General features: G+C 73.8%; 57 protein-coding genes (1 of these 57 running past the window's edge). 34 read left to right on the top strand and 23 right to left on the bottom strand.

Translation table 11 applies throughout. The features are described from left to right. A protein-coding gene (locus tag ABZW10_RS32805) for a MerR family transcriptional regulator (RefSeq protein WP_355373335.1) crosses the window boundary here: on the bottom strand, nt 1-348 show its 5' portion. Its footprint begins 315 nt before the window's first position; the window shows 348 of its 663 coding nt (coding positions 1-348); the start codon lies at nt 346-348; its stop codon lies beyond the left edge, outside the window. A gap of 101 nt (nt 349-449) precedes the next feature. On the opposite strand from ABZW10_RS32805, the gene ABZW10_RS32800 reads away from it, so the two are divergent. Further along, entirely contained in the window at nt 450-944 is a 495-nt protein-coding gene (locus ABZW10_RS32800; RefSeq protein WP_355373332.1) for a DUF4188 domain-containing protein, read from the top strand. 343 nt (nt 945-1287) lie between these two features. Here the strand turns inward: ABZW10_RS32800 and ABZW10_RS32795 are convergent, their stop codons facing one another. The 3 genes from ABZW10_RS32795 to ABZW10_RS32785 all read right to left on the bottom strand — a co-directional run bounded on the left by ABZW10_RS32795 (nt 1288) and on the right by ABZW10_RS32785 (nt 3073). Continuing rightward, nucleotides 1288-1812 (bottom strand): peptidylprolyl isomerase, encoded by a 525-nt coding sequence (locus tag ABZW10_RS32795; RefSeq protein WP_355373329.1) that lies wholly within the window; start codon nt 1810-1812, stop codon nt 1288-1290. Nucleotides 1813-2019: 207 nt separating this feature from the next. Next, nucleotides 2020-2217: a DUF397 domain-containing protein gene (locus tag ABZW10_RS32790; RefSeq protein WP_355373326.1), complete on the bottom strand. Its 198-nt coding sequence runs from the start codon at nt 2215-2217 to the stop codon at nt 2020-2022. Next, nucleotides 2210-3073: a helix-turn-helix transcriptional regulator gene (locus ABZW10_RS32785; RefSeq protein WP_355373323.1), complete on the bottom strand. Its 864-nt coding sequence runs from the start codon at nt 3071-3073 to the stop codon at nt 2210-2212. Before ABZW10_RS32785 ends, ABZW10_RS32790 begins: the two co-directional genes overlap by 8 nt. A 293-nt stretch (nt 3074-3366) precedes the next feature. On the opposite strand from ABZW10_RS32785, the gene ABZW10_RS32780 reads away from it, so the two are divergent. The 7 genes from ABZW10_RS32780 to ABZW10_RS32750 all read left to right on the top strand — a co-directional run bounded on the left by ABZW10_RS32780 (nt 3367) and on the right by ABZW10_RS32750 (nt 6071). Then, a complete protein-coding gene (locus tag ABZW10_RS32780; RefSeq protein WP_355373320.1) occupies nt 3367-3735 on the top strand; it encodes an ATP-binding protein in 369 nt (122 codons plus the stop codon). Next, nucleotides 3732-3968: a hypothetical protein gene (locus tag ABZW10_RS32775; protein WP_355373317.1), complete on the top strand. Its 237-nt coding sequence runs from the start codon at nt 3732-3734 to the stop codon at nt 3966-3968. The genes ABZW10_RS32780 and ABZW10_RS32775 overlap by 4 nt, the downstream gene beginning before the upstream one ends. Beyond that, a complete protein-coding gene (locus tag ABZW10_RS32770; RefSeq protein ID WP_355373314.1) occupies nt 3965-4087 on the top strand; it encodes a hypothetical protein in 123 nt (40 codons plus the stop codon). Before ABZW10_RS32775 ends, ABZW10_RS32770 begins: the two co-directional genes overlap by 4 nt. Nucleotides 4088-4137: 50 nt before the next feature. Further along, entirely contained in the window at nt 4138-4569 is a 432-nt protein-coding gene (locus ABZW10_RS32765) for a VOC family protein (protein WP_355373311.1), read from the top strand. Between the two features lie 3 nt (nt 4570-4572). Beyond that, nucleotides 4573-5049, top strand: a complete 477-nt coding sequence (locus tag ABZW10_RS32760; RefSeq protein ID WP_355373308.1) for a GNAT family N-acetyltransferase — start codon at nt 4573-4575, stop codon at nt 5047-5049. A gap of 127 nt (nt 5050-5176) precedes the next feature. Further along, nucleotides 5177-5605: a ribonuclease domain-containing protein gene (locus ABZW10_RS32755; protein WP_355373305.1), complete on the top strand. Its 429-nt coding sequence runs from the start codon at nt 5177-5179 to the stop codon at nt 5603-5605. Further along, nucleotides 5595-6071 carry a barstar family protein gene (locus ABZW10_RS32750; RefSeq protein ID WP_355373303.1) on the top strand — a complete coding sequence of 159 codons (477 nt, stop codon included), beginning with the start codon at nt 5595-5597 and terminating at the stop codon, nt 6069-6071. Before ABZW10_RS32755 ends, ABZW10_RS32750 begins: the two co-directional genes overlap by 11 nt. Nucleotides 6072-6105: 34 nt before the next feature. Here the strand turns inward: ABZW10_RS32750 and ABZW10_RS32745 are convergent, their stop codons facing one another. From ABZW10_RS32745 to ABZW10_RS32735, 3 genes are read right to left on the bottom strand one after another with little or no spacing between them, the layout of a single operon-like run. Next, nucleotides 6106-6411: a TetR/AcrR family transcriptional regulator C-terminal domain-containing protein gene (locus ABZW10_RS32745; protein ID WP_355373366.1), complete on the bottom strand. Its 306-nt coding sequence runs from the start codon at nt 6409-6411 to the stop codon at nt 6106-6108. Nucleotides 6412-6446: 35 nt separating this feature from the next. Next, complete coding sequence (locus tag ABZW10_RS32740) at nt 6447-7097, bottom strand: response regulator transcription factor (protein WP_355373301.1); 651 nt, start codon at nt 7095-7097, stop codon at nt 6447-6449. Then, nucleotides 7061-8410, bottom strand: coding sequence for a sensor domain-containing protein (locus ABZW10_RS32735; RefSeq protein ID WP_355373299.1), 1350 nt, complete (start codon nt 8408-8410; stop codon nt 7061-7063). The genes ABZW10_RS32740 and ABZW10_RS32735 overlap by 37 nt, the downstream gene beginning before the upstream one ends. A gap of 348 nt (nt 8411-8758) precedes the next feature. Between ABZW10_RS32735 and ABZW10_RS32730 the strand changes: the two genes are divergently transcribed. Together ABZW10_RS32730 and ABZW10_RS32725 are read left to right on the top strand one after the other, a co-directional pair. Then, nucleotides 8759-9055, top strand: coding sequence for a hypothetical protein (locus ABZW10_RS32730; protein WP_355373296.1), 297 nt, complete (start codon nt 8759-8761; stop codon nt 9053-9055). Nucleotides 9056-9155: 100 nt separating this feature from the next. Beyond that, nucleotides 9156-9692 carry a hypothetical protein gene (locus tag ABZW10_RS32725; RefSeq protein WP_355373293.1) on the top strand — a complete coding sequence of 179 codons (537 nt, stop codon included), beginning with the start codon at nt 9156-9158 and terminating at the stop codon, nt 9690-9692. Nucleotides 9693-9759: 67 nt separating this feature from the next. On the opposite strand, the gene ABZW10_RS32720 is transcribed toward ABZW10_RS32725, so the two are convergent. After that, the gene (locus tag ABZW10_RS32720; RefSeq protein ID WP_355373290.1) at nt 9760-10293 is read right to left on the bottom strand and encodes an NUDIX hydrolase; all 534 of its coding nucleotides are present in this window, start codon (nt 10291-10293) and stop codon (nt 9760-9762) included. A 275-nt stretch (nt 10294-10568) separates the two neighbouring features. On the opposite strand from ABZW10_RS32720, the gene ABZW10_RS32715 reads away from it, so the two are divergent. Beyond that, the gene (locus tag ABZW10_RS32715; RefSeq protein WP_355373288.1) at nt 10569-11204 is read left to right on the top strand and encodes a hypothetical protein; all 636 of its coding nucleotides are present in this window, start codon (nt 10569-10571) and stop codon (nt 11202-11204) included. Nucleotides 11205-11279: 75 nt separating this feature from the next. On the opposite strand, the gene ABZW10_RS32710 is transcribed toward ABZW10_RS32715, so the two are convergent. After that, nucleotides 11280-11906 (bottom strand): TetR family transcriptional regulator, encoded by a 627-nt coding sequence (locus ABZW10_RS32710; RefSeq protein ID WP_355373285.1) that lies wholly within the window; start codon nt 11904-11906, stop codon nt 11280-11282. Nucleotides 11907-12043: 137 nt separating this feature from the next. Here ABZW10_RS32710 and ABZW10_RS32705 point away from each other — a divergent pair, with 137 nt between their 5' ends. Then, a complete protein-coding gene (locus ABZW10_RS32705; protein ID WP_355373282.1) occupies nt 12044-13354 on the top strand; it encodes an MFS transporter in 1311 nt (436 codons plus the stop codon). Beyond that, the gene (locus ABZW10_RS32700) at nt 13351-13770 is read left to right on the top strand and encodes a nuclear transport factor 2 family protein (protein ID WP_355373280.1); all 420 of its coding nucleotides are present in this window, start codon (nt 13351-13353) and stop codon (nt 13768-13770) included. The genes ABZW10_RS32705 and ABZW10_RS32700 overlap by 4 nt, the downstream gene beginning before the upstream one ends. On the opposite strand, the gene ABZW10_RS32695 is transcribed toward ABZW10_RS32700, so the two are convergent. Both ABZW10_RS32695 and ABZW10_RS32690 read right to left on the bottom strand, forming a co-directional pair. Then, nucleotides 13767-14228 carry a hypothetical protein gene (locus ABZW10_RS32695; RefSeq protein WP_355373277.1) on the bottom strand — a complete coding sequence of 154 codons (462 nt, stop codon included), beginning with the start codon at nt 14226-14228 and terminating at the stop codon, nt 13767-13769. The genes ABZW10_RS32700 and ABZW10_RS32695 overlap by 4 nt on opposite strands. 50 nt (nt 14229-14278) lie before the next feature. Continuing rightward, nucleotides 14279-15655, bottom strand: a complete 1377-nt coding sequence (locus ABZW10_RS32690; protein WP_355373274.1) for an LCP family protein — start codon at nt 15653-15655, stop codon at nt 14279-14281. Between the two features lie 228 nt (nt 15656-15883). On the opposite strand from ABZW10_RS32690, the gene ABZW10_RS32685 reads away from it, so the two are divergent. From ABZW10_RS32685 to ABZW10_RS32670, 4 genes are all read left to right on the top strand, one after another. Beyond that, nucleotides 15884-15970: a putative leader peptide gene (locus ABZW10_RS32685; protein ID WP_350554585.1), complete on the top strand. Its 87-nt coding sequence runs from the start codon at nt 15884-15886 to the stop codon at nt 15968-15970. Between the two features lie 179 nt (nt 15971-16149). Next, the gene (gene ssuE, locus ABZW10_RS32680) at nt 16150-16704 is read left to right on the top strand and encodes an NADPH-dependent FMN reductase (protein WP_355373272.1); all 555 of its coding nucleotides are present in this window, start codon (nt 16150-16152) and stop codon (nt 16702-16704) included. Between the two features lie 445 nt (nt 16705-17149). Continuing rightward, nucleotides 17150-17917 (top strand): ABC transporter ATP-binding protein, encoded by a 768-nt coding sequence (locus ABZW10_RS32675; RefSeq protein ID WP_355373361.1) that lies wholly within the window; start codon nt 17150-17152, stop codon nt 17915-17917. Between the two features lie 22 nt (nt 17918-17939). After that, nucleotides 17940-20498: an FtsX-like permease family protein gene (locus ABZW10_RS32670; protein WP_355373269.1), complete on the top strand. Its 2559-nt coding sequence runs from the start codon at nt 17940-17942 to the stop codon at nt 20496-20498. 118 nt (nt 20499-20616) lie between these two features. Here ABZW10_RS32670 and ABZW10_RS32665 read toward each other — a convergent pair whose 3' ends face one another. Then, nucleotides 20617-22233: an LCP family protein gene (locus tag ABZW10_RS32665; RefSeq protein WP_355373266.1), complete on the bottom strand. Its 1617-nt coding sequence runs from the start codon at nt 22231-22233 to the stop codon at nt 20617-20619. A gap of 217 nt (nt 22234-22450) precedes the next feature. Between ABZW10_RS32665 and ABZW10_RS32660 the strand changes: the two genes are divergently transcribed. Continuing rightward, the gene (locus ABZW10_RS32660; protein ID WP_355373263.1) at nt 22451-23491 is read left to right on the top strand and encodes a glycosyltransferase family 2 protein; all 1041 of its coding nucleotides are present in this window, start codon (nt 22451-22453) and stop codon (nt 23489-23491) included. 86 nt (nt 23492-23577) lie between these two features. Beyond that, nucleotides 23578-24237, top strand: coding sequence for an acyltransferase (locus ABZW10_RS32655; protein WP_355373260.1), 660 nt, complete (start codon nt 23578-23580; stop codon nt 24235-24237). A gap of 7 nt (nt 24238-24244) precedes the next feature. Here the strand turns inward: ABZW10_RS32655 and ABZW10_RS32650 are convergent, their stop codons facing one another. From ABZW10_RS32650 to ABZW10_RS32640, 3 genes are all read right to left on the bottom strand, one after another. After that, a complete protein-coding gene (locus ABZW10_RS32650; RefSeq protein WP_355373258.1) occupies nt 24245-25933 on the bottom strand; it encodes an LCP family protein in 1689 nt (562 codons plus the stop codon). Between the two features lie 248 nt (nt 25934-26181). Then, nucleotides 26182-27465: an LCP family protein gene (locus tag ABZW10_RS32645; RefSeq protein ID WP_355373256.1), complete on the bottom strand. Its 1284-nt coding sequence runs from the start codon at nt 27463-27465 to the stop codon at nt 26182-26184. Nucleotides 27466-27501: 36 nt separating this feature from the next. Beyond that, nucleotides 27502-28293, bottom strand: a complete 792-nt coding sequence (locus ABZW10_RS32640; RefSeq protein ID WP_355373254.1) for a TIGR03089 family protein — start codon at nt 28291-28293, stop codon at nt 27502-27504. Nucleotides 28294-28397: 104 nt separating this feature from the next. Here ABZW10_RS32640 and ABZW10_RS32635 point away from each other — a divergent pair, with 104 nt between their 5' ends. Further along, nucleotides 28398-29648, top strand: a complete 1251-nt coding sequence (locus tag ABZW10_RS32635; RefSeq protein ID WP_355373252.1) for a peptidoglycan recognition protein — start codon at nt 28398-28400, stop codon at nt 29646-29648. Nucleotides 29649-29664: 16 nt separating this feature from the next. On the opposite strand, the gene ABZW10_RS32630 is transcribed toward ABZW10_RS32635, so the two are convergent. Continuing rightward, complete coding sequence (locus ABZW10_RS32630; protein WP_355373249.1) at nt 29665-30156, bottom strand: SgcJ/EcaC family oxidoreductase; 492 nt, start codon at nt 30154-30156, stop codon at nt 29665-29667. 147 nt (nt 30157-30303) lie between these two features. Here ABZW10_RS32630 and ABZW10_RS32625 point away from each other — a divergent pair, with 147 nt between their 5' ends. From ABZW10_RS32625 to ABZW10_RS32615, 3 genes are read left to right on the top strand one after another with little or no spacing between them, the layout of a single operon-like run. After that, the gene (locus tag ABZW10_RS32625) at nt 30304-31179 is read left to right on the top strand and encodes a DNA-3-methyladenine glycosylase 2 family protein (protein WP_355373358.1); all 876 of its coding nucleotides are present in this window, start codon (nt 30304-30306) and stop codon (nt 31177-31179) included. Nucleotides 31180-31225: 46 nt separating this feature from the next. Further along, nucleotides 31226-31498 (top strand): type II toxin-antitoxin system Phd/YefM family antitoxin, encoded by a 273-nt coding sequence (locus ABZW10_RS32620; protein WP_355373247.1) that lies wholly within the window; start codon nt 31226-31228, stop codon nt 31496-31498. Further along, complete coding sequence (locus ABZW10_RS32615) at nt 31495-31764, top strand: type II toxin-antitoxin system RelE/ParE family toxin (protein ID WP_355373245.1); 270 nt, start codon at nt 31495-31497, stop codon at nt 31762-31764. The genes ABZW10_RS32620 and ABZW10_RS32615 overlap by 4 nt, the downstream gene beginning before the upstream one ends. Nucleotides 31765-31769: 5 nt before the next feature. Here the strand turns inward: ABZW10_RS32615 and ABZW10_RS32610 are convergent, their stop codons facing one another. From ABZW10_RS32610 to ABZW10_RS32600, 3 genes are all read right to left on the bottom strand, one after another. Then, nucleotides 31770-33062 carry a coenzyme F420-0:L-glutamate ligase gene (locus ABZW10_RS32610; RefSeq protein WP_355373242.1) on the bottom strand — a complete coding sequence of 431 codons (1293 nt, stop codon included), beginning with the start codon at nt 33060-33062 and terminating at the stop codon, nt 31770-31772. Further along, nucleotides 33059-34018, bottom strand: coding sequence for a 2-phospho-L-lactate transferase (gene cofD / locus ABZW10_RS32605; protein WP_355373241.1), 960 nt, complete (start codon nt 34016-34018; stop codon nt 33059-33061). Before cofD ends, ABZW10_RS32610 begins: the two co-directional genes overlap by 4 nt. Nucleotides 34019-34081: 63 nt before the next feature. Then, the gene (locus ABZW10_RS32600; RefSeq protein ID WP_355373239.1) at nt 34082-34717 is read right to left on the bottom strand and encodes a cysteine dioxygenase family protein; all 636 of its coding nucleotides are present in this window, start codon (nt 34715-34717) and stop codon (nt 34082-34084) included. A gap of 622 nt (nt 34718-35339) precedes the next feature. On the opposite strand from ABZW10_RS32600, the gene ABZW10_RS32595 reads away from it, so the two are divergent. The 3 genes from ABZW10_RS32595 to ABZW10_RS32585 all read left to right on the top strand — a co-directional run bounded on the left by ABZW10_RS32595 (nt 35340) and on the right by ABZW10_RS32585 (nt 41408). Continuing rightward, a complete protein-coding gene (locus ABZW10_RS32595; RefSeq protein ID WP_030310813.1) occupies nt 35340-35609 on the top strand; it encodes a WhiB family transcriptional regulator in 270 nt (89 codons plus the stop codon). A 234-nt stretch (nt 35610-35843) separates the two neighbouring features. Beyond that, the gene (locus ABZW10_RS32590; protein ID WP_355373236.1) at nt 35844-39710 is read left to right on the top strand and encodes a glycosyltransferase; all 3867 of its coding nucleotides are present in this window, start codon (nt 35844-35846) and stop codon (nt 39708-39710) included. Nucleotides 39711-39716: 6 nt separating this feature from the next. Continuing rightward, on the top strand, nt 39717-41408 hold the full coding sequence (locus ABZW10_RS32585; protein ID WP_355373234.1) for a DUF5719 family protein: 1692 nt from the start codon (nt 39717-39719) through the stop codon (nt 41406-41408). A gap of 62 nt (nt 41409-41470) precedes the next feature. Here ABZW10_RS32585 and ABZW10_RS32580 read toward each other — a convergent pair whose 3' ends face one another. Continuing rightward, nucleotides 41471-41923: a metallopeptidase family protein gene (locus ABZW10_RS32580; RefSeq protein WP_355373231.1), complete on the bottom strand. Its 453-nt coding sequence runs from the start codon at nt 41921-41923 to the stop codon at nt 41471-41473. 164 nt (nt 41924-42087) lie between these two features. Here ABZW10_RS32580 and ABZW10_RS32575 point away from each other — a divergent pair, with 164 nt between their 5' ends. From ABZW10_RS32575 to ahcY, 6 genes are all read left to right on the top strand, one after another. After that, entirely contained in the window at nt 42088-42453 is a 366-nt protein-coding gene (locus ABZW10_RS32575) for a DUF3499 domain-containing protein (RefSeq protein ID WP_355373229.1), read from the top strand. 196 nt (nt 42454-42649) lie between these two features. Further along, nucleotides 42650-44032, top strand: a complete 1383-nt coding sequence (locus ABZW10_RS32570; protein WP_355373226.1) for a phosphomannomutase/phosphoglucomutase — start codon at nt 42650-42652, stop codon at nt 44030-44032. Nucleotides 44033-44130: 98 nt separating this feature from the next. Next, the gene (locus ABZW10_RS32565) at nt 44131-44313 is read left to right on the top strand and encodes a Trm112 family protein (protein ID WP_355373223.1); all 183 of its coding nucleotides are present in this window, start codon (nt 44131-44133) and stop codon (nt 44311-44313) included. A gap of 107 nt (nt 44314-44420) precedes the next feature. Continuing rightward, complete coding sequence (locus ABZW10_RS32560; RefSeq protein ID WP_355373220.1) at nt 44421-45725, top strand: SIS domain-containing protein; 1305 nt, start codon at nt 44421-44423, stop codon at nt 45723-45725. Nucleotides 45726-45910: 185 nt separating this feature from the next. Continuing rightward, complete coding sequence (locus tag ABZW10_RS32555) at nt 45911-46888, top strand: cation diffusion facilitator family transporter (protein ID WP_355373217.1); 978 nt, start codon at nt 45911-45913, stop codon at nt 46886-46888. A gap of 322 nt (nt 46889-47210) precedes the next feature. Continuing rightward, on the top strand, nt 47211-48659 hold the full coding sequence (ahcY, locus tag ABZW10_RS32550) for an adenosylhomocysteinase (protein ID WP_355373215.1): 1449 nt from the start codon (nt 47211-47213) through the stop codon (nt 48657-48659). Nucleotides 48660-48750: 91 nt separating this feature from the next. On the opposite strand, the gene ABZW10_RS32545 is transcribed toward ahcY, so the two are convergent. After that, nucleotides 48751-49869 (bottom strand): hypothetical protein, encoded by a 1119-nt coding sequence (locus ABZW10_RS32545; protein ID WP_355373213.1) that lies wholly within the window; start codon nt 49867-49869, stop codon nt 48751-48753. Continuing rightward, a complete protein-coding gene (locus ABZW10_RS32540; protein ID WP_355373210.1) occupies nt 49866-50402 on the bottom strand; it encodes a SigE family RNA polymerase sigma factor in 537 nt (178 codons plus the stop codon). Before ABZW10_RS32540 ends, ABZW10_RS32545 begins: the two co-directional genes overlap by 4 nt. A gap of 116 nt (nt 50403-50518) precedes the next feature. Between ABZW10_RS32540 and ABZW10_RS32535 the strand changes: the two genes are divergently transcribed. Then, nucleotides 50519-51172, top strand: coding sequence for a hypothetical protein (locus tag ABZW10_RS32535; RefSeq protein ID WP_355373207.1), 654 nt, complete (start codon nt 50519-50521; stop codon nt 51170-51172). A 22-nt stretch (nt 51173-51194) separates the two neighbouring features. On the opposite strand, the gene ABZW10_RS32530 is transcribed toward ABZW10_RS32535, so the two are convergent. Beyond that, the gene (locus ABZW10_RS32530) at nt 51195-52142 is read right to left on the bottom strand and encodes an RDD family protein (RefSeq protein WP_355373204.1); all 948 of its coding nucleotides are present in this window, start codon (nt 52140-52142) and stop codon (nt 51195-51197) included. Between the two features lie 220 nt (nt 52143-52362). Here ABZW10_RS32530 and ABZW10_RS32525 point away from each other — a divergent pair, with 220 nt between their 5' ends. Beyond that, the gene (locus tag ABZW10_RS32525; protein ID WP_355373202.1) at nt 52363-53367 is read left to right on the top strand and encodes a stage II sporulation protein M; all 1005 of its coding nucleotides are present in this window, start codon (nt 52363-52365) and stop codon (nt 53365-53367) included. Nucleotides 53368-53828 lie beyond the last annotated feature (461 nt).

Genomic DNA, 53828 nt, shown 5'->3' with positions numbered 1-53828 from the left:
CGAGTCGAGCAGGAGGTCGGCCTCGCGGCGCGCGGCGACGGTGGCCCGGTCGTCCTGGTCGGGCTGGGTCGGGCCGGGGGGCAGCGCGCCGACGGCCATGCCGAGGCGGTCGTTCTGGTCGAGGCTCTCGTCGTCGATGGCGGTCAGGACCTCGCGGGCCGTGGCGATCGGCATCCGGCCGATCTGGATCAGCGCCCGCACCAGCCGCAGTCGACGCAGGTGTTCCTCGCCGTAGTCGGCCTGTTTGGCGCTCACCAGCACGCCGGGCGGCAGGAGTTGCTCCCGCAGGTAGTACTTGATCGTCGCGGTCGGGAGCCCGCTGCGTTCACTCAGTTCCGCGAGTCGCATCCACTTGCGCCCTTCGTGAAGATAGTGCAAGTATCCTACAAGGATAGTTCAACTACCCATAAAGCGCGGCCGGCCACGGCTCGCCGAGGAGGCACTTCGTCATGGCAGCAACACTGATCCGGGGCCGGACCACCGCCGATCACGAGGGTTCAGTGGTGGTGTTCCACATCGGGATGCGAATCAACCGGTTCCGTGCGCTGCGCAGTTGGTGGCCGGCCTCGGCCGCGATGCCGCGCATGCTCAAGGAACTCGCCGAGGATCCGCACAGCGGGCTGCTCGGCTACCGGATGCTGCTGGGCCTGCCCCGGGTGGTCGAGTTGGTCCAGTACTGGGAGTCTCCGGAGAAGCTGCTCGCCTATGCCGCCGATCAGGGGCAGGAGCACCGGCCGGCCTGGGCGGCCTTCAACCGCCTGGCTCGCGAAGGCGCGGGGAGCGTCGGCATCTGGCACGAGACCTTCGTGGTGCCGGCCGGCTCCCATGAGGCGATATACATCGACATGCCGCCGTACGGCCTGGCCGAGGCGACGGGCGCGGTCCCGGTGGCGCGGCGCGGCGAAACGGCCCGTGAGCGAATGGGGCGTCCGGCGGCGCCGTGAAGCGGTCCCGCAGCCGCCGTGGCAACGGCCCGGTGGCAGCCGCCGGGCCATGCGGTATCCGTCACGTCAGAACGCGCCACGACGCCGAGTCCTGCCGGAGGCGCCGGCCCACCATCGGGCCAGGCCGAGATCCGCACCTTGAACAGCTCCTGGACCGCCGCCGCCACCGCCGCCGCGACGAACAGGGCCTGCACGGCCGTGCGGGTGGGCAGCGGGGTGAGCGGCTTGCCGGCGAGCGTGAGGTTGCCGCGGGCGGCGGGGGATCCGTACGGGGCGGGGTGGTGTTCGGGGGTGGGGCAGAGTAGGAAGTCGGCGGGGCCGACTTCCTACTCCGGGTGGGGCGTCAGCGGATTTCGATGGTGATCGACTCGATGACGACGGGTTCGAGCGGGCGGTCGCCGGGGCCGGTCGGGGTGGCGGCGATGGAATCGACGACCTTCTGGCTGTCGGGGTCGGTGACCTCGCCGAAGATGGTGTGCTTGCGGTTGAGGTGCGGGGTGGCGCGGGTGGTGATGAAGAACTGGGAGCCGTTGGTGTTCGGGCCCGCGTTGGCCATGGCGAGGAGGTAGGGCTTGGTGAAGAAGAGCTCGGGGTGGAACTCGTCGGGGAAGGCGTAGCCGGGGCCGCCGGTGCCGTCACCGAGGGGGTCGCCGCCCTGGATCATGAAGTTGGGGATGACGCGGTGGAAGGTCGTCCCGTTGTAGAGCGGGGCGGTGGTGGGGGAGTTGGTCGAGGGGTCGGTCCACTCCCGGGAGCCTTCCGCCAGTTCGACGAAGTTGCGCACGGTGCGAGGGGTGTGGAACTGGAAGAGCTTGGCGGTGATGGAGCCGTGGTTGGTCTTGATGACGGCGTAGTGCTGCGAGCCCATGGGGTGGGGAGGACCTTTCGATCGAGCGGCCGGACCCGCCCGATCCTGTCACGAGGGCCCATATTCACCCGTTCGTGAGCGCCGAACCGGGCCCCTCGACTCGCCGTTCCGGTACCCTTGAGTGCAATTCGCCTAAAGATGTAGTGATGAATCCCGTGTGGCTCCTCGCCGGTCGGGCGAGGAGCCACACGGGGGTTCAGGTCAGGCCTAGTGTTCGGCGTGGTGGTCGAACTCGCCGCTCTTGACGCTCTGGAGGAACTCAACGAACTTGCGAGGCGCGGTGCGGATGACGATCTCTCCGCTGTCGGACTCACGTAGTTCGATCAGGCTGTTCGCAGTGCGTACTTCGACGCACTCGTTTGACGCGCCGCTGTAGCTGGACTTCTGCCATGCAGACTTACTCATACTTGCCCTTCAGCTCACTTGCGATGTTCCGGATGAAGTCTCGTGAGGCATCCTCGGAAAGAGCCGTGGAGTCCAGCCCGGCGAATGTCGCACGCTGGTTCGCCAGATCCGCCTGTGAGTGGAAGAAGAGGACGCCCTGTGCGCTGTCCATCTGCAGGGTGTCCAGCTCCGGAACCTGCCCTTCGGCGTACATGATGTTCTCGCCGGCGCCCGGGAAGGTATCCATGTCGAAAGGCACCACCCGCACGGACATGCTGGGCTGTTCGGAAGCTTCAATCAGGGCTGCGAGTTGGTCGGCGAGTACCCTCGGGCCTCCGAACTGCATCCGCAGTGCGGCCTCGTGGATGAATGAGACATACGGTGTCCGGCGGCCCCGGACCACGCGCTGACGTTGCACGCGGAAAGCGGTCCTGACATCGATGTCGTGGCGCGGCAGCGGCGGGGAAATGCGAGAGAAGACCGCCGAAGCGTAGGTCCCGGTCTGCTGCAGCCCCGGGATGTAGGTGGTCGCCCACGTATAGAGCTTGTGGGCATGGGCCTCCATCTCTGCGATCTCCAGGAAGTCTGTCGGTAGGACTCCCTGATATTCCTCCCACCAGCCCTTGCCGCGCTCGATGGCCATCTCGACGAGTGCGTCGACGAGGGACTGGTTGGTGCACTTGCAGACTGCGGCGAACGAGCGCACGCGCTCGGCGCTCACGCCGATCCTCGCGCTTTCCATCTGCGTCACTACCGACGGGCTCGCGCCGAGGAGTCTCCCCAGCTCGGTGCCGCCGAGGCCGGCCTGCTCGCGCATCTTGCGTAGCTCTGCGCCGAGCCGTCGCTGGCGAAGAGTCGGGTTGCTGCGACCGGGCATGGTGTCCTTTCGGCGTCGAGTGTGGCCAGTGTGCCGCGCGGGCCACTGGAGGGTCCAACCGGAAGCGAAGCTCCGGACGCCCGCCCCTCTCAAGGGGGAACTTTGGGCTTCGCCACTAAATTTTTAGTGGCCATGCGCTATGGTCGTCTCACGATCGACCAGACGAGTCGTCAGAAATGCCTATTTCTCCGGCAGTAGGTACCTGCTGCCCGGGCGCCGAAGAGCAACCGCACCGGCCTGGCTCACGGCGACACCTCCCCAACTCCCTCACCACCACCCCACGGAGGTCTCCTATGTGTGCCCTCAACCCACCCGACTGGTCCGCCGCCCGCGACGAGCTGCGCTCCGCCCTCCTCGCCTCCCTCTGGCAGCCGGACGCCATCGCCGACGCCGAGCTCGCCCTCCACGAGCTCTACGTCAACGCCTGGCGGCACGCCGGCTGCCAGGCCCCCCGCGTCATCGTCGTCCTCCGCTCCCGCACCCTCCGCGTCTCCGTGTGCGACGACAGCCCCACCCTCCCCGAACCCCCCACCACCCCCGCCGACCCCTACTCCCTCTCCGGGCGCGGCCTCCACCTCGTCCGCGCCCTCACCCACCGCTTCGGCGCCACCCCCACCAAGACCGGCAAGGTCACCTGGTTCGAGCTGGACGCCGCCGCGTGAACGCCCCCCTCACCCCCGGCGACCCGACCCTGCGCACCTACACCGACCTCGAAGTCACCTACCTCCTCCGCGAACTCCACGAGCGCGGCAAGCCGTTCGGCATCCAGTGGGGCTCCGCCGCCGTCAACGGCACCACCATCGACGGCCGCCTCCTCGTCGACTTCGGCGACACCTCCGTCGCCACCCTCCTCAACCTCCTCACCCTCCTCCGCGAGGGGATCAGGACCCCGTGAACTTCCTCATCGGCGCGGCCTTCGCCGCCCTCCTCGCCCTCGCCCTCACCACCGTGATCACCGGCGTCATCACCGCCCTCAAAATCCACCACCACACCGACGACGACCAGCCCGACTGACCCCCGAAAATCCGATCGAACGGGCGAGTTCCGCTTGCTACGCTCGCCGGATGCCATCGGTCAAGAAGTTCCAGGTCACCTTCGACTGCGCGGAACCCACGCGCCTGGCCCGCTTCTGGTGCGAGGTGCTGGGATACGTCGCCTCACCCCCGGACGGGTTCGCCACCTGGGACGACTTCGACCGCTCGGAGTCGCCCGACAAGGAGCCCCAGTACTTCGCCTGCACCGACCCCACCGGCGAGGGCCCGCGCGTGCTCTTCCAGCGCGTTCCCGAGGGCAAGGTCGTCAAGAACCGGCTGCACCTCGACGTCCGCGCCGGCACCGGACTCGTGGGGGAGGAGCGCCTGGCCACCCTCAAGGCCGAACGTGACCGGCTGGTGGCGCTCGGCGCGGTCTGCCTGTACGTCATGGAGGCCGACGGCGAGAACGAGTCCTGCATCGTGATGCAGGACATCGCGGGCAACGAGTTCTGTCTCGACTGACCCATGGACGTCACCCTGCGCGAAGTGCGGGACGGCGACCTGCCCGCCCTCTTCGCCCAGACGAGCGACCCCGAGGGGATCCGCCTGGCGGCGTTCACCGCCGAGGACCCCTCGGACCGCGCGTGGTTCGACGCGCACTGGGAGCGGCTCCGCCGCGATCCGGCCGTCCTCGTGCGCACCGTCGTCGGCGTGCACGGGGAAGTCCTCGGTCACGTCGGCGTCTTCGGTCCGCCCGAGGAACGCGAGGTCACGTACTGGATCGGGCGCGAGTACTGGGGCCGTGGGGCGGCGACCGCCGCGCTGCGCGAACTGCTCGCCGCCCTGCCGGGGCGCCCGCTGCACGCCCGCGTGGCCGCCGACAACGGCGGCTCCGTCCGGGTCCTGGAGAAGTGCGGATTCGTGGTGACCCGCCGCGAGCGCGGCTTCGCGAACGCCCGTGGCGAGGAGATCGACGAGGTCGTCCTCACTCTCTCCGGCTGACGCCCGCTCGCCGCCACACCACCCGGACGGGTGAGCGGCGTGCCCGGCCCCGGCGCGCCCGCCCATCCGGCCAACCCCCGCGCGGTACCCCTTCGATGCAACCGCCCTCGCACCGAAACGGGTACCCATGACCCTCCGCCGTCCGGCCCAGGCCGCCCTGGTCCTCGCTCTCGCCTGCCCCGTCCTTCCCGCCGCCCCCGCCTGGGCGGTCCCCACCGCCCGGGCGATCGTCCAACCCCCGCTCCCCGTCGAGGACTTCCCGTCCCAGGTCGCCCGGGCCTGCGACACCTGGCGCGCCCTCGGCTGGCCCGGCAACCCCCAGCCGGTCGACTTCCGCCTCCCCGGCCCGCAGTACGTCCGCGGCAGCAACCCGTACGGCAACCGCAGCGGCGACCTCCCGTCCGGCGGCACCTACCGCGAGTACGACGTCAACCCCCGCCCGACGCCCACCACCCGCCGTGACGCCGAGCGCCTGGTCCGCGACGCCACCACCGGCGATGCCTGGTACACCGCCGACCACTACGCCAACTTCCGCGAGATCTCCGATGGCTGCTGACACGCCCGACGCGGCCGATACGCCCGACGCGCCCCTCGGCCCGGCCCGGTGGGACCTCCTGCCCGGCCGGCCCTGGGCCGGGTTCGCCATCGGCACCCACCGGCTCCGCCTCGTCCGCGGCGACCACTGCCGCACCAGGGCCGCCCTGTTCACCGAGTGGGCCGAATCCCTGGCCTTCCCCAGCTACTTCGGCCGCAACTGGGACGCCTTCGAGGAGTGCCTGCACGACATCCTCCACCCACCCGGCGCCGGGACCACCACCCACCTCCTCGTCCTCGTCACGGCCGCCGACGCCCTCCTCGCCGACGAGCCGCCCGCCCAACTCTCCACGCTGCTGGCCATCCTGGACGCGGCGGCGGCCACCACCCTCAGCACCGGCTCACCCCTCCGCGTCCTCTTCGCCACCACCCCGCCCCGCGCCGCCCTCACCGAACTCCGACTCCGTTCCGCCGGCCGCGCCATCTGACCCCGCGCCATCCGACCCCACGTCGGGGGCGGAGTCAGCCGGAACCGTAGGCGCGGAGGAACACCTCCACCGCGGCCTCCGCGACGGCCTCCGGGTCGGCGTCGGGGCGGTACTCCAGCGGGCCCGTGAGCAGGGCGAGGAAGTGCTCGGCGGCGGTCTCCGGGTCGCACGCGCGCAGGCGCCCGGTGAGGACCAGGCGGGCCAGGCGGTCGGCGAGGGCGGAGTGCAGCCGCAGGGCCGTCCGCTCCCGGGCGCTCGCCGGCAGGTCCGGGAACCGTGCGGCCTCGGCGCCCGCCAGCCGGTGGACAGCGCGCGCGTCCTCGTCGTGGCAGACCCGCAGCAGGCCGCGGCGTAGCGCGCCCCGCCGCCCCGGCCCTAGGAGGCGACCTCCAGGAAGGCCAGCACCGCCAGCACCCGGCGGTGGTCCTCCTCCGAGGGCGGCAGGTCGAGCTTGAGGAAGATGTTGGTGGTGTGCTTCTTCACCGCCCGCTCGGTGATCACCATGCGCTCGGCGATCGCGGCGTTGGAGCGCCCCTCCGCCATCAGCTGCAGCACCTCGCGCTCCCGGGGCGTCAGCCGGTCCAGTGGCTTCCTGCGGCCGGTGCTGTCGACCAGCGTGGCGATCACCTGCGGGTCGAGCGCGGTGCCGCCCGCCGCCACCCGGTGGACCGTCTCCACGAACTGGTCGGGGTCGAACACCCGGTCCTTCAGCAGGTAGCCGATCGCGCCGTGTCCGTCGGCGAGCAACTCCTTGGCGTAGAGCTGCTCGACGTACTGGGAGAGCACCAGCACCGGCAGTCCGGGCAGGTGCCGTCGCGCCTCCATCGCGGCCCGCAGGCCCTCGTCGGTGAACGTCGGGGGCAGCCGCACGTCGACCACGGCCACGTCGGGGCGTTCGGTGAGCAGCGCCTGGAGGAGGTCCGGTCCGGTGTCCACGGCGGCCACGACCTCGAAGTCGTAGGCCTGCAGCATCCGGACCAGGCCGTCCCTCAGGAGGAAGAGGTCCTCGGCGAGGACAACGCGCACGGCAGCTCCATGGTCAGGGTGGTGGGGCCGCCGTGCGGGCTGCGGACGGCCAGGAGTCCGTCGAAGGTAGCAAGCCGGCGCTCCAGGCCGCGCAGTCCGGTGCCGCGCGAGGGGTCGGCGCCGCCCGTCCCGTCGTCGGTGACCTGGGCTTTCAGCAGGCCGTCCGCGTACCAGAGTTGGACGTCGACGCGGGCGGCCCCGGAGTGCTTGGCTGCGTTGGTCAGCGCCTCCGAGATGCCGAAGTAGACGGCGGACTCGACCGGGGCCTCGGGTCGGCCCGGCAGCTCGGCGGAGACGGTCACGTCCAGCGGACTGTTCATGGCCAACGCCCGTACCGCGTCGACGAGTCCGCGGTCCGCCAGGACCGGCGGGTGGATGCCGCGGACCAGGTCGCGCAGTTCGCCGAGGGCGGTCGCGGAGGCCTGGCGGGTCTCGGCCAGCAGCTGCTTGGCGGCCTGCGGGTCGCGTTCGACCAGCCGCTCGGCGACGCCCAGGTTCATGCCCATGGCCACCAGCCGGGCCTGCGCGCCGTCGTGCAGGTCCCGTTCGATCCGCCGCAGTTCGGCGGCCTGGGCGTTCAGCGCGTCGCGCCGGGTCTCGGTGAGGTGGGCGACCTTGCGGCGGGCGGCCAGTGCCTCGGCGTGGGCGGTCGGGCCGAGCAGCGCCTTGGCGAGCGCGGTGTGGGCGCGCAGCGCGGCGGGGGCGAGCGCCAGGCCGGCCAGCAGGACCGGCAGCCCGAGCAGGGCGGCGGTCCGGGCGCTGCCGGCGTCCGTCAGGTGCACCCACAGGTACATGTTGTCGCCGCCGTGGGCCGCGAGGGTCTCCCGGACCCAGGGCTCCAGCAGGCCGAGGACGCCGTAGCCGATGACGGTCAGCGGGAGCAGCAGCAGGGTGAAGCCGACGGCGGGGTCGACGAGCAGCCAGATCAGGTCCCGCCAGGTGGCCGGGTCGATCAGGACCGTCCGGGAGCGTACCCAGAGGCCCCGGAAGCCCGGTTCGGCCTCCGGCTGCGGCAGGTAGGGCTCGCGGATCTCGGTGCCGGACCAGCGGGCGGCCAGGGTGCGCCGCAGTCCGGCGAGCCGGCGGACCGCCAGGGCGATCGGCGGCACCAGCAGGATGCCCACGCCGAGGCCCATCAGGCCGCCGGCGAAGGAGGCCGCGATGAGCAGGGCCATCTGCGGCACCACGAAGGCGGCCAGCGCCGCACTGTGCACCGTGGCCCGTAAGGCGTCGAGCAGCGGGCGGAGCAGGCGCAGCGGGCCCCGCCCGGTGTCCCGCTTCCTGTTCCCCGCCACGGTGTTGTCGTTGCTCACGACCGTTCCCCCCTCGTGCCGGCCTCGCGGCCGGCTTCTTCGTGTGCCGCCTTTGTGTACCCAAGACTGCCGCAGGGCCGCTCCCCGATCACTGGACCTCGGGACACTCTTTCCGGGACCTGGGTACACCAAGGGCCTTGCATCGTCGCGGTGCAAGGCGTGACGGATCCCGGCGCCCCGGTGTGACGGCCGGCGCCGCACAGGAAGTCGGCCCGTCCGACTTCCCACTCCCTGTCCGTGTCGCCGCGCCCGTCGTTCCGCCGCCGCGCGTCATCACCTCACTACCTTGAACCGCACCGGCGGGGCCGCAACGGGGCGGTCCCGCTCCGGCCGAAGGGGAGTGGACGCATGAAGCGACGCACCGTCACCGTTCTCGGGGCCTGGTTGGCGGCGGCCGCCCTGGCCGTCGCGGTCCCGAACACCGCGTACGCGGCCCACGGGGTGCTGATCATCGACGGTTCCGCGCACCAGGACCCGAGCGGGTGCCTCCAGCTGGGCGACTTCGTCCGTCCGACGGTGACCAACCTGACCGACTCGGGCGTCCAGGTCTGGACGGGTTCGGGCTGCACGGGGCAGATCGAGCACGTGCTCGCCCCCGGCGACACCTACGCCCCGATCGCGGGCCGGAGCGTCTACGTCCGCTGATGCCCGCCGCCGCGCAGGAAGTCGGCCCGTCCGACTTCCTGCGCCGACCAATTCGACAACTTCAGTTACCAAAACCAGAGCTGTTAACTATGGTTGTCGCATGGCGACTCCCGAGATCACCCCAGACGAGCAGACCGCCCTCGCCGCCGCCCTCCTGGGCGCCCTCGACCCGCTCGCCTCGGCCCTCCGCGCCCGGGCGACGGGACAGCCGGAGCACCGCATGTGGGACGGCGACCCGGCCGACGTCGCGCTCACCGTGCTCGCCGGCTGGAAGCTGGTCGACGCCGAGGTCAAGCGGCTGACGGCGGTCGCGGCCGGCACCGCCGGCTCGTACGGCGCGAGCTACGAGCAGCTGGGCGCCGCCTGGGGCATCACCCGCCAGGGCGCCCGCAAGAAGTGGCCCGACGCCGTCCCCCGCCCGTCGTCCGCCGGTGTGGCCCCCGTCCTCCTCGAACTCTTTGACGGCGAGGCCGAACTGACCCAGGACCCGGCCACCGGCCACTGGACCTGGATCGCGCAGGCCGCCGACGGGTCCCGCGGCACCCCCGCTCCCGGCGCCGCCCCGTGCACCAGCCGCGAGGAGGCGGCCGCCTACGCCGGCGCCTACCTCCGCGAGTTCGCCGCACCGCGCGACTGAACGGGCCGGCCATCGGCCCGGGGGCGGTGCTCGGGCCTCCTGCGGGCGCTTCCCCCGCCCCGCGGCTCTACAGCAGTCCGAGGTGGTCCAGGCCCAGGTAGGCCGGGCCGACGTCGGAGAGCCGGCCGCGGCGCAGCACGGTGTCGCGGAACTCCGCGAGGTCCATCAGCACCACCTCGATGAACTCGTTGCGGTCGTGCGCGAGGCGGGCGGTGGGGGTGCAGTCGGTGGCGACGCAGGCGTGGCGCACGCCGTTGGAGTAGGCGTCGTGCCAGGTGGTGGTGACGAGGGCGACCTCGCCCCGGTAGCCGGTCTCCTCGGCGAGTTCGCGGGCGGCGGCCTCCTCGGGCGACTCGCCCGCCTCCACCACGCCGCCCGGCAGTTCGTACAGCACGGTCTGCGGGCCGGGCCGGAACTGTGCGGTCAGCACGATGCGGTGGTCCGGCGTCAGGGCGACGACGGCCGCTGCCGCGTACTCGTTGGCGAGGTGGAAGACCTCCTCCCGGCCGTCGGGCATCTCGAAGGTCACCCGGTCGGCGCCGCGGCCGTAGGCGCTGTGGATCGGCTCCCGGCGGAGCTCCCGCCAGTGTGCGTCGCCCATCGGGGTGAACTCCTTCCGTGGGGCGCGCGGCCGGCGTGTACCGCCGTCCGGCACACCGTCACGCGGGCGCCTTCCCGGCGTGCGGGTGTGGCCAGGGGGCGCGCGCGGCGGCATGTGCAGGCGCAGGATAGCCGCACGCCCCCTGCCCTGCGGGGATTCGCCGGAATCACGCGCCGCGACCGACCGTGCACCGTATGCTGCGCGAGACGCGTCCGGCCCGCCGCGGAGGTGGCCGTGGGTCGCTCAACTCCGTTCCCTGGCAAGGTGGTTCACTCATGAGGCAGACCAGTCGACGTAAGGACGACGGCGAGGTGACCTTCGAGCAGGTGACCGTCCTCTCCTTCGCGCCGCAGGGGGACCTCCGGGTCGACAGGGACGGCCGCGTCCTGCTGCTGAGCGAGCCCGCCAGCCTGACCCGCATCCCGGTCCGGATCGCCCGCGAGGACATGACGATCAAGCGCGTCGCGGGCTACTGGGTCACCTGGGCCGAATGGTTCGGCCCGGACGACATCCGCAACCACGCGCGCTGGGTCCCCGACGAGGAGTACGTCCGGCCGGACGGCGGCGGCCTCGACGGGCGGCTCGAGGTCACGGTGTCGGCGTACTGGGCGGTGGAGTTCGAGCCGCGCCGGGCACGGCTGCGGACCAGCGAGGCCGTGGTGGCCTTCCCGCCGGGGGCGGGGCTGCGCGAACTCGTCCTGGAGCGCCCCCTGCCGCAGCATCCGGCCACCCTCGTCGTCCATCTGACCCGTGCCTGCTGGACGGACGGGCGCGGCGGCCAGGTGATCCACCACGGCTTCGCGGGCGAGCGGGAGGGTGTCGTGGGCGAGGGTGACGGCTGGCCGGGCGAGCCCGTCCACCGCTACGCGGAGTGCGCCACCGGCCACCTCCCGGGCGTGGTCGCCCACTGAGCCCCGCGCGACGGTCGGTCCAGGGCCTCTCTTCCGGATCACGCCGGGCGGGCGTCGTGATCCGGAAGAGAGGCCCTAACCGTCCCGGCCCGTGAGGCGGCGGACGGCGTCGGCGACCGCGCCGCGCAGGTGCTCCGGGGCGGCGTCCTCGCCGAGGACCATCCGCCGCACCTGCGGCATCGCCAGGCTCCAGCCGACCAGGCCCATGGTGAGGAACAGCAGGGTGCGCGCCTCCTCCTCGTCGCGGCCGGTGGCCGCGGCGGCGGAGCGGACCTTGTCGTCGTAGTGCCGGGTGCGCCGCTCCTCGCCGGGGACGGACTCCTCGCCCAGTTGCAGCGCCTCCCACATCAGCAGACGCAGCGCCTGCGGGTGGGCGCGGTGGTAGTCGAACAGCCGCTCGGCGTACGCGCCCAGGTCGGCGGCCGGGCTCCCGGTGCCGGCGGCGCCGTCTCCCGTGGCCGCCGCGTCCTCGCCCGTGGCCGGGGCGGGCGGCACCGCCTCGGCGAGGTCGGCCATCAACTGCTCCAGGACGGCCGCGAACAGCCCGTCCTTGTCGCCGAAGTAGTCGTAGATCGCCCGCTTGTTGGCCTGCGCGGCGGTGGCGATCCGGTCCACCCGCGCGCCGGCGACGCCGTACCGGGCGAACTCGTCGGTCGCCGCGCCGAGGATGCGCTGCTGGGTGGCCTTCGCGTCGTACGCCATGGCGTCATCGTAGCGGCGACTGAACCGGACAGTTCGCTTGACGTCGAGAGATCCTCGCTCCTAGCATCCTGTCGAGCCAAGCGAACCAACTGGTTCGTTCGGATGCGTGCTCCGCGCCTCGACCCAGGACGGCAACCGTGAACCGCTCCACCCCGCCGACGCCGCCCCCGCGCCGCGGCACCCCGCTCGTCATGGCGCTCGCCTGCGGCGTCGCCGTCGCCAACGTGTACTTCCCGCAGGCACTCACCCCGCTGATCGCCGACGGCCTCGACGTGCCGCCCGGCGCCGCCACCACCATCGCCACCGCGGCCCAACTCGGTTACGCGGCCGGCATCTTCCTGCTCGTGCCGCTCGGCGACCGGCTGCCCCGCCGGCCCCTGCTGAGCGTGCTGCTCGCGGTGACCGCGGCCGGCCTGCTCGCCGCCGGACTCGCCCCGGCGCTCGGACCGCTGGTCGCCGCGAGTGCGGTGGTCGGCGCGGCCACCGTGGTGCCGCAACTGCTGGTCCCGATGGCCGCCGGACTCGTCGACGGCGCGCGCCGCGGCGCCGTGATCGGCGTTCTGCAGGCGGGGCTGATCGCCGGGGTGCTGCTCGCCCGCACCTTCGGGGGGCTGCTCGGCGGCGCCCTCGGCTGGCGCGGCCCCTACCTGGTCGCGGCCGGGCTCGCCGTCCTGCTCGCCGTCGCCCTCCGGGCCGCCCTCCCGGGGGAGCCGCCCGCGCCCGCCCGCGACCGTCCGGGCTACCGCCGGCTGCTCGCCGACACCGTCCGCCTGCTGCGCACCGAACCGGGACTGCGCCGCTCCGCGCTCTACCAGGCCTGCCTGTTCGGCGGCTTCAGCGCCGTGTGGACCAGCCTCGCGCTGCTCGTCACCGGTCCGCGCTACGGCTACGGCCCGCAGGCCGTCGGCGTGCTCGCGCTGCTGGGCGCGGCCTCCGTGTTCTGCGCCCCGGCCGCGGGGCGCCGGGCCGACCGGTACGGCGCGGACCGGGTGAACCTCTGCTGCCTGCTCGCCGCCCTGCCGGCGGCGGCCGTGCTCACGGCGGGCTCGGCGGGCGGCCCGGTGGGCGTGGCCGGGCTGGCGCTCGGACTGCTGCTGCTCGACGCCGCCGTCCAGGCCAACCAGGTCGCCAATCAGGCCCGCCTGTTCGCCCTGCCGCCGGAGATCCACAGCCGGCTCAACACGGCGTACATGACCTGCTCCTTCCTCGGCGGCAGCGCGGGTTCCTGGCTCGGCGTCAGGGCGTACGACGCCGTCGGATGGGCGGGCGTCTGCGCGCTGACGGCGGCCGCTGCGGCCCTCGCCCTGGCGCGCGCCCTGCTCCCCGCCCGCCGCCCCTCCGTCCCGTCCGCGAGTCCCGCCCGGTCCACCCTGCCCGCGAGTCCCGCCCTGTCCGCGAGTCCCACGCAGTCCGCGAGTCCCGCCCGTCCGAGAGGAAACCCGTCATGACCTTCCCCGCCATGCCCCCCGCCGTGCTCCGGTTCTTCCACGCCTCCCAGCAGGGCGACGCCGACGCCTGGGCGGACACCTTCAGCGCCGACGGCGTGTTCCACGACCCGGTCGGCAGCGAGCCGATCGTCGGGCGGGAGGCGATCCGCGCGTTCATCGCCTCCGTCCTCCCCGGCTTCGACCCGTTCCTCGGCCTCACCCCGCGCGAGGCGCACACCGTCGGCCGCAGCGTCGCGGTGGCGTGGAGCGGCGCGGCGGTCGCCCGGGACGGCCGCCCGGTCAACTGGTCCGGCATCAACGTCTACGAACTCGACGACGAGGGTCTCATCCGCGAGGCCAGGGCCTACTTCAACAGCGCGGTCTTCCGCGCCCAGCTCGCCGACCCCCAGCTCGCCGACCCCCGGCCCGCCGCCTAGGCCGTCGCGGCCCCCGCCGGCCACCCCGCCCGCAGGCCCACCCTGCGGGCGGGGACGCCGGCCCAGATCTCGCCCGGCCCGGTCGAGCGGGTCAGCACGGCGTTGGCGCCCACGACGGTGCCCGCACCGACGGTCAGCACACCCTCCTTGCACACCACCTTGGCGCCCGCGCACAGCACCGCGCCGTCCTCCACCACCACCCGCCGCATCGCGCTCTCCTCCTGCGGCACCCACGGGTCGGCCCGTCCGACGGTCACGCCGTTGTACAGCGTCACCCCGGCGCCGAGCGTGGTGTACGGGTGCAGCACGGTCCCGAAGCCCCGGTGGAACACGACGAGGCCCGGCCCGATCTCGACCGCGGCCGGCACCTCCATCCCGTAGAACGCGAGCGCCTCCTGGACCAGGCGGCCCAGGAGGCGGTGGCGGCGGCGGTAGATCAGCGCGGTGACGAGTGGCATCCACCCATTGTGGCCGGACCGTCACGCCCGGTCGCGCGTGTCGGCGGCGGCTACTTCACGTCCGGCACGGCGGTGTCGTTGCGGAAGGCGTCGAAGACCTGCTTGGCCTTCGCGGTGTCCCACTTCACCGCCGACTCCCCGGTGTTGGTCTTGAAGTCCGGGTTGGCGATCGGCACCGTGATGCTCCTGCCGCTGCCGCCGTTGATGTCCTTCATGGCGAGGAACAGCGAGCCCAGGTCGGTCAGCCCGGCGTCGTCGTCGACGATCAGCGTGCCGAGGCCGGAGGAGACCAGCGGGTAGAAGGTGAACGGGTTGAGCACGGTGGCCGGCGAGGCGGCCTGCTTGGCCAGCGCGCCGAGGAACTTCTGCTGGTTGCGCATCCGGCCGAGGTCCTGGTCGGCCATCTGGTGGCGCTGGCGGACGAAGGCGAGCGCCTGGGTGCCGTCGAGGCTCTGGCAGCCGGCCTTGAGGTCGAGGCCGGAGTCCTTGTCCTTGACGTCCTGCTCGATGCACATGTCCACGCCGCCGACCGAGTCGACGATGCCCACGAAGCCGGCGAAGCCGATCTCGGCGTAGTGGTCGATGCGGATGCCGGTGTTCGTCTCGACGGTCTGCGCGAGCAGCTTGCCGCCGCCCGCCGCGAACGCCGAGTTGATCTTCGCGGTGGTGGACTTGACGGGCTTGCCGTTCTCGCCGGGGTGCTCGGGGATCGGCACCCAGGAGTCGCGCGGGATGCTCATCAGGGTGTTCCCGTTGTCCCCGATGTGCAGGATCATCATCGAGTCGCTGCGCTTGCCGCCCGCGTGGCCGGTGTGCAGGTCCTCCTCCTGGGAGTCGGAGAGGCCGTTGCGGCTGTCGGAGCCGACGATCAGCCAGTTGGTGCCCTTGCCCGCGGCCGGCCGGCCGGGGTAGTCGCCGAGCACGTCCTCGTGGTTGAGCTTGGAGTCCGCCCAGAACCAGGTGGAGACGGCGGTCAGCATCAGGGCGATCAGCACGCCGAAGACCGACCACTTGACGATCCGGCGCCGGGGCCAGCGCGAGGGGCGGGCGGCGGCGGGCGCCTGCGGCCCGCCGGGGGGTATCGGACCGCCGGGCGTCCCCGGACCGCCGGGGCCGCCCGGGGCGCCCTGGCCCGGGACCCCCGGCCGCGCACCGGCCGGGCCCGGCTGCCCGGGCCGCCCCGGCCCCGGGCCGTGGCCCTGCGGAGGACCGTACCCGGGCGCCTGCGGCTGTCGCGCCTGCTGGGGCGGCTGGGGCTGCGGCTGGGGCTGCCGGGGCGCCGGGGCGCCCGGCCCGCGCGGGTTCAGCGAGGCGGGCAGCGGCCGCTCGGCGCCGCCGCCCTGTCCGTACGCCGGGCCACCGCCACCGTTGCCGCCGCCGTACGGGTTCCCGCCGCCGCCCGGGCGGCCCTCCTGCCACGTGTTCATGTGGGAGAGGATGCCCGACGCCGGGACCGGTGACTCCCCCCGGGGCCCCCACCAGGGCCCTTGTAGCAGTTTTGATGCACGCACCGGATCGTTCCGCGGCAAGGTGCCGGCGGGCGTGGTCCCGGCGCCCGCCGGACCAGGTTCCCCGCGCCCCCGTCTCACCATCCGTCTCACCTGGTGTTCGTCTGACGGGACGATCCTTGACCGCCCGGAACGGTGCGTGTTTGCATGACTGCCATGGATCAGCGATGGACCCTCACGCGTCGGCGGCACGTCGACCTTCTGCGTGTGTCCTGTTCGCTCTGTTGTGGCTGACGCTCGCCCGTCGAACCCCACCACCGTCCTCTTCCTCCCTTCCCGACGCTGCCCGCGCAGCGCGCTCACCGCTGCCCGTCGCCCCGCCGGCCGCCGTCCGTCCGGCCGACGCGCCCCGCGCCCGGTGAGTGCCCCGCGCCGTTGAAGCGCCGCCCCGCTTCCTCCCCGAGGTGAACCCCATGGCCACCGTCCTGTCCGTCTCCGGCTCCCCGTCCCCGACCTCCCGCACCACCCGACTGCTGCGCCTCGTCGACGCGCGGCTGGAGGAGCGCGGCCACCGCGTCGTCCCCTTCGAGGTGCGCAGCCTGCCCGCGCACGCGCTGCTCTCCGCCGACCTGTCGCACCCCGAGCTGGCGGCGGCCCTGGAGCTCTTCGCCGCCGCCGACGGCGTGGTGATCGGCACCCCCGTCTACAAGGCCGCCTACTCGGGCCTGCTCAAGGCGCTGCTGGACGTGCTGCCGCAGTACGCGCTGCGCGACAAGGCCGTGCTGCCGCTCGCCACCGGCGGCTCCACCGCGCACGTGCTGGCGGTGGACTACGCGCTGCGGCCGGTGCTCAGCTCGATGGGGGCCGACCACATCACCCAGGGCTGGTTCGTGCTGGACCGTCACATCACCGTCCGGGAGGACGGCGCCACCGTGATCGAGCGCGAGACCGACGTGCTGCTGCGCCCCGTCGTGGACGGGTTCGCGGCGGCCCTGGAGCGCCGGGCGGCCCCGGCCCTGGCCTCCTGACGCCCGGCCGGCGCCCGGCGCGCCGGCCCCCGCACCCCCAGGCCCCGTTCGGCGACCCGCCGGGCGGGGCCCCGGTGTCGGCGGGGTCTGTGCCCCAGCAGGGCCTTCGCCCCGGCGGGCCTCCCTACGGGCGGACCCTGACCGGGCCCCGGCCGACCCCTAGGGGGAGGGGGCCGGCACCCCGTACAACTCCGGTTGGGCCGCTTCCTACCGTCGGATGACGAGGCGGAAGCGCCCGGCTCCTAACGTGGATCACATCCCCGCCCGTCCGAGGCGGACCCGGCGCGATCGGGTCCGGGTCCCCGGTTCACCGGCAGGGTGTAGCTAACTCCCGGTCGAAAACTATCCCCTGCGCGATGTCGCCGGACGGGTGGAACGGACGAGGCTGGGGGCAACGGGTGGGCCCACTTCTTAGGAGACGACAGTGACGACGGCAGCAGCAGCCGTGTACGACCCCCAGCTCCCCGGCGGTGCCGCCGCCGTCGCCGCCTCGGCTCGTCAGGTGACCAAGTCCTACGGCTCCGGCGAGACCAGGGTCACCGCCCTGGACGCGGTCGACGTCGACATCCAGCGCGGACGCTTCACCGCGATCATGGGCCCCTCGGGCTCCGGCAAGTCGACCCTGATGCACTGCCTGGCCGGGCTGGACACGGTGACCCAGGGGCGGATCTGGATCGGCGACACCGAGATCACCGGTCTGAAGGACAAGCAGCTCACCAGACTGCGCCGGGACAAGATCGGCTTCATCTTCCAGGCCTTCAACCTCCTGCCGACGCTGAACGCGCTGGAGAACATCACGCTCCCGATGGACATCGCGGGCCGCAAGCCCGACCAGGCCTGGCTGGACCGGGTGGTGGAGACGGTCGGCCTCTCGGGCCGGCTGAAGCACCGTCCGACCCAGCTCTCCGGCGGCCAGCAGCAGCGCGTCGCGGTGGCCCGGGCGCTGGCCGCCCGTCCCGAGATCATCTTCGGCGACGAGCCCACCGGGAACCTCGACTCCCGCTCCGGCGCCGAGGTGCTCTCCTTCCTGCGCCGCAGCGTCGACGAGCTGGGCCAGACCATCGTGATGGTCACCCACGACCCGGTCGCCGCCGGCTACGCGGACCGCGTGCTGTTCCTCGCCGACGGCGTGATCGTCGACGAGATGCACGCCCCGACGGCCGACTCCGTCCTCGAACGCATGCGCCGTTTCGACGGCAAGCGCACCAGCTGAGCGGGCAGGGGCGGACAGGACCATGTTGCTCAAGACGTCACTGCGGAGCTTCTTCGCCCACAAGGGGCGGATGCTGCTCTCGCTGATCGCGGTCGTGCTGTCGGTCGCGTTCGTGTCCGGGACGCTGGTGTTCTCCAACACCGCGACCAGCACCTTCGACAAGCTCTTCGCGTCGACCGCCTCCGACCTCTCGGTCGGGCCCGCCAAGCCGGAGTTCGGCTTCGACCCGCGCGGCAAGACGCTGACCGTACCCGTCGACAGCGTCGGGAAGGTCGCCGCGATCCCCGGGGTGAAGTCGGTGATCGGCCAGGTGTCGGTGCAGAACGCCACCCTGGCCGACGCGGCCACCAACAAGGCGGTGGGCCCGACCTCCGGCGCCCCGACGATCGTCGGCAACTGGGCGGACACCCCGCGCAACGCGGTCGAGATCACCTCCGGCCACGCCCCGCAGGGCGCCGACCAGGTCGTCATCGACGCGGACACCGCCAAGAAGGCCAAGCTCGGCCTGGGCGGCAGGCTGCGCGTGATCACCGCCGACAAGCACGACTTCACCATCGTCGGCATCGCCACCTTCAAGACCACCAACCCCGGCGCGGCGCTGGCCTTCCTGTCCACCGAGACCGCGCAGAGCGTGCTGCTCGGGCAGACCGCCTACACCTCGGTCGAGGCGTTCGGCGACGGCAGCCGCTCCGACGAGCAGCTCAAGTCCGCCGCGCTGGCCGGGCTCGGCGCCGGCGTCCAGGCCAAGACGGCCGCCGAGCAGAAGGAGGAGAACAGCGACAGCGTCGGCTCCTTCCTGGACTTCCTGAAGTACGCGATGCTCGGCTTCGCCGGCATCTCGCTGCTGGTCGGCGGCTTCCTGATCATCAACACCTTCTCGATGCTGGTCGCCCAGCGCACCCGGGAGATCGGCCTGCTGCGCGCCGTCGGCGGCAGCCGCAAGCAGGTCAACCGCTCGGTGCTGGTGGAGGCGCTGCTCCTGGGCACCCTCGGGTCCACCGTGGGCATCGGCGCCGGCCTCGGCCTGGCGGTCGGGCTGATCCAGCTGATGAACGCGGCCGGCATGCACCTCGACGCCGGGGACCTGAAGGTCGGCGCGGACGTCTTCGTCGCCGGGTACGCGGTGGGCATCGTGATCACCGTGCTCGCGGCCTGGATACCGGCCCGCCGGGCCGGCCGGATCGCGCCGATCGCCGCGCTGCGCGACCACGGCACCCCGGCCGAGGCCCGCTCCAACACCGTCCGGGCGGTCATCGGCCTGGTGCTGACGGCGGGTGGCGGCGGTCTGCTGGTGCTGGCCTCCGGCGCGGAGAAGATGATCACCGGCGGCCGGTACTTCGGGCTGGGCGTGCTGCTCACCCTGGTCGGCTTCGTGGTCCTCGGCCCGCTGCTGGCCACCACCGTGGTGCGGGTGCTCGGCGCCCTGCTGCCCACCGTGTTCGGCCCGTCCGGCACGCTCGCCCAGCGCAACGCGATGCGCAACCCGCGCCGTACCGGTGCCACGGCGGCGGCGCTGATGATCGGACTGGCGCTGGTGATCGGTGCCTCGGTCTTCACCTCCTCGATGATCAAGTCCACCAATGAGCAGCTCGACCGCTCGGTGGGCGCCGACTACATCGTCCAGGCCGGCCGCAACGGCGTCTCCCCGGAGATCGTCGACGCCGTCCGCAGGACCTCGGGCATCGACCACGTCATCGAGCAGAAGTCCCTGCCCGCGTACTTCACCACCCCCGACGGCAAGACCTCGGAGCAGGACGTCTCGGCGGTCTCCGCGCGGTTCACCGAGGACTTCCGGCTGCCGGTGAAGGAAGGCGGCGCCGACTCCCTCAAGCAGGGGGCGCTGGCGGTCGGCGAGGACTTCGCCAAGGACCGCGGCCTCAAGGTCGGCGACAGCATCAAGATCGACTACGGCCACGGCCGGGTCCAGTCGCTGCCGGTCGGCGTCATCATGACCAAGGGCAACTCGTTCTTCGACGGCAGCACCTTCGCCCCGCTCGACGCCGTCGCCACGGCGGTGCCGGCCGCGGACCTGCCGGTGGACGCCGTGCTCTTCGGCAAGGCCGCCGCCGGGGCGGACGTCGCCGGGACGCTCACCGCCCTGGAGGACTCGCTCAAGGAGTACCCGCAGGCCAACGTCCGTGACCAGGCCGGCTACAAGAAGCTCGTCCAGGAGCAGATCAACGGCCTGCTCAACATGATCCTCGGGCTGCTCTTCCTGGCGATCGTGGTCGCGGTGCTCGGCGTGGTCAACACCCTGGCGCTCTCGGTGGTCGAGCGGACCCGCGAGATCGGCCTGCTGCGGGCGATCGGGCTCTCCCGCCGCCAGCTGCGCCGGATGATCCGCCTGGAGTCGATGGTGATCGCCCTGTTCGGCGCGGTGCTCGGCACCGTGCTCGGCCTGGCCTGGGGTGTCACCGGTCAGCGGGTGCTGCGGACGCAGGGCCTGGAGTCGCTCTCCATTCCGGTCACCACGCTCCTCCTCACACTGGCGGCCTCGGTGGTCATCGGCCTGCTGGCCGCCCTCATCCCGGCCTTCCGGGCCGGGCGGATGAACGTCCTCGCGGCGATCGCGACGGACTGATCGGTGGCGACCCCCGGATCGGGGGACCGGGGGTCGCCACCGGGGGACGGGGGAACAGGGGGAGGGGCAGGGTGCCGTGCGCGCCCTGCCCGCCGCCGTTGTCCGTGAGCCGGCCGGCTCACGGACAGATGATGTCGCTCGCCCGCTCGGCGCCGGTCGTCTCCGCCGCCCCCGCCTCGCTCCCGGACACGGCCGGGTGCGCCTCGCCCGCCGGGCCCGACGGTGCCGCGCTCGGCCCCGTGGGCAGCGGGGCGGGCAGGGGAGCGGGGAGCGGGGTGGACGTGGCCGCCGCCGGGTGGTCCGTGCCCGCGTACAGCTGGAGGATCACCCCCAGCCCCGGCACCGGGGTCAGCTCGGCCTCCGGCACCGCGCCCGCCAGCGTCCGCGCCGACTCCGCCCAGCGCGGGTCGTACCGGATCACCGTCCGCCCGGGCGCCGTGCCGGCCGGGGCGTTGGACGGCGCCCCCGTGGTGGCGAACCCGGCCCGCCGCAGCTCGGTGTCCACCCGGGCGCCCAGCCCCGCGGTGCCCGCCGCGTTGAACACCTGGACATGGACCTGCTCCGGCGTGACGGCAGCCGCCGTACCCGTCGCACCCGTACCCGTCGCACCCGTACCCGCACCCGTCGCAGGATCCGCCCCCGAGCCCCCCGTGCCCCCCGACCCCCCAGCGCCCTCCGGCCCCGCCCCGCCTGTCAGTGGCCGCCCCTCCCGGACGGCGTCGAACAGCTCCCGCGCCCGCTCCGCGTCCCAGAGCACCGTCGACCCCCACCCCGCGACCGGATGGTCCACCGAGGCCAGCGGCACGGTCACGAAGTCGGCCCGCCCGGCCGTCAGGTCCTTCATCCGGGTCCCCAGGGTGATCAGGTCGTCGGCCGCGAGCCCCTTGTCGGCCTTGACCGAGCCGAGCAGGCTGTCCGTCACCCGGGCCAGCCGCACCGGGTTGAGCAGGGTGCCGCCGCTGGTCACCTCGTGCAGCAGCTCGGCGACGAACTTCTGCTGCCGGTGCATCCGCCCCAGGTCGGAGCTGCCGTCCACGTGCCGCGCGCGCACGTACTTGAGCGCCCCCGCGCCGTCCAGGGTGCTGGTGCCGGCCGGCAGGTCCAGGCCCGAGTACTCGTCCTTGAGCGGCTTGGCGGTGCAGACCCGGACCCCGCCGACGGCGTCCACGGCGGCGACGAACCCGGTGAAGTCCACCTGGAGGTAGTGGTCGATCCGCAGCCCGGTGTTCTGCTCGACGGTGGCCACGGCCAGCTGCGGTCCACCCAGCCCGTACGCCGCGTTGATCTTCCCCTTGCCGGCCGGGACGTCCTTGCGGGTCGCCGGGTCCCGGTGGGCGGGGATGTCGACATAGGAGTCGCGCGGAATGCTGATCACACTGGCCCGGGAGCCGTCCCCGGCGAGCCGGACGATCATCATCGTGTCGGTGCAGTGGCAGGACTCGCCCCCGGCGTGCAGCACGGTCTTCAGCGTCGCCTCCGGGATGCCCTCGCGCTCGTCGGTGCCGACCACCAGGAAGGTGGTGGCACTGTCGTCGGCCGGGCGGGCGCGGTCGCCGCTGAAGGCGTCGACCCGGTCGATCGACCCGATGCCGTGCAGCACCGCCCAGCCGCCGCCCGAGGTGGCGAGGACGCCGAGGGCGATGCCCGCGGCCAGCCGTCGGAGCCAGCGGCGCAGCCGTCCGGGCGAGGCACCGGCCGGGCCTCCGGGCCGCGCGGAGAGGGGGGAGACGGGCATCTCTCGGATGGTAGGGGCGTCCCGGCCGGGCCGGGTGAGGGCGCGCCGGGCTCGGGGAGTACGGTGGGCCCCGATCGGTGAAACGTTCCTCCTGGCGCTCTCCGGCGACGCTGGAACGTTCCGTCGGCAATCCTTCGCATACGGTCGCTCCGGGCCGGGCTCAGCGCCCAGACCGGGACAAGACGACACCCCGCCCACACCGGTACGGTTGGCCCCGATGAACACCAAGGCTGCTGAGGAGCTGCCGGCGGTCTCCGTGATCATGCCGGTGCTCAACGAGGAACGACACCTGCGCACGGCCGTCCGGCACATCCTGGAACAGGAATACGCCGGGCCGATGGAGGTGGTGATCGCCCTCGGTCCGTCCACCGACCGCACCGCGCAGATCGCCGCCGAACTCGTCGCCGAGGACCGCAGGGTCCGGACCGTGGAGAACCCCACCGGGCGTACGCCCGCAGGGTTGAACGCCGCGATCCGGGGCTCCAGTCACCCGATAGTGGTACGGGTCGACGGTCACGGCCTGCTGACCCCGGGCTACATCACCACGGCGGTCCGGCTGCTCTGCGAGATGGAGGCCGCCAACGTCGGCGGCATCATGCACGCCGAGGGCGAGACGGAGTGGGAGAACGCGGTCGCGGTCGCGATGACCTCCAAGATAGGCGTCGGCAACGCCGCCTTCCACACCGGCGGCCTGGCCGGCCCGGCGGACACCGTCTATCTCGGGGTGTTCCGGCGCGAGGTGCTGGAGCGCCTCGGCGGCTACAACGAGGAGTTCGTCCGCGCCCAGGACTGGGAGCTCAACTACCGCATCCGGCAGGACGGCGGTCTGGTCTGGTTCACCCCGCAACTGCGCGTCACCTACCGCCCCCGGCCCAGCGTCAAGGCGCTCGCCAAGCAGTACAAGGACTACGGCCGCTGGCGCCGGGTGGTCACCCGGTACCACCGGGGCTCGGTCAACCTGCGCTACCTCGCGCCCCCGGCCGCCTTCCTCGGTGTCACCCTCGGGCTGGTGCTCGGGGTGGCCGTCCACCCGGCCTTCCTGGCCGCCCCCGGGGCCTATGTGCTCGGCATCAACGGCGGCGCGCTGGCCGAGGGCCGCGGCCTGTCGCTCAAGGCGAAGGCGCTGCTGCCGCTGGCCTTCGCGACCATGCACCTCAGCTGGGGCTTCGGCTTCCTCACCTCGCCGCGCTCGCTGGCCCGCAAGGTGATCGGCAGCCGCTCCCCGTCCGCCGCCGACGTGGTGGCCGAGCGCGGCTGACCCCCGGCGGCCCCTCCCGGGCACCAACCGGCCAATCCCGCGGACCCGCTCTCCCGTTCCCGCGTCCGGCGCTATCGTCGGGCGCCATGGGGACAGTTGAGGGCGGGTCCGCCGCCGTTGCGGGGTCCGTCGCCGCTTCGGCGGGTGCCGGGGCCCGGGTCGAGCCGACCGCCGACGTCGACGGGCGCGCGGTGCTCGGCGCCGGGACGACCGTCTGGCACCTCGCCCAGGTCCGCGAGGACGCGGTGATCGGCGTGGACTGCATCATCGGCCGCGGCGCCTACGTCGGCCCCGGCGTGCGGATCGGCGACCGGGTCAAGCTGCAGAACCACGCACTGGTCTACGAGCCCGCGGTGCTGGAGGACGGCGTGTTCGTCGGCCCGGCCGCGGTGCTCACCAACGACCTCTACCCGCGCTCGGTGGACGTCGACGGCCGGCTCAAGCGCGGCGACGACTGGCACGCCCGCGGGGTGACGCTCCGCCAGGGCTGCTCGATCGGCGGCCGGGCCGTCCTGGTCGCCGGGGTGACGGTGGGCCGCTGGGCCCTGGTCGCGGCCGGCGCGGTGGTGCACCGGGACGTCCCGGACTTCGCCCTGGTGGCCGGCGTCCCGGCCCGCCGGATCAAGTGGGTCGGCCGGGCCGGCGAGCCGCTGGAGCCGGCCGGCGAGGACCGCTGGCGCTGCCCGCGCACCGGCGAGGAGTACCGGGAGTGCGACGGCCTGCTGGCCCCGGCGGAGCCGTCCTGACGCCCGGCTACTTGGCGCAGACGTCGGTGTCGTCGGCCTGGACCCGCTGGAGGTCCTTGGGCGCCTCGGTCGCCGGAGCGCTCGGGGTCGCCGCGGCGGCGGCCGGCGCGTCCTTGCCCAGCACCAGCACCAGCCCGTCCTTGGCGGTGAGCTTCGGGTCCGCCTTGACCGCGTCGGCGGGCAGGCCCAGCGCGGTGGCCAGCGCCGCCGCCTCGGCGGCCCTGCCGGCCGGGTGGGAGACGGTGGTGGCCGCCGCGACGGGCGCGTTGGCGGAGGTCGCGGCCCGGGCGTAGCCCTTCGCCTGGAGCCGGTCGACGGCCTGCTGCGCCTGTCCGGGCGTCCCGCTGCCGTTGCGGACCGTCACCCGCAGCTGCTTCGCGTCCACCACCGGAGCGGCCGCGGACGGCGCCGCCTCGGGGGTGCCCGCAGCCGCGGTGGCCGGAGCAGTGGCGGCCGGGGCCGCGGCAGCCGGAGCGGTGGTGGCCGCGGCCTGCGGGGCGGCCGGGTCCACCGCCCCGGTCAGCGACCGGTCGCCCCCGACCATCGAGAACAGCTGCCCGGCGTCCGGCTGCTTGAGCACCAGCCGGTTCTCGTCCGCCGGGTCGTCCAGCACCGGCACGGTGGCGAAGGTGATGTTCTTGGTGTCGACCTTGCTGACGTCCAGCGCGAGGTCCTTCAGCTTGTCGACGCTGTCGATCCCGGAGTCGACGGTGAGCGCCTTGGTGGAGGCGTCCGCCAGCTTCCACAGCTTGGCCGGGTTGGTCAGGGTGTCGCTGCTCTTGACCGCGCGGATCATCGAGCTGATGAACTGCTGCTGCAGCGGGATCCGGGTGAGGTCGCCGCCCTGCCCGACGGCGTGCCGGGTACGGACGAAGGCGAGCGCCTCGTCGCCCTGGACGACGTGCCGGCCCTTGCTCATCCGCAGGTGCGAGTCCGGGTCGTTGATGTCCTTGGCCGCGCACACCTCGACGCCGCCGACGGCGGTGGAGAGCGTCTTCACGGCCTCGAAGTTGACCATCACGAAGTGGTCGACCCGGATCCCGGTCATCTTCTCGACGGTCTTCCAGGTGCAGCCCGGATCGCGGCCCTCCTGGCCGAGGCTGTTGTTGAACATCGTGCGCGACGCACCGGGGATGGTCTTCCCGTCCGGTGTCCGGCAGTCCGGGACCGGCACCATGAGGTCGCGCGGGATGCTGAGCACGGTCGCGTTGGTGCGGTCCTTGGCGACGTGGAACAGCAGGGTGGTGTCGGCGTGCCCGGCGCTGCCCTCGTCACCGTACGAGCGGCCCAGGCCCTCCCGGCTGTCGGTGCCGATCACCAGGATGTTCATGGCGTCGCCGGCCGGCTTGGGCCGCTCCGCCTCGTCGCCCAGCTGCACCTTGACGGCGGTGATGTTGTTGTTGAGGTGCTGGTACGCGTAGTAGGCGCCGCCGCAGCCGGCCACCAGGACGAACGCGCCGAGGCCGCCGGTCCACTTCAGCAGCCTTCGGCGGCGGTTGCGCCGCGCCGTGCGCGCCCGGCGGTGGGCGCCCCGGCCGCCGCCGGCCGGGGGCGCGGCGGCGGGTGCGGGCACCGGCGCGGGCTCGGGCGCCGCGGGCTCGGCCGCGCCGCCCCGGCGCTGGACGGGGATGCCGTGGGCGGGGTCGGACGGGGGCCGCCCCGCGTCCGGCGTGACGCGCCGGGTGTCCTGCTGCACGGGTGTTCCCCTCCCTCCGACCGGTTCACGGGACGGTGCGCGAATTGCGCGACCGACTCGGACACCCTAGACGAGCCGGGTGGGGGGATCGTTCCGGATGTGATCTCCGCCATGATCCGGAACGCGATTCACGGCGTCATTTCCCCAGGTGAAATCGGGTGCTGGGAATTTCCGGGGAGAGTCTTTCAAGATCATGATCCGTGTACGGAATGGTGATCCGATGAGCAGATGAACCAGACCGGTACGGGTCAGTGCATCGCGCACGCGTCCACGTCGGCGGTCCGCCCCTCGAACGACGGCGGAGTGCTCACGCTCGGTGACGGAGACGTCGTCGGAGCCCCCGACAGGGCCCCCGACGGAGCCGCCGACGGACCGGCCGACGGACTCGCCGCCGGCGCCGCCCGGACCGTCGGCGAGGGCCCCGACCCCGGCGGCCGCACCTCCACCGGCCGGTCGTCCCGCAGCGCCGCGAACAGCTGCGTGGTCTGCGGCTGCACGAACTCGTCCCGGTCCGAGTCGAACCGGTACGGCTGCCGCGGCGCCGTCAGGAAGGTGACGTCCGCCGACGGGATCTCCCGCAGGTCCTGGGTCAGGTCGTACAGCGCGCCCAGCGAGGACAGCCCGCCGTCGGCCCGCACCGACGAGGTCGCCGCGTCCAGCACCGGCCACAGCTTGGTCGGATTGAGCAGCACGTCCTGCGACTGCACCTTGCGGATCAGCGCCGCCAGGAACTGCTGCTGACGCCCCATCCGCTGGGTGTCGCTGCCGTCGCCGAGGGTCTCCCGCGCCCGGACGTAGCCGAGCGCCTGCTCACCGTGCAGGGTCTGCCGCCCGGCCGGCAGGTCCAGCTTGGCGTCCTTGTCGTGGATCGGCTGCGGGACGCACACCTCGACCCCGTCCACGGCGTCCACCATCCGCTTGAACCCGGTGAAGTCGACGATCACGTAGTGGTCGATCCGGATGCCGCTGAGCTGCTCGACGGTCCGGATCGAGCAGGCCGGACCACCGGTCTCGAAGGCCGCGTTGAACTGCATCAGCGTGGCCCGGCTGCGGGTGCCGTCCGGCTTCTCGCAGGCGGGGACGCTCACCATGACGTCGCGCGGGATGGAGACGGCGGTCGCGCGCCGCCGGTCGGCCGCCAGGTGGAGCAGGATCGTGGTGTCCGAGCGCTGGCCGCCCGCCGCGCCGTAGGAGGCGTTGGCGCCGGTGCGGTCGTCACTGCCGATCAGCAGCAGGTTCTCCGCGCCGTGGGCCCCGGCGGTCCGGCTGGGGCGCTCGGCCTCCAGCCGGGCCAGCAGCTGGTCGGTGGTGGAGTCGGTGCGGATGTTGCCGTCGAGCTTGCGGTACGCGATCCAGAGCAGCGTGCCGCAGGCGACCAGCACGAACGCGAGCGCGCCGGCCGTGACGACCAGCCACCGCCGGCGCCGGCGTCGGCGGGCGGAAGCCTCGGGGACGGCTTCCGGTGCCGCGGCGCCGGCCTCCTCGGTCGGAGGGTGTTCGGTCGGGGGGTGCTCGGTGTCGTCCTCGGCCATGGCAGGGATCCCTACCCGCCCGGCCGGGGCCGGGGGTTACCCGAGGCGCAGTGTCACCCGTTCGGATTCCACCCGCTTCTCCCACTGGCCGGCGTCCAGGCCGTCCGAGTTGCGGCAGAGCACCACCGACGCGCCGGCCGCCAGCGGCGCCAGCAGACCGGCCTCCAGGCCCGCCCAGTCGTCGTAGGAGAGGGTGGACAGCACCCGGTCGCCCGGACCGACGCCGAGCCGGGCCGCGCCCTCCCGGGCCAGCTGGACGGTCTGTTCCCCGGTCAGCTTCAGCGGCAGGCCGTCGACCGAGGTCTCCAGCGCCGGGGCGTCCGGGGTGACGGGGGAGTACGGGGCGAACCGGTCGCCCTGGCCGGGCACCTCGGCCGCGTAGTCCAGGAAGCCGTCCGGGCGCTGCGGGAACCGCCCGCCGAGCGGCCGCAGCGCGAGCGCCACCCGCTCGCCCTCGCAGGCCTGGGCGGCCTCCAGGCCGTCCGGGCCGCTGACCACCAGGTCGGCGGCGGCCGGGTCGCCGCCCGGAACCGCCGTCACCCCGACCGACCAGCAGGCGAGCAGCCAGACGGCGCTCTGCCAGTGGGCCGGGAGGAGCAGCGCGGCGCGGTCGCCCGGGCCGGCGTTGAGCTCGTCCTGGAGCAGGTTGGCGGTCTTGGCCACCCAGTTGTCGAAGGTCCGGGCGGAGAGCTCGACGCGTTCGCCACTGGCGTCGTCGTAGAAGGTGACCAGCGGGGCGGCGGGGTCGACTGAGGGAGTGCCACCTCGCAGGAAAGCGTGCAGCAGCTCGACGGGGGTGTGGGCATCGGCAGCGAAAGGCGAAGTCATGGTGCGCCCCAGCCTACGGCCTTCGGGTGGACGTCCGGGAGGGGTGGCGGAAGCAGCGCCGGGTGGCGTGGCGCGCGGGTCGAAATCCCGTGAACATCCGGTTTATGCGCAACTTTCTTCCGGCCCTCCGAGGCCGCCCGACCGTCGTCGTCCCCGCCGCCCTGCTCGCCGTCTGCGCGGCCGTGCTGCCGCTGTCCCCGGCCGCCGCGGAATCCGGCCCGTTACCCGCGGGCCCCTCGCCGCAGGCCGAGCAGCGGAGTTCGGCGGGCGGCGGCACCGTCAGCTCGCTCCCGCTGACCGCCTCGCACCGGCTGACCGGCTCCGGCTCGCTCCCGTCGGCCGCCGCCCACACGCTGGCACCGCGCCGCACCGGGCGGTTCGAACTGCTCGGGGTCACCTGGGACGGTCCGGCGAGCGCGCTCGACGGCGCCGCCGTCCGGGTCCGCACCCGGGACGCGGCCACCGGTGCCTGGCGCGGCTGGCAGCGGCTGGACGTCGACGGCGACGAGGGTCCGGACACCCCGGCCGCCGCCGGCGGAGCCAGGCGCGCGGGCACCGCCCCGCTGTGGACCGGCCCCAGCGACGGCGTCGCCGTCGAGGTGACCGCCGGTCCGGCCGGACCGCCGTCCGGCCTGCGGGTCGAACTGGTCGACCCGGGCCGCGGAGCCGAGTCCTCCGCCGCCCGGAGCACGCCCGCCGAACCGGCCGCCGGCGGCCGACGGGCCGCCGGCAACCAGGCCCCGCGCCCCGGGATCGTCACCCGGGCCGGCTGGGGCGCCGACGAGTCCATCCGCGAGCCCGGCTTCGTCTACACCGGCCAGGTCCGGGCGGTCTTCATCCACCACACCGCCACCGCCACCGCGTACGAGTGCTCCGACGCACCCCGGGTGATCCGGTCGATCTACCTGTACCACGTGCAGAGCAACGGCTGGCGGGACATCGGCTACAACTTCCTGGTCGACCGCTGCGGCACCGTCTACGAGGGCCGGGCCGGCGGCACCGACCTGCCGGTGCACGGCGCCCACACCCTCGGCTTCAACACCGACACGGCGGGCGTCGCGGCGATCGGCACCTACGTCTCGGACGCGCCCCCGCCGGAGCTGCTGACCGGCCTGTCCCGGATCACCGCCTGGAAGCTCGGCCTCACCGGACGGGACGCGGCCGGCCAGGTGAAACTGGTCTCCGGCTCCAGCAGCAGCCTCTACCCGGCGGGCACCACCGTCACCTTCGACGCCGTCTCCGGCCACCGCGACGGCGTCAGCACCGAGTGTCCCGGCGCCGCCCTCTACGCCAAGCTCCCCGACATCCGCAGCACGGCGGCCGGTCTGCAGGGCCGCGTCGCCGCCCCGCGGTAACCGCCGCGCGCCGCAGTCACCCCGGTCCGGGCCCGCGCCCGACCAGCTCCCGCAGCTCCGCCGTCAGCGCCCGCGCCAGATCGGGCCGCAGGTCGTACCGGGCCGGGGTGTTCTGCATCAGGGCGATCCGCCAGCCCGCGCCCGCGTTGACGGCGATCACCGTCTGCACCGCGTTCAGCGCGGGGTCCACGTCCTGGGCGTCGTCCGGCACCAGGCCGGCGACCGCGTCCAACTGCGCGACCCCGGGGCCCAGCGCCCGCACCCGCCGCACCTTGGCGACGTACTCCGGCGTCGGATGGTCGGCGAAGACCCGCCCCAGTTCGGCGGCCATCACCGACCGGCCGGCGTGCCGGGTCCCGTCGAAGCCGATCACCTCGCCGTCCGGCGCGAACGGCCCGGCGAAGGCCGCGCCGTCCCGCAGGTTCCAGCCCTCCAGCACCCGGTGGTAGAGCGACCGCACGGCACTCTCGTCACCTGGGGACAACTCCGCCACCCGCGTATCGTTCATATCCCCATGGTCGACGGACAGCGCAGGAGGTGCACGACGGTGAACGGGAGCACGCGCACGGGCGCGCACACGGGCGTGCCCGCCCCCCGGGGCACCGGCGGCGGCACCGACGGCGGAGCCGTCCGCCGCTGGCGGCCCGGCTTCCCGCTGGACGTGGCCCGGACCCTGCTCCCGCTGCGCCGCGGCCCGGCCGACCCGGCGTACCGGACCACCCCTGACGGCGCCGTCTGGCGCGCCTCCCGCACCCCGGCCGGCATCGGCACCCTACGGGTGCTCGCCCGCCCCTCCGAGGGCGTCGTCGAGGCGGGCGCCTGGGGCCCGGGCGCCCCCTGGCTGCTCGACCGGCTGCCCGACCTGCTCGGCGCCGGCGACGACCCGGCGGGCCTGGTCCTGCCGTCCGGCCCGCTGCGCGAGGCCCAGCGCGAGGTGGCCGGGGTGCGGCTGGTCAGGACCGGCCTGGTCATGGAGTCCCTGGTACCGGCGATCCTGGAGCAGAAGGTCACCACCGGTGAGGCCTACCGCGCCTGGCGCACCCTGCTGCGCGCCTTCGGCACCCCGGCGCCCGGCCCGGTCGAGGGCCTGCGGGTGGCGCTCTCGGCCCGCGAGTGGTCCCAGGTGCCGAGCTGGGAGTGGCACCGCGCGGGCGTGGACCCGAAGCGCTCGGCGACGGTGCAGCGCGCGGTGCGCCTGGCGCCGCGTCTGGAGGAGGCCTCCGCGATGGACCACGAGACCTCCTTCGCCCGCCTGACCGCCGTCCCCGGCATCGGCGTCTGGACGGCCGCCGAGACCCTGCAGCGCAGCAACGGCGACGCCGACGCCGTCTCGGTCGGCGACTTCCACCTGCCCAACACCGTCGGCTGGGCCCTGGCCGGCCGCGTCCGCAGCGACGACGCCCAGATGCTGGCGCTCCTGGAGCCCTACCGCCCCCACCGCCACCGCCTCTGCCGCCTGATCCTCGCCACCGGCACCCACGCCCCCCGCTTCGGCCCCCGCCTCACCCCCAACGACCACCGCCACCGCTGACGCAGAAGACCTTCGTTGTGTACACATGGATGTGTACCCTTGCGCTATGACTGACGCACTGAGCATCCGGGAACTGCGTGCGAACCTCGCCGAGGTGGTGACCCAGGCCGAGGCCGGCGAGATCACGGTGATCACCAGGAAGGGCGAGCGGGTCGGGGCGGTCGTGCCGATCGAGATCCTCGATGCGATAGAGGAGGCCGCTGACGAGCTCGCGGCCCGTGAGGCGCGGAAGCACCTGGACGATCAGACGGTCAGCATGGCCGAACTGCTGGCCGATCTGTTCGATTCACCCACGGACTCCTCCGGGAGCGCTGCGTGAAGTACGCCTTCCGCTTCACCACGCACGCCCGCCGTCAGCTGCGGGCGATCGGCCAGGTCGAGGCCATGCGCATCCTCACCGCGCTCACGGCGTTGGGCGATGACCCGTTTCTCGACGGACCGGACGTCAAGAAGCTGGCTGGGGAGGACGGTCTCTACCGCCTCCGGGTGGGCAACTTCCGTGTGGTGTACACGCTCCGCAACGACGTGCTGGTCATCCTCGTCGTCCACGTCGGGAACCGTCGGGATGTCTACCGGCGGCTCTGACCTCCCTACCGGACCTCGATGAAGGCGGCGGCGGAGCGGTCGGGGCGGGTGCGCGGGGGTTCGGCGGGGTGGCCGACGGCGACGGCGCCCATCGGGTCCCAGTGGGCGGGGAGGTCCAGGGCGGCGCGGACGGTGTCGCGGCAGAACATGGTGGACGACACCCAGGCCGAGCCGTAGCCCTCGGCGGCCAGCGTGACCAGGAAGTTCTGCACGGCGGCGCCGATCGCCACGGTGAACATCTCCCGCTCGGCGGCGGCGCGGCGCTCGTCGGGGTAGTCGTGCGAGCCGTCCATCACCAGGCAGGGCACCACCAGGTACGGGGCGGCCCGCAGGACGTCGCCGCGGGCGGTGCGGCGGGCGATCCTGGTCTCGTCCCAGCCGTCGAGTTCGGCGAGGTCGCGGCGCCAGGCGGCGAGCATCGCGTCCAGCAGCCGGGTCCGCACCTCGGGGTTCTCCAGCAGCACGAACCGCCACGGCGTGGTGTGGTGCGGCGCAGGCGCGGTGACCGCGGCGGTGACCGCGCGCCGGACGGCCTGCGGGTCGACCGGCTCGGGGGTGAACGCGCGGATGGTGCGCCGCTGGGTGACGGCCTGCCGGATCGCCTCGGAGGTGCCGAGCCGGAACATGTCCTGGTCGGCGGGCCGGATCAGCGGCCGGACGCCCTCGCCGTCCTCGACGGTGACCAGGTGGCCGAGGCCGCGGACCACGGCGACCGGGGTGCCGGTGGCCTTGCCCTTCACCAGGTCGCCGGCGGCGGCCAGCTCGTCGGCGGTGGCGGTGACGGTGAGCGCCAGCTCGTTGCCGTGCGAGTCGGTGCGGCCCCGGTGGTCCTCCAGGACGGGCAGCCCGGCGGCGCCGATGGCGACGTCGGTGAGCCCGTTGCGCCAGGGCCGGCCGAAGGTGTCGGTGACGACGACGGCGAGCCGGCGCCCGGTCAGCTGCTGGAGCCGGGCGCGCAGCGCGCGGGCGGAGGCGTCCGGGTCCTCGGGCAGCAGCAGGACGGTGCCGGGGGCGGTGTTCGAGGCGTCGACGCCGGCGGCGGCCATCACCAGGCCGTTGCGGTTCTCGACGATCCGGGTGGGGCCGCGCCGGGCGACCACCCGGACGGCCTCGGCGTCGATCGCGGCCTCCCGGTCGGCGGCCTCCAGGATCCGGCCCTCGGCCTTGCTGACCACCTTGGAGGTGACCAGCAGGATGTCGCCGTCCTGGTACTCGGCGGCCTTGGCGATCAGCCCGGCGAGGTCGGAGTCGGCGTCGATCTCGGGCAGCCCGCCGACGGGCAGGATCTGGAGGGTCACCCGCGCACCTGCTCGGCGAGCGCGAGCGCGGCCCGGGCCATCTCGGCGGTGGCGGCGACGTCGGTCATCAGCAGCGGCACGGCCCGGCAGGCGATCCCGCCGGCCTCGACGGCGGCGACGGAGGCCTCGTCGGCGCTGTCCACCAGCCACCCGTCGATGAGCTCGGAGCCGTAGTTCAGCGCGACCGCCTCGGCGGTGGCCTCGACGCCGACGGCGGCGAGCACCTTGTCGGCCATGCCGCGCACCGGCGCCCCGCCGATGATCGGGGAGAGCCCGACCACCGGGGCGGGCGCGGCGGCGACGGCGGCCCGGATGCCGGGCACGGCGAGGATGGTGCCGATCGAGACGACCGGGTTGGACGGCGGGAAGAGGATGACGTCGGCGGCGGCGATGGCCTCCAGCACGCCGGGCGCCGGCTTGGCGGTGTCCGCGCCGACCGGCACGATCGCCTCGGCGTCGACGGCGGCGTGCAGCTTGACCCAGTACTCCTGGAAGTGGATCGCCCGGGTGCCCTGCTCGTCGGTGATCCGCACATGGGTCTCGACCCGGTCGTCGCTCATCGGCAGCAGCCGCACCCCGGGCCGCCAGCGCACGCAGAGCGCCTCGGTGACCTGGCTGAGGGTGTAGCCGGCGGTGAGCATCTGGCTGCGCACGAGGTGGGTGGCGAAGTCACGGTCGCCGAGCCCGAACCACTCGGGCCCGACGCCGTACTCCTTCATCTCGGCCTTGATGGACCAGGTCTCGTCGGTCCGGCCCCAGCCCTGCTCCTCGTGGATGCCGCCGCCGAGGGTGTACATGACGGTGTCGAGGTCGGGGCAGACCTTCAGCCCGAAGAGGTGGATGTCGTCACCGGTGTTGCCGATGACGGTGATCTCGTCCTCGGGACCGATGGCCTCCCGGAGTCCGCGCAGGAAACGCGCTCCGCCGATCCCGCCTGCCAGTGCCACGATGCGCATGCGCCCATCCTGCCACGCGCCGACGGGTCGTCAGCCCGGTCCTCGACAACCCGCCGCCGGGTCTCAGCCAACCTCGGCGGACGTCTGCTGGTGCTGCTCCGGGACGGCCGCGGCGCCGCCGTACTGGTTCATCTCGGTCAGGCCGGGGCTGTAGAGGTGGATGGAGACGGCCGGCTCCAGCGAGCCGTTGACCACCTCGTGCAGGTAGCCGGCGGAGAACACCCGCTGCCCGCCGGGGCGCAGCGTGCGGGCACCGTCCCCGGCGTGCGTGAGGGAGCGCTCGACGAGTTCGCCCCGCACGACGGTCATCACGCCGGCCGAGGCGCCGTGGTCGTGGAGGCCGCTGCTCTGGCCGGGCAGCCAGCTGAGCAGCCAGACCTCGTAGCCGGGGCCGGTCTCCAGCCGGGCGTACCAGCGGGTGAGCGCGTCGTAGCGGACGAGCGGCTCCCAGCGGGCGCGGTCGGCGGCGATCTCGCGGACCAGCCGGGCGTGGTCGGCGACGGTGACCGGGTGCGTGGGCAGGTCGGTGCGGGCGAGGTGCGGGAAGGCCAGCGGGTCGCCGGCGATGGAGACGTCGCTGAGGCCGTCGGCCCACGGGTGGCCCGCGGGGTGGCCGCCGGAGGAGAGGGCGACGGGGGGCTGGGGGAGGGTCGTCTTGCTGCGGTCGCGGTTCCGCTTGCGGATGCGGATCATTCGCACGGGAGTCGTCCTCGGAGGGCTGGGTCGTCAGGGGATCAGCCGGATCCGGGATGTCCTGGGGCGGGAATCGCGGGCGGCCTCTGTGCTTCCTGGGCGGCGCGCGGCGGGACGGCGGGCGCCTAGATACAGCGGCAGGAACAGAGGCGACAACAGGAGTTCACGGCACGGCGGAGGGCGGAACCGCTCCGGGGGCTGGCGAACTCTGACATGGGGGTAAGGAGATCGCAGGGGAGGGGCCGGTGTCAACTCGGGGAGAGCGGACATTCGGGAGAGATGAGTCATGAACTACCCGATGGGGTGATAAATCACCCTCTATGTTTCGATGGGAAGATCGCCGGGAAGGGAGGCCGATGACCGGCCTTGTGGTGGTGACTGCGTGTCACCCGGCCCCCGGTTGCGGAGGGTTCACCGGCCTTCGAGGGCGATCGGGTGAGAGGTCCGTTGTGTCCGGTTATGTACACTATTCGTAACGGCTTGGTGCCGGGGAGTGAATCCTGGCCCCAATACCAGAGCTCGGCTTGACTGGGCCAGAGTGACGCAACTGTAATTTCACTCGTGTCGTCGGCCGCACGAGGCAACGGCAACCACGGGGACGCCAATAGGGGCAGAGGAGGCGCGCCACATGAGCGAGCTCTTTGAGCTGTTGATCGGTGACGGCATCGAGGAGGAAGAGGAACTCGGCTGGCAGGAGCGCGCGCTGTGCGCCCAGACCGACCCGGAATCCTTCTTCCCCGAGAAGGGCGGCTCCACGCGCGAGGCCAAGAAGGTCTGCCTCGCCTGCGAGGTCCGCTCCGAGTGCCTGGAGTACGCCCTCGCCAATGACGAGCGCTTCGGCATCTGGGGCGGCCTCTCCGAGCGCGAGCGCCGCCGGCTCAAGAAGAGCGCCGTCTGACCGGGGTGGACGCGTCCCCCGGATCCCCGGACCCCGGATCCTCGAACACCCGGCCCGTACGGACGACCTGCCACGAAGCGCCTCACCACCCTTGGTGAGGCGCTTTCGCGTTCCCGGCCGGGCACCCGGGACGGACGCCGTGGACGGAGCCGCAACCCGGAGCCGTTAGTGTGGTGCGCCATCCGGTTGCCGTTCACCGGCTGTGTCCACCGAGAACTGGGGCCCGCGCACGCGATGACCGTCTACAGCCACCAGAGCGGCCTCTCCTCCAGCAGGCCGCCCGCCTACCCGCGCCATCTGGTCACCGCCGTGATCGTCTCGCACGACGGCGCCCGCTGGCTGCCCCAGGCCCTCGCCGGCCTGCTCGGCCAGGACCGCCCGGTGCAGCGTGTGCTCGCCGTCGACACCGGCTCCACCGACGACTCCCCGCGCCTGCTCGCCGAGACCCTCGCCGACTGGCTCCCCGAGAGCGGCCCGACCGTCCTCGGCCGCCGGGCCGGCTTCGGCACCGCCGTCGGCGAGGCCGTCTTCAACAGCCCCCCGCTGCGCGCCGAGGACCTGCCCTACCGGCTCGACCCCTCCGGCTACGACCCGGTCACCGGCGGCTGGGACGACTTCGGCGACCCGCTCGGCGAGCAGGACGACCTCGGCCGCGGCGGCCCCCGGGAGACACGGCCCGTCGAGTGGCTCTGGCTGCTGCACGACGACTGCGAACCGCAGACCGACGCGCTGCGCCGGCTGCTCCAGGTCGCCGACTCCACCCCCAGCGCCGCCGTCGTCGGTCCCAAGCTGCGCAGCTGGTACGACCGCCGGCAGCTGCTGGAGGTCGGCGTCAGCATCGCCCGCTCCGGGCGCCGTTGGACCGGCCTCGACCGGCGCGAGCAGGACCAGGGCCAGCACGACCAGGTCCGTCCGGTGCTCGCCGTCTCCACCGCCGGCATGCTGGTGCGCCGCGACGTCTTCGAGGAGCTCGGCGGCTTCGACCGGGCGCTGCCGCTGATGCGCGACGACACCGACTTCTGCTGGCGGGTCAACGCCGCCGGCCACCGCGTCGTGGTCGCCCCGGACGCCGTGCTCCGGCACGCCGAGGCCGCCAGCCGCGAGCGCCGCGCGATCGACTGCGGCCCCGCCCACCCGCACCGGGTGGACAAGGCCGGCGCCGTCTACACCCTGCTCGCCAACTCCAAGGGCGCGCTCTTCCCCTACGTCCTGCTGCGGCTGGTGCTCGGCACCCTGCTGCGGGTGGTCGCCAACCTGCTCGGCAAGGACCCCAAGCAGGCCTTCGACGAACTCGCCGGCCTCGGCCACGAACTCGTCCGGCTGCCCCGGCTGCTGGCCGCCCGCAAGCGCCGCGCCCGCAGCCGCGCCGCCGACGCCCTGGACGACCGCACGCTCTTCCCCGCACCCGGCGCCACTGCCCGGCTCGCCGTCGAGGGCGTCGTCGGCTCGCTCGGCATAGGGGGCGGCGACGACGCCGGCGCCGGCCGGCACGGCACCGCCGAGGCCGGCGGCGACGAGGACGCCGAGGACCTGGTCGTCGAGCAGTTCGCGCTGGTCAAGAAGCTCGTCCGGCGCCCCGCCCCGGTGCTGTTCGCCGCCCTGCTGGTGTTCGCCCTGGTCGCCTGCCGCGGCCTGCTCGGCGCCGACGCCCTGTTCGGCGGCGCCCTGCTGCCCGCCACCGACGGCGCGGCCGGGCTCTGGTCGATGTACGCCGACGCCTGGCACCCCGTCGGCACCGGCTCCACCGCCGCCTCGCCGCCCTACCTCGCGGTGCTGTCCATCCTCTCCTGGCTGCTGTTCGACCACGCCGACCTCGCGGTCACCCTGCTGGTCGTCCTCGCCGTGCCGCTCTCCGCCGTCAGCGCCTACCTGGTCTCCCGGCCGCTGATCGACTCCAAGCTGGTCCGCGCCTGGGCCAGCGCCACCTACGCGCTGCTGCCCGCCGCCACCGGCGCGCTCGCCCAGGGCCGGATCGGCACCGCCGTGCTGGCCGTGCTGCTGCCGCCGCTGGCCCGCGCCGCCGCGATCACCGCCGGCCTCGGCATCCGGGACGAGAGCGCCGCCAAGGGCGCCCGCCCCGGCTGGCGGCCCGCCTGGATGACCGTCCTGCTGCTCACCCTGGCCACCGCCTTCGTCCCGCTGATCTGGGCGCTGGCCGTTCCGCTCTGCCTGGCCATGCTGGTCACCGCGGTGGTCCGCGGCGGCGCCTTCGGCTCCGGCGTCACGGCGCTGCGGCTGCTCGGCCTGCGTGTCCTGGTGATCCTCGCGGTGCCGGTCGGCGTGCTCGCGCCCTGGTCGATCCAGGTGCTGACGCACCCGCAGCGACTGCTGCTCGAAGCCGGTCTGCCCGGCCTGCACGGCGCCGGCCCGACCGCCGCCGGGCTGCTCCTGGTCAACCCGGGCGGCGCCGGCGTGCCGCCGGTGTGGCTCTCCGCCGGTGTGGTGCTCGCCGCGCTGGCCGCCCTGCTGCGCGCCGACCGCCGCCGCGCGGTGCTCGCCGCCTGGGGCGCCGCCGGTGCCGGACTGGTCTTCGCCGTCGCGGTGGCCGGCACCTCGGTGACCCCGGCCTCCGGCGGGCCGGCCGTACCCGCGTGGTCCGGCCCCGCCACCCTGCTGGCCGGCGTGGCCCTGCTCGCCGCCGCCGCGATCGGCGCCGACGGCGCCAACGCCCGAGTGGCCGGCATCGCCTTCGGCTGGCGCCAGCCGGTCGCCGCCCTGGTGGTGGCCGCCGCCGTGCTCGCCCCGCTGGGCACCGGCCTCTGGTGGGCCGTCACCGGCGCCGACGGTCCGCTGCACCGCGGCCGCGGCGCCCAGGTGCCCGCGTTCATCGCCGAGCAGGCCGGTACCACCGACCGCTCCCGCACCCTGGTCGTCACCGGCGACCCGAAGGGCGGCTCGGTCGGCTACACCGTGGTCCGCGGCGCCGGTCTGACGCTCGGCCAGGCCGAGTCCACCGTCGACCCGGCCACCGGCACCACGGCCGGCCTGGACCGCACGGTCGGCAGCCTGCTGGCCGGCTCCGGCGCCGACCAGGCGGGTGCGCTCTCCCGCTACGGCATCGCCTACGTACTGGTCGACCAGCCGCTGATCGGCGTCTTCAAGGACGTCCTGGACACCACCCCCGGCCTGGTCAAGGCCAACCAGGACGGCGGCGCCGCGCTCTGGCAGGTCGACGGCACCCCCGCCACCCGCGCGCTGATCACCGCCCCGGGCACCGTCCCGGTGGTCGTCCCGGCCGGTGAGCGCGACCTGGACACCACCCTGCCGGCCGGCCCCGAGGGCCGGGTGCTGCGGCTGGCCGAGTCCGCCGCCCCGGAGTGGAAGGCGACCCTGGACGGCACCGCCCTGGAGCCGGTCACCGTCGACGGCTGGGCGCAGGGCTTCAAGCTCCCGGCCGGCGGTGGCAAGCTGCTGGTCACCCGGGAGGGCAGCCTGCTGCACACCGGATGGATCTGGGCCCAGCTGCTGCTCGGCCTGACCGTGCTGGTGCTGGCCCTGCCCGGCCGGCGCAACCACAAGGACGACGACCTGCCCGAGGACGTGGTCGAGGCCGCCGCACTGGCCGCCGCCGCCCAGGCGCAGGCCCCGGCCCCCGGCAGCCGCCGGGCCCGCCGGATGGCCGAGCGCGGCGAGGGCGCCGAGAGCCCGGTCCCGGACACCGACGAACCGGAGACCGGGGTGTACGAGGGCCGGCCGGGCACCATCCCGGCGCAGTCCGCCGCCGAGCCGGTGGCCGGAGCGGTCCAGGCGGCCGCCGCCGCCCAGGAGGCCGAGCCGTACACCGACCCGTACCAGGCGTACCCGCAGGCCGACCCGTACAGCTACGACCCGTACGCGGCCCAGCAGCCGGTGGGCGCGCCGTACGGCGGCCAGGGCTACGGCGGCCAGGACGGCTACCAGCAGCAGGGCTACCCGCCGTACCCGGCGGACCAGCAGTACGGCTACGACCCCTACCAGCAGGCCGCCCAGCCGACCGGCCAGCAGCCGTGGGTGCCGGGCCAGCAGCAGGCCGAGCCCTACTACGAGCAGCCGGACCCGAACGAGCCCCACGACCCGAACGGCCCGGGCCGGTACCCGCACCACCACGGATCGGGGAGCTGACCCGCGATGAAGAAGCCCGCCTTCAGGAAGAAGTCCGCCGCGCCGGACACCGCCCCCGCGGCCGAGCCCGCCGGGGCCCCCGGCGGCGCCCCCGCGCCGAAGGGCTCGGGTGCGGCGAAGACCACCCAGTCGCTGCTGGCCGCGGCCGTGGTGCTCGCGGCGGTGGTCGGCATCGCCGAGCTCCGCCCGCCGGCCGCCCCGGCCCGCACCGACGCGGCCACCGCCACCTCGGCGCAGGTCGAGCGGAGCACCGCGGTCTGCCCGATGCCGCTCCAGGGCCTCACCGGCTCCACCAGCCTCACCGCCTACACCCCGCCGGGCGCCGGCGACGCCACCGGCGGCGCGGGCTGGCTCTCCGACGCGGCCGCGCCCGCCGCCGCCCCGCCCGCCGCCGCCCCGAGCGGCGCACCCGCGACCCCGGCCGCCACCGGCGCGCCCGCGCCCGCGGCCCCCACCGCCGCCGCGGCCGTGGACAAGGACACCGCCCCGACCGACGCCCGGCTCACCCTGGCCAAGCCCGGCACCCCGGTGACCGCCCCCGCCGCCAACGGCGACATCGCCCCCGGCTCCGGGGCCGTCGCCACCGGCGCGCTCGCCCCCGGCTTCACCGTCACCCAGACCACCACCGTCACCGAGCAGCGCGGCCTGGGCCTGTCCGGGATCACCTGCACGCCCGCCGGCACCGGCTTCTGGTTCGCCGGCGCCTCCACCGCCGAGGGCCGCACCGACTACATCAGCCTGGTCAATACCGAGTCCAGCGCCGCCGTGGTCGACCTCAAGCTCTACGGCGACAAGGGCCCGATCGAGAACGACGCCGCCAACGGCATCACCATCGCCCCCGGCAGCTCGCAGTCGGTGCTGCTGCCCACCCTCAGCAAGGGCCAGGTCGCCGACCTCGCCGTGCACGTGGTCGCCCGCAGCGGCCGGGTCGGCGCCGCCCTGCACGCCGCCGACGGCAACAAGGGCGCCGACTGGGTGCCCGCCTCCGCCGACCCGGCGCCCGTCCAGGTGCTGCCCGGCCTGCCCGCCGACACCACGGCCGCCCGTCTGGTCGTCTGGGCCCCGCCGGAGGACGACGCCGACCTCAAGATCGAGCTCTCCGGCAAGAACGGCTGGTTCACCCCGGCCGGCAACGAGTCGATCCACGTCAAGGCCGGCATGGTGGCGGCCGTCGACCTCGGCAAGGTGACCCGCGACGAGGTCGCCGGCCTGCGGGTGTCGCCCAGCGACGACAAGCACCCCACCCCGGTGGTGGCCGGCCTGCGGGTCGACCGCGCCGCCGCCAACGGCAAGTCCGACGCGGCCTGGCTGACCGGCACGGTACCGGTCGGCGCCCGCGCCACCGTCGCCGACAACCGGGGCGGCGGCGCGTCCACGCTCTTCCTCACCTCCACCGGCGAGGCCGCGACCGTCCGGGTCACCGCCTCGGCCGGCACCGGTGGCGGCACCCCCGCCACCAAGGAGGTCCAGCTGCCGGCCGGCGGCACGGTCGCCCTCCCGGCGCCCGAGCCCGCCGGACTCAACGGGAGCTACGCGCTCACCGTGGAGACCGTCTCCGGCGGCCCGGTCGTCGCCGCCCGGATGCTCGCGATCACCACCAAGGACGTGCCGATGTTCACCGTCCAGGCGCTGCGCGACGACCGCTCCAGCGTCAAGGTCCCGCGGGCCGCCCAGGACCCGGGCGTGGTCCTGCGCTGAACGCGCCCGCAACGCCGGAGGGGCCGCACCCGATCACGGGTGCGGCCCCTCCGGTGTTCCGCTCAGTCCTCGTCGTAGCGCGGGTCGATCGCGTCGGGGGAGAGCCCCAGCAGCTCCGCCACCTGCTCGATCAGGATCTCGTGCACCAGCGCCGCGCGGTCCTCCCGCGACTTCGCCCGGATCTCCACCGGCCGGCGGTACACCACGATCTGGCTCTTGCGGCCCTGCCGGCCTGGCGACACCCGGCCCAGCGGCACCCCGCCGTCCGGATCGGTGCCGTCCTGCTCGTGCAGCGGCACCTCCTGGACGGCGAACTCGACCTCGATCAGCTGCGGCCAGCGCCGCTCCAGCCGCTCCACCGACTCGCGCACGTAGTCGTCGAACAACTCGGAGCGGGTGAGCGAGATCGGGACCTGCGGCGGCGCCAACGGGCCGCGCAGACCCCGGCCGTGCCGGTCACGGTGCCGCGGGCGGCGTGAGGGACCCGTCGATGACTGCGGTGCGGAGCTGTCCATATCACTGCCGAGAGTAGTCCTTGGACGCCAGGAAGTGGACCACCCCCGCAGCTGTTCGCCCGGGGCGAGCGGAGCGACCGGGCGGCGCGCGGGCGACGACACGGCACCCCCTCCGGACAGGCGGTCTTCGCTCCCCGGCAGGGAGTGCTGTACCGTCCACCCTCGTGAGCTCTGTACGTCGTTGTTCGCGGACCGCGTGCGGCCGTCCGGCCGTCGCGACGCTGACGTACGTCTACGCGGACTCCACCGCCGTTCTCGGACCGCTCGCCACCTATGCCGAACCGCACTGCTACGACCTGTGCGCCGAGCACGCCGAGCGCCTCACCGCCCCGCGCGGCTGGGAGGTGGTCCGGCTCGCGGCCGAGGCCGGGCCGCTGCGCCGCAGCAGCGACGACCTGGAGGCGCTCGCCAACGCCGTCCGTGAGGCCGCCCGCCCGCCGACCCCGCGTCAGGGCCGCGCCCCCCAGGGCGAGTCCATCGAGGGCAGCCGCCGCGGCCACCTGCGGGTGCTCCGCTCGCCCGACAACTGACCCGCGCCCGGTCCGGCTCCCGCCCGCGCCCCGCTCCCGCCCCCGCACGAACCGTTCCGCCGGCCCGGGTACGCTCCCCCCTACCGGGTAGCGGCCTTCGCCCTGCCCGGACCTATCGTGACCACGGGGCGACCAGCCCGCCGGCCAGGCCGCCGGCGCGTTCGCCGATCAGACACAGAACCAGGGTGGAGCCGCAGTGCGCGACCTCAAGCAGCTCGTGAAGGCGTACGACGTACGGGGCGTCGTCCCGGACCAGTGGGACGAGAGCCTCTCCCGCGCCTTCGGCGCCGCGTTCGTGCAGGTCACCGGAGCGACCGCGATCGTGGTCGGCCATGACATGCGCCCCTCCTCCCCGTCGCTGAGCCTGGCCTTCGCCGAGGGCGCGGCCGGCTACGGCGCCGACGTCGTGCGGATCGGCCTCTGTTCGACCGACCAGCTGTACTACGCCAGCGGCGCCTTCGACCTGCCCGGCGCGATGTTCACCGCCAGCCACAACCCGGCCCAGTACAACGGCATCAAGCTCTGCCGGGCGGGTGCCGCCCCGGTCGGCCAGGACACCGGCCTCGCCGAGATCCGCGAGCTGGTCGAGTCCTGGACCGGCGCGGACGACACCGTCACCGTCCCGGCCCGCGACGTCGCCCCGGGCACCCTCTCCGAGCGGGAGACCCTGCGCGGCTACGCCGACCACCTGCTCGGCCTGGTCGACCTCACCGCGATCCGCCCGCTCAAGGTCGTCGTCGACGCCGGCAACGGCATGGGCGGCCACACCGTGCCCACCGTCTTCGACGGCCTGCCGATCGAGCTCGTCCCGATGTACTTCGAGCTGGACGGCACCTTCCCCAACCACGAGGCCAACCCGCTCGACCCGAAGAACCTGGTCGACCTGCAGGCCCGGGTCCGCGAGGTCGGCGCCGACCTCGGCCTCGCCTTCGACGGCGACGCCGACCGGTGCTTCGTCGTCGACGAGCGCGGCGAGCCGGTCTCCCCGTCGGCCATCACCGCGCTGGTCGCCGCCCGCGAGATCGCCCGCGCCAAGGCCGCCGGCGAGGCCGAGCCGACGATCATCCACAACCTGATCACCTCCTGGACCGTCCCCGAGGTGGTCCGCGAGCTCGGCGGCACGCCCGTGCGCACCCGCGTCGGCCACTCCTTCATCAAGCAGGAGATGGCCGTCACCGACGCCGTCTTCGGCGGCGAGCACTCCGCGCACTACTACTTCCGCGACTTCTGGCGCGCCGACACCGGCATGCTCGCCGCGCTGCACGTGCTGGCCGCCCTCGGCGGGCAGCCCGGCACCCTCTCCGAGCTCACCGCCGAGTACGACCGGTACGCCGCCTCCGGCGAGATCAACAGCACCGTCGCCGACCAGGCCGGCCGCACCGCCGCCGTCCGCGCCGCCTTCGCCGTCGAGGGCACCACCGTCGACGAGCTGGACGGCCTCACCGTGGCCGGGCCGGACTGGTGGTTCAACCTGCGCGCCTCCAACACCGAGCCGCTGCTGCGCCTGAACGTCGAGGCCAAGGACCCGGCGAAGATGGCCGAGCTGCGCGACGGCGTGCTGGCCCTCGTCCGCGCCTGACGTCCGGCCCCGATGCCCCGGCCGGTAGGGTTTCCTCCGGCCGGGGCACCGCCGTGCCGCCGCCGAACCGCCCGCACCGAGACCGGAGACCGAACGCCATGAAGCTCGAATCCTTCCTGCTGGAGATCCTGGTCTGCCCGCAGTGCCGGGCCGCACTCACCGAGGGCGGCACCGAGGAGCAGCCGGAGCTGGTCTGCACCGGCCAGGACTGCGGCCTCGTCTACCCGGTGCGCGACGGCATTCCGGTCCTGCTGGTGGACGAGGCCCGCCGACCGGCCTGATCCTGGACGGGGCGGCTCCGCCCCGACCGGACACCGCCCTGGACCGGCCCCGCCGCGTCCGCCGTCCGCCGTCCTCAGCGCCCAGCCACCAGCCGGAGGCCCGCCGCATGCTCGACGACACCCTGCTCGACGACCCAGCCGCCCTCCAGCGCGCCGACCACGACCGCGCGCTGCTCGCCCTCGCCGGCTCCGGCGCCCGGGTCCGCACCGCCCTGCGGCTCGCCGACGCCGCCGGGCTGGACCGGCTGCGCCCCGACGGCCGCCCGCGCGCCGTCCTGGTCGCCGGGCACGGCAGCGCGCTGACCGCCGGCGAGATGCTGGCCGCCCTGGCCGGGACGGCCGGCCTGATCGCCCCGCTGCCGCCGGTCGACGCCGCTCCCGTCCCGCGCCCCGACCGCGCCACCGCCCCGGCCGCCTTCACCGCCGGCCTGGCCTGGCAGCTCCCCGGCTGGGCGGGCCCGCTCGACCTGCTGGTGATCAGTTCCGCCGACGGCGGCGAACGGGGCCTGGTCGCGCTCGCCGAGCAGGCCTACGCGCGCGGCTGCGCGATCGTCGTCACCGCGCCCGAGGACAGCCCGCTCGCCGAGGCCGCCCGGCAGGTCCGCGCCCTGCCGCTGCCCTTCGTACCGTCCGCCGTCGAGGCCGCCGAGCCGGGTGTGCCCGGCGACACCGGCGGCGCGGCAGGCCACGGCGCCGAGCCGGACCTGCCCGCCGAGGACCCGGCGGCGCTCTGGGCCCACCTCACCCCGCTGCTCGCGCTCACCCAGAAGCTCGGCGTCACCCAGCTGGCCTACGACGCGCTGCCGCTCACCGCCGACCTGCTGGACGCCACCGCCGTCCGCTGCCGGCCGGACGCCGCCGCGTACACCAACCCGGCGAAGGGGCTGGCCGCCCGGCTGGCCGGGACCGTCCCGCTGCTCTGGGCCGAGGGCCCGGTGGCCGGCGCGGCGGCGGCCCGGTTCGCCGCCCAGCTCGCCGACCGGGCCGGGCGTCCCGCGCTGGCGGGCCTGCTGCCGCAGGCGCTGACCGCGCACCGCGGCATGTTCACCGGGCAGCTCGGCGCGGGCGCCGACCCCGACGACTTCTTCCGTGACCGGGTCGAGGAGCCGGACCCGCTGCACCTCCAGGTCCTGCTGCTGCGGCACGTCCCCGGCGAGGCGTCGTCCGGTGCCGGGCCGTCCGGCCCGGACGCGGCGGGGGAGGCGGACGCCGGCCCCACCGAGGTGCCGGCCGACGACGCCGGTGCGCGCAGCTTCGGCGCCGTCCGGGCGCACCGGCTCGCCGCCGCGCACGACGTCCGGCTCACCGAGTACGCCAGCCACCGCGCCGACCCGCTGCACGCGCTGGCCGACCTGGTGGCGCTCACCGACTTCGCCGCCGTCTACCTGGGCCTCGCCGCCGCACAGTCCTGAGCCGCCGTCCCGGACCGGGCCCCGGGAGCGGGTCCCGGGCGGGCCGTCCCGGAACCACGTACCGGACCGGTCGTCACGGGCCGTCGGCGGGCGGCCCGGTACCGTATGCGGTCGACGACGACCGGGACACCGGACGACCGGGTACGGGCCGCGCGGACGGCCCCCGACGGAGGGACCTTCCGAGCATGAGTACCGAAGGCGGTACCAAGGCGCTGGTCGCGGCGCTGACCGCGAACGTGGGCATCGCGGTGAGCAAGTTCGTGGCCTTCGCCTTCTCCGGCTCCTCCTCGATGCTCGCCGAGGGCGTCCACTCGCTGGCCGACTCCGGCAACCAGGTGCTGCTGCTGGTCGGCGGCAAGCGGGCGCAGCGGGCCGCCACCCCCGAGCACCCGTTCGGCTACGGGCGCGAGCGGTACATCTACGCGTTCCTGGTGTCGATCGTGCTGTTCAGCCTCGGCGGCATGTTCGCGCTCTACGAGGGCTACGAGAAGATCGCCCACCCGCACGAGCTGGACAACTGGTACTGGCCGGTGGGCGTGCTGGTGTTCGCCGTCGCGCTGGAGGGCTGGTCGTTCTTCACCGCCTTCCGCGAGGCCCGCAAGGACAAGGGGACGCACGGCTGGTCGGCGTACATCCGCCGGGCCAAGGCACCGGAGCTGCCGGTCGTGCTGCTGGAGGACAGCGGCGCGCTGATCGGTCTGGTGCTGGCGCTGTTCGGCGTCGGGATGACCGCGATCACCGGGGACGGCGTCTGGGACGGCGTCGGCACCCTCTGCATCGGCCTGCTGCTGGTCGTCATCGCGTTCGTGCTGGCGGTCGAGACCCGCTCGCTGCTGCTCGGCGAGTCGGCGCACCCCGAGGTGGTGGGCCGGATCCGGGACGCGCTGGTCGACCACGACTCGGTGGACCAGGTGATCCACATGCGCACCCTGCACCTCGGTCCGGAGGAGCTGCTGGTCGCCGCCAAGATCGCCGTCCCGGCCGACTCGACGGCCACCGAGGTCGCCGAGGCCATCGACGCCGCCGAGGCGCGGGTCCGGCGGGCGGTGCCGATCGCCCGGGTGATCTACCTGGAGCCGGACATCTACAGCGCGGAGAAGGCGGCGGCGGGCGACGACCCGTACGCGACGCCGGGCGGGCCCGTTCCCGGCGGCGCGCACTGAGGTGCCCGGACGCCCCGGGCGGAGGCCGAAAACGGCCGTAGCGGGCCGCCGTCCGGGGCCGTCGGTGTAGATTCGTCCCCAGAGCCAGAACGTCGCTGCTGATGGCGGTCGATCGGCGGCCCGCCCCCGAGGGGGTGCGCGCCGGTCGAGGGAGAGAGGTCCTCCGACGGTTTGTGCCGAGCAACGGGGCATCCGTGCCGCGCCGGTCGACCGTGCCGCGGGCCGGGCGCCCCGGCGTCGCCGCACACCCGCGCGGCCCGCCGTGTTGTGACGCACTCCAGGACCTCGGCCCACGCCCCACCCGTCAGCGAGGAGCAGACGCATGTCGACCGACACCACCGGTGACTTCAAGGTCGCCGACCTTTCCCTGGCCCCGTTCGGCCGCAAGGAGATCCAGCTCGCCGAGCACGAGATGCCCGGCCTGATGGCGATCCGCGCCGAGTACGCCGAGTCGCAGCCGCTGGCCGGCGCCCGGATCACCGGCTCGCTGCACATGACCGTGCAGACCGCCGTCCTCATCGAGACCCTCACCGCCCTCGGTGCCGAGGTCCGCTGGTGCTCCTGCAACATCTTCTCCACCCAGGACCACGCCGCCGCGGCCATCGCGGTCGGCCCGGAGGGCACCCCGGAGAACCCGCAGGGCGTGCCGGTCTTCGCCTGGAAGGGCGAGACGCTGGAGGAGTACTGGTGGTGCACCGAGCAGGCGCTGACCTGGCCGGACGGCAAGACCCCGAACATGATCCTGGACGACGGCGGTGACGCCACCCTGCTGATCCACAAGGGCGTCGAGTTCGAGAAGGCCGGTGCCGCGCCGGACCCGTCCACCGCCGACAACGACGAGTTCCGCATCATCCTCGAGCTGCTCAACCGCACGCTCGTGGAGACCCCGAACAAGTGGACCGAGGTCGCCGCCACCATCAAGGGCGTGACCGAGGAGACCACCACCGGCGTCCACCGCCTGTACGAGATGCACCGTGACGGCAAGCTGCTGTTCCCGGCGATCAACGTCAACGACTCGGTCACCAAGTCGAAGTTCGACAACAAGTACGGCTGCCGCCACTCGCTGATCGACGGCATCAACCGTGCCACCGACGTCCTGATCGGCGGCAAGGTCGCCGTCGTCTGCGGCTACGGCGACGTCGGCAAGGGCTGCGCCGAGTCGCTGCGCGGCCAGGGCGCCCGGGTCATCGTCACCGAGATCGACCCGATCTGCGCGCTGCAGGCCGCGATGGACGGCTACCAGGTCGCCACCCTGGACGACGTCGTCGAGACCGCCGACATCTTCATCACCACCACCGGCAACAAGGACATCATCCTGGCCTCGCACATGGCGCGGATGAAGCACCAGGCCATCGTCGGCAACATCGGCCACTTCGACAACGAGATCGACATCGCCGGCCTCGGCAAGCTCCCGGGCGTCGTGAAGACCGAGGTCAAGCCGCAGGTCCACGAGTGGCGCAAGGCCGACGGCCGCACCATCATCGTGCTCTCCGAGGGCCGCCTGCTGAACCTGGGCAACGCGACCGGCCACCCGTCCTTCGTGATGTCCAACTCCTTCGCCAACCAGACGATCGCCCAGATCGAGCTGTTCACGAAGACCGAGCAGTACCCGATCGGCGTCTACGTGCTGCCGAAGCACCTGGACGAGAAGGTCGCCCGCCTGCACCTCGACGCGCTGGGCGTGAAGCTGACCACCCTCACCCAGGACCAGGCCGACTACATCGGCGTCCCGGTCGAGGGCCCGTACAAGTCGGAGCAGTACCGCTACTGATGCGGTGACACCGATCGGCCCCGTGCCGACGCACGCCGGTGGCCGGCACTCCCCGCGGGGAGTGCCGGCCACCGGCGTGCGCGGAGCGGGTTCAGCGGATGACCTCCGTGGTCCAGGCGTTCTCGTCGGTGCCGAGCGAGGTGACCCGGTCGAGCAGGCCGGCGAAGCCGCCGATCGAGGCGAAGGCCGCCTCCCCGTCCATCGCCGAGACGCAGAGCTTGACCCCCTGGGAGCTCCGGCAGCTGTGCGGCTGTTCCTGGACGGGGAAGCCGAACGGGTTGGTCGGGCTAGGCGTCGGGCCGGTGTCGGGCGCGGCCGTCAGGGAGATCGACTTGTCGCTCAGCATGAAGATGACGGACGCCTCCCAGGCACGGTTGTTTCCGCTCTCCGGACCGTAGTCCAAGCTCGCTCCCGCCCGGGTCAGGCCGGCGGGCAGGCCGTTGATTGTGAACGGCATGGCCACCGCCTGCGGCTCGATCCGCACCCCGGCGGCGACCTGCACCACCACGTCAGTGACCTGGTCCGCGTCACTCATGTACGAGGCCTGCAGCTGGGCCCAGCGGCCGTCGGCGGTTTGGAAGCGCAGCGTCCAGTCGCTGCCCAGGCCCGCCGGGTTGTCCGGTGCGCTGCCGACCCAGTACGCCGGCCTGCCGTTCACCGGGGCGGTGTCCACCCGGTACCGGGGTCCGGCACCGCCGGAGTCGAGCGAGGGTTCGACCCCGGGCGCGTAGACGGTCAGGAAGAGCAGCTGGCGGTTGAAGTCGGCGGTGGCGTTCGTCTGCTTCGGACCGATGGCCTTGGCCTGCGACATCCCCGGCTGCCCGGAGAAGCCCTTGTTGTAGACGACGGTGTCGAAACCGGCGGGCAGCGGGCCGAAGGTGCCCTGCACCACGAGCGGGTCGCGGCCGGTGTCCGGGCCGAGCGGGAGCCCGGCGGTGCCGGCGGTGGCGGAGGCCGCCGCCACGGTGGTGGAGCCCGAGCGGCCGTCGGGCCAGGCGGTGTTCAGGGTGGCGGCGCCGACCGCCACCGCCGTCACCGCGCCGAGCACGGCCAGCCGCCGCCGCATCAGCCGGGACCGGCCGGTCCGGACGGCCCAGGCGGTGTCGGACGCGGCCGTCGGCGCCGGGGAGTCGGCCAGCGCGGTGAGCTCGGCGGCCAGCCGCTGCTCGGTCGCGTTGAGCGGGGAGGAACCGTCGTACGGGTCGTTCACGAGGTGATCCTTTCGGAGGGACCGGCCACCGCTGCGGCGGTCTCGCGGTCGAGGTGCCGACGCAGCGCGTCGAGGCCCCGGGAGGTCTGGCTCTTGACGTTGCCGGTGGAGCACGCCATCGCGGCTGCGGTCTGCTCGACGGTGAGGTCGCAGTAGTAGCGCAGGACCACCGTCGCCCGTTGCCGGGGCGGCAGGGCGGACAGCGCGGCCCGGAGGTCGACCGAGACGTCCAGGTCCGGGCCGGGCACCGCCCGTTCCGGGAGGGTGTCCTCCCGGCGGCGCGCCGACCAGCGGCCCCACGGCGAGCGCTGCTCGGCGAGGAACGTGTTGACGAGGACCGTCCGCACGTAGCCGTCGATGTTCTCCACCTTGGACATGCGGCCCCAGCGCACGTAGAGCTTGGTGACCGTCTCCTGGACGAGGTCGTCCGCGCGGTGCCAGTCACCGCACAGCAGATAGGCCACCTTGCGCAGCCATGGGCTCCGCGCGGAGGCGTACTCCGTGAACTCGGCGTCGCGGGTCTGCTTCGCCATCGATGGGATCTCCCTTCCGGCGATGCCTCGGTTCGCAGCGCCCACCTCCCTGATGCGGCCCGTCGGGGGGAGGTTGCATGCCGGTCGCGAAAGATCCCGGACGTAGGCTTTCGGGCATGCCCAACGGCCGGTACTCGCTCCACGACACCCACGACCACGTCCTGCTCGGCGAGGAGCGGTTCAGCTGCGCGCCCGGCCCGGCCGGCTGGCGGTACGTCTCCAAGACGTACGCACCGGACGGCCGCGTCCTCGGCACGGTGGACCTCACCCTGGACTCGCGCGCCCGGCCGCTGCGGATGGAGCTGCGGGCCGGCGGCTGGCAGGTCCGCGGCGGCGCCGTCGACGGGGTCGCCTGGGTGCGGGCCGACGTGGCCGACCCGGCCGGCGAGCAGGCGGTGGAGGGGCACGACCGGGCCCACGGCTTCACCGGGCGTTCGCCCGGGTTCCTGGTCGCCACCGCGCGGCTGCTGCGGCTGCGGGAGGGGGCGAGCGCGCGGGTGCGGCTGGTCGCGTTCACCGAGCCGGTGCTGGCGCCGCGCACCTTCGACCAGGGCTGGCTGCTGGAGGGCGTCGAGACGCATACGACGGACTCGGGGCCGCTGGTCGTCGAGCGGTACCAGGTGGCGGACCTGGAGACGGGCGAGCAGCAGGTGGTGCACCTGGCCGGGGACGTGGTGCTGGCGGCGGGCGGGGTCGAGTTGGAGGAGCTGGAGTCGCCGCCCAATCCGTGGCCGGCGGAGTTCGGTTACGGCGAGGGCGCGGACGGCTGACGCGTCGGGCGACGCTGACGGATCAGGCGGGCGGGGCGAAGCCGCTGCCGGAGGCCGGGGGCGTCGGCGGGGCGGGCGGCGCCGGTGCGGCCGGCGGGGTCGGCGGGGTCGGCGCCCAGGCCTGCTGGTGGGCGTGGGCCTGAGCGTGGGCCTGAGCATGTGCCTGCCGCTGGGCCTGCGCCTCGGCCTGGGCCTGCTGGGCCGCGTACCCCTGCGCCCGGCTCCACTCGCGCCGCTGGCGCTCGGTCAGCACCGCCCCCAGGTACGCCGCCGGGTGCACCCCGTACGGCACCGGATGGCCGGTACGGGCCGCCAGGTCGTCCGCGAGCCGGGCGGACATCTGGTGGGCGACGACCTGGTCCAGCTGGCCGATGCGCCCGAGGAACTGCCGGATGGCCAGCCAGAGCGGCTCCGGCACGGCGGAGAGGTCCAGCGCGACCAGCTCGCCGCCGATCGCCTGCAGCAGCTGCGGGTTCACCGGCGGCAGCGCGATCGCCGAGCCGCTCCCGCCGGGCACCCGCTCGCGGACCACCAGCGTCCCCGCGAAGACGTCGCCCAGCCGCTTGCCCTCCGAGGACACCACCGAGCAGACCACCGCCGGGACCCCGAACAGCACGATGATCTCCAGGAAGCCGACCAGCCCGCGCACCAGCGAGTGCCGGAACCGCACCGGCCCGCCGTCGCTGCGCACCACCCGGAGCCCCAGGGCGGCCTTGCCCAGCGAGCGTCCCCGGGTCAGGGTCTCGATCATGACCGGCAGCGCGACCAGGAAGAAGACGGTCAGTCCGATCGTCACGGCGGCGACCGCCGCACCGTCCAGGTCGACCAGGACCAGGCTCAGCAGCAGGGTCGTCGCCACCAGCCCCGCGATCTGCACGGTGAGGTCGAGGACGATCGCCAGCCCCCGGCTCGGAAGCTTCGCCGCGCGCAGGCCGAGGACGACCGCCTCGCCCGTCACCAGGTCGCTCAAGACACCCGTCCGTTCCCGTCGGTGGTATGCGGTCCGTGGGCGGGGAATCCGGCGGATCGGCCCCCACGATCCCGAGATCTGCTGCCGTCAACATACGGGGCCGCGGAGCCCGCCGGGAAGGGAGGTCCCGACGGTCTCCACGTCGTCCGGCCCTGGCATGCTGGGCCCACCTGTCCGCACCGCCCGACCGCGCGCCCCGCGCCGACCATGGAGCCGCCGCATGGACCTGGACGTCTTCGTCGCCACCCACCAGGGGGAGTGGGCCCGGCTGGACGCCCTCGCCAGGAAGCGACGCCCGACCGGCGAGGAGGCCGACGAACTCGTCGCCCTCTACCAGCGCGTCACCGGGCACCTGGCCAAGGTCCAGGCCGCCGCGCCCGACCCGACCCTCGAGGGCCGGCTGACCAGCCTGGTCTCGCGGGCCCGCGACGCGGTCACCGGCAGCCGGACCAGCGGCTGGCGGGACGTCGCGCGCTACTACACGGTGAGCTTCCCCGCCGCGCTCTACCGTTCGCGCCGCTGGTGGATCCCGGTGGCGGTGCTCTCCCTGCTCGCCACCGCGCTGGTCGCCTGGTGGGTGGCCGGCCACCCCGAGGTCCGCAACAGCCTGGCCGCGCCGGCCGAGCTGCGGGAGATGACCAGGCCCGGCGGCGCGTACGAGACCTACTACTCCGACCGTCCGGCGAGTTCCTTCGCCGCCCAGGTCTGGACGAACAACGCCTGGATCGCCGTGCAGTGCCTGCTGTACGGCGTGGTGCTCGGCCTCCCGGTGCTGTGGGTGCTGCTGAGCAACGTCCTCAACCTCGGCCTCGGCGTCGGGCTGATGGCCTCCGCCGGCCGGCTCGACACCTTCCTCGGCCTGCTCATCCCGCACGGCCTGCTGGAGCTGACCGCCGTCTTCGTCGCCGGCGGCCTGGGGCTGCGCCTCGGCTGGACGATCGTCGACCCCGGCCCGCGCACCCGCGCCACCGCACTCGCCGAACAGGGCCGCTCGATCATCGGCATGGCCATCGGCCTGGCCACGGTGCTGGCGGTGTCGGGTGTCCTGGAGGCGTTCGTGACCCCGTCCGGCCTGCCGACCTGGGCCCGGATCACCATCGGCGTGCTCGCCGAGGTGGCGTTCCTGTTCTATGCGCTGGTGTTGGGCCGAAAGGCCGCCGCGGCCGGAGAAACCGGTGACCTGGACGCGGCCGATCGGGCGGACCTGCAGCCGGTCGCGGCCTGAGCGATGTGATCAACAGGCCCCTGAGCTGCTACTGTTCTCGCATCCCGGCAAAACCATTGACGTGGTTGGGGTGGGGTAGTAGGTTTGAACGGTTGGACCGGCTGGACAACAGCCAGGCTCGGGCGTTAATGTCTACGACACCGCCGAGTCGAGGTGAGTGTGCTTCATCGAATGCACGCCCTCTCCGACAAGGTAAATCCCGGAACTGAGCACACCGAAAGCTTTGATAAGCTTCGGAGCGAAGTTGAAGGAAATCCCCCCAGCGGGAATCGGATGAATGAAACTCCGGAAAACGGAGCGGAAAACATCTGGTAAGCTGGAAACACGAAAGAACGAAGCGCCCGGAGGGCCGGTGTGAAAGCCGCCCGAAGGAAGCGTCCGTTCCTTGAGAACTCAACAGCGTGCCAAAAGTCAACGCCAGATATGTTGACATCCCCGGCCTCGGACTTGTTTCGGGGTTG

Origin of the sequence: Kitasatospora sp. NPDC004723 (assembly GCF_040609255.1) — a bacterium.
GTDB lineage: Bacteria > Actinomycetota > Actinomycetes > Streptomycetales > Streptomycetaceae > Kitasatospora.
This window is presented reverse-complemented; position numbering and strand designations above follow the sequence as displayed.

Excerpts from the sequence above, each read along its gene's own strand:
- ABZW10_RS32800 (WP_355373332.1), top strand. The coding sequence starts at position 450 with ATGGCAGCAACACTGATCCGGGGCCGGACCACCGCCGATCACGAGGGT.
- ABZW10_RS32795 (WP_355373329.1), bottom strand. The coding sequence starts at position 1,812 with ATGGGCTCGCAGCACTACGCCGTCATCAAGACCAACCACGGCTCCATC.
- ABZW10_RS32790 (WP_355373326.1), bottom strand. The coding sequence starts at position 2,217 with ATGAGTAAGTCTGCATGGCAGAAGTCCAGCTACAGCGGCGCGTCAAAC.
- ABZW10_RS32785 (WP_355373323.1), bottom strand. The coding sequence starts at position 3,073 with ATGCCCGGTCGCAGCAACCCGACTCTTCGCCAGCGACGGCTCGGCGCA.
- ABZW10_RS32780 (WP_355373320.1), top strand. The coding sequence starts at position 3,367 with ATGTGTGCCCTCAACCCACCCGACTGGTCCGCCGCCCGCGACGAGCTG.
- ABZW10_RS32765 (WP_355373311.1), top strand. The coding sequence starts at position 4,138 with ATGCCATCGGTCAAGAAGTTCCAGGTCACCTTCGACTGCGCGGAACCC.
- ABZW10_RS32760 (WP_355373308.1), top strand. The coding sequence starts at position 4,573 with ATGGACGTCACCCTGCGCGAAGTGCGGGACGGCGACCTGCCCGCCCTC.
- ABZW10_RS32755 (WP_355373305.1), top strand. The coding sequence starts at position 5,177 with ATGACCCTCCGCCGTCCGGCCCAGGCCGCCCTGGTCCTCGCTCTCGCC.
- ABZW10_RS32750 (WP_355373303.1), top strand. The coding sequence starts at position 5,595 with ATGGCTGCTGACACGCCCGACGCGGCCGATACGCCCGACGCGCCCCTC.
- ABZW10_RS32730 (WP_355373296.1), top strand. The coding sequence starts at position 8,759 with ATGAAGCGACGCACCGTCACCGTTCTCGGGGCCTGGTTGGCGGCGGCC.
- ABZW10_RS32725 (WP_355373293.1), top strand. The coding sequence starts at position 9,156 with ATGGCGACTCCCGAGATCACCCCAGACGAGCAGACCGCCCTCGCCGCC.
- ABZW10_RS32720 (WP_355373290.1), bottom strand. The coding sequence starts at position 10,293 with ATGGGCGACGCACACTGGCGGGAGCTCCGCCGGGAGCCGATCCACAGC.
- ABZW10_RS32715 (WP_355373288.1), top strand. The coding sequence starts at position 10,569 with ATGAGGCAGACCAGTCGACGTAAGGACGACGGCGAGGTGACCTTCGAG.
- ABZW10_RS32710 (WP_355373285.1), bottom strand. The coding sequence starts at position 11,906 with ATGGCGTACGACGCGAAGGCCACCCAGCAGCGCATCCTCGGCGCGGCG.
- ABZW10_RS32700 (WP_355373280.1), top strand. The coding sequence starts at position 13,351 with ATGACCTTCCCCGCCATGCCCCCCGCCGTGCTCCGGTTCTTCCACGCC.
- ABZW10_RS32695 (WP_355373277.1), bottom strand. The coding sequence starts at position 14,228 with ATGCCACTCGTCACCGCGCTGATCTACCGCCGCCGCCACCGCCTCCTG.
- ABZW10_RS32690 (WP_355373274.1), bottom strand. The coding sequence starts at position 15,655 with ATGAACACGTGGCAGGAGGGCCGCCCGGGCGGCGGCGGGAACCCGTAC.
- ABZW10_RS32685 (WP_350554585.1), top strand. The coding sequence starts at position 15,884 with ATGACTGCCATGGATCAGCGATGGACCCTCACGCGTCGGCGGCACGTC.
- ssuE (WP_355373272.1), top strand. The coding sequence starts at position 16,150 with ATGGCCACCGTCCTGTCCGTCTCCGGCTCCCCGTCCCCGACCTCCCGC.
- ABZW10_RS32670 (WP_355373269.1), top strand. The coding sequence starts at position 17,940 with ATGTTGCTCAAGACGTCACTGCGGAGCTTCTTCGCCCACAAGGGGCGG.
- ABZW10_RS32665 (WP_355373266.1), bottom strand. The coding sequence starts at position 22,233 with ATGCCCGTCTCCCCCCTCTCCGCGCGGCCCGGAGGCCCGGCCGGTGCC.
- ABZW10_RS32660 (WP_355373263.1), top strand. The coding sequence starts at position 22,451 with ATGAACACCAAGGCTGCTGAGGAGCTGCCGGCGGTCTCCGTGATCATG.
- ABZW10_RS32655 (WP_355373260.1), top strand. The coding sequence starts at position 23,578 with ATGGGGACAGTTGAGGGCGGGTCCGCCGCCGTTGCGGGGTCCGTCGCC.
- ABZW10_RS32645 (WP_355373256.1), bottom strand. The coding sequence starts at position 27,465 with ATGGCCGAGGACGACACCGAGCACCCCCCGACCGAACACCCTCCGACC.
- ABZW10_RS32640 (WP_355373254.1), bottom strand. The coding sequence starts at position 28,293 with ATGACTTCGCCTTTCGCTGCCGATGCCCACACCCCCGTCGAGCTGCTG.
- ABZW10_RS32635 (WP_355373252.1), top strand. The coding sequence starts at position 28,398 with ATGCGCAACTTTCTTCCGGCCCTCCGAGGCCGCCCGACCGTCGTCGTC.
- ABZW10_RS32630 (WP_355373249.1), bottom strand. The coding sequence starts at position 30,156 with ATGAACGATACGCGGGTGGCGGAGTTGTCCCCAGGTGACGAGAGTGCC.
- ABZW10_RS32620 (WP_355373247.1), top strand. The coding sequence starts at position 31,226 with ATGACTGACGCACTGAGCATCCGGGAACTGCGTGCGAACCTCGCCGAG.
- cofD (WP_355373241.1), bottom strand. The coding sequence starts at position 34,018 with ATGCGCATCGTGGCACTGGCAGGCGGGATCGGCGGAGCGCGTTTCCTG.
- ABZW10_RS32595 (WP_030310813.1), top strand. The coding sequence starts at position 35,340 with ATGAGCGAGCTCTTTGAGCTGTTGATCGGTGACGGCATCGAGGAGGAA.
- ABZW10_RS32590 (WP_355373236.1), top strand. The coding sequence starts at position 35,844 with ATGACCGTCTACAGCCACCAGAGCGGCCTCTCCTCCAGCAGGCCGCCC.
- ABZW10_RS32585 (WP_355373234.1), top strand. The coding sequence starts at position 39,717 with ATGAAGAAGCCCGCCTTCAGGAAGAAGTCCGCCGCGCCGGACACCGCC.
- ABZW10_RS32580 (WP_355373231.1), bottom strand. The coding sequence starts at position 41,923 with ATGGACAGCTCCGCACCGCAGTCATCGACGGGTCCCTCACGCCGCCCG.
- ABZW10_RS32565 (WP_355373223.1), top strand. The coding sequence starts at position 44,131 with ATGAAGCTCGAATCCTTCCTGCTGGAGATCCTGGTCTGCCCGCAGTGC.
- ABZW10_RS32560 (WP_355373220.1), top strand. The coding sequence starts at position 44,421 with ATGCTCGACGACACCCTGCTCGACGACCCAGCCGCCCTCCAGCGCGCC.
- ABZW10_RS32555 (WP_355373217.1), top strand. The coding sequence starts at position 45,911 with ATGAGTACCGAAGGCGGTACCAAGGCGCTGGTCGCGGCGCTGACCGCG.
- ahcY (WP_355373215.1), top strand. The coding sequence starts at position 47,211 with ATGTCGACCGACACCACCGGTGACTTCAAGGTCGCCGACCTTTCCCTG.
- ABZW10_RS32540 (WP_355373210.1), bottom strand. The coding sequence starts at position 50,402 with ATGGCGAAGCAGACCCGCGACGCCGAGTTCACGGAGTACGCCTCCGCG.
- ABZW10_RS32535 (WP_355373207.1), top strand. The coding sequence starts at position 50,519 with ATGCCCAACGGCCGGTACTCGCTCCACGACACCCACGACCACGTCCTG.
- ABZW10_RS32525 (WP_355373202.1), top strand. The coding sequence starts at position 52,363 with ATGGACCTGGACGTCTTCGTCGCCACCCACCAGGGGGAGTGGGCCCGG.